Source organism: Dysgonomonas sp. UBA7630, assembly GCF_002483985.1.
In the GTDB taxonomy this organism is placed as follows: domain Bacteria; phylum Bacteroidota; class Bacteroidia; order Bacteroidales; family Dysgonomonadaceae; genus Dysgonomonas.
This window is the reverse complement of the sequence record NZ_DLIY01000006.1, coordinates 26825-84495: the sequence shown is the minus strand read 5'-3', so window position 1 is coordinate 84495 and position 57671 is coordinate 26825. Positions and strand designations below refer to the sequence as shown.

Annotated in this window: 38 protein-coding genes and 1 riboswitch (2 of these 39 running past the window's edge); of the genes, 9 read left to right on the top strand and 29 right to left on the bottom strand. The window is 35.7% G+C overall.

All coding sequences use genetic code 11. From position 1 onward, the window contains the following. The 28 genes from B3P17_RS02880 to B3P17_RS02745 all read right to left on the bottom strand — a co-directional run. Nucleotides 1-501, bottom strand: the 5' portion of a protein-coding gene (locus B3P17_RS02880; RefSeq protein ID WP_252637369.1) for an ABC transporter substrate-binding protein. Its footprint begins 630 nt before the window's first position; the window shows 501 of its 1131 coding nt (coding positions 1-501); its start codon is at nt 499-501; the stop codon falls past the left edge of the window. 5 nt (nt 502-506) lie between these two features. Continuing rightward, nucleotides 507-1214, bottom strand: a complete 708-nt coding sequence (locus tag B3P17_RS02875) for a precorrin-2 C(20)-methyltransferase (RefSeq protein WP_252637368.1) — start codon at nt 1212-1214, stop codon at nt 507-509. 282 nt (nt 1215-1496) lie between these two features. Beyond that, nucleotides 1497-1697, bottom strand: a riboswitch (cobalamin riboswitch). Between the two features lie 11 nt (nt 1698-1708). Continuing rightward, on the bottom strand, nt 1709-2113 hold the full coding sequence (locus tag B3P17_RS02870) for a RidA family protein (RefSeq protein WP_291103218.1): 405 nt from the start codon (nt 2111-2113) through the stop codon (nt 1709-1711). A 171-nt stretch (nt 2114-2284) separates the two neighbouring features. Then, on the bottom strand, nt 2285-3079 hold the full coding sequence (locus B3P17_RS02865; protein WP_252637366.1) for a helix-turn-helix domain-containing protein: 795 nt from the start codon (nt 3077-3079) through the stop codon (nt 2285-2287). A gap of 130 nt (nt 3080-3209) precedes the next feature. Further along, nucleotides 3210-5579 (bottom strand): TonB-dependent receptor, encoded by a 2370-nt coding sequence (locus B3P17_RS02860; RefSeq protein WP_252637365.1) that lies wholly within the window; start codon nt 5577-5579, stop codon nt 3210-3212. Between the two features lie 142 nt (nt 5580-5721). Beyond that, nucleotides 5722-7050, bottom strand: coding sequence for a Na+/H+ antiporter NhaA (gene nhaA, locus B3P17_RS02855; RefSeq protein ID WP_252637364.1), 1329 nt, complete (start codon nt 7048-7050; stop codon nt 5722-5724). 254 nt (nt 7051-7304) lie between these two features. After that, the gene (locus B3P17_RS02850; RefSeq protein ID WP_252637363.1) at nt 7305-7652 is read right to left on the bottom strand and encodes a YciI family protein; all 348 of its coding nucleotides are present in this window, start codon (nt 7650-7652) and stop codon (nt 7305-7307) included. A gap of 70 nt (nt 7653-7722) precedes the next feature. Further along, nucleotides 7723-8547: a helix-turn-helix domain-containing protein gene (locus tag B3P17_RS02845; protein ID WP_252637362.1), complete on the bottom strand. Its 825-nt coding sequence runs from the start codon at nt 8545-8547 to the stop codon at nt 7723-7725. Between the two features lie 126 nt (nt 8548-8673). Further along, nucleotides 8674-11772, bottom strand: a complete 3099-nt coding sequence (locus B3P17_RS02840) for an efflux RND transporter permease subunit (protein ID WP_252637361.1) — start codon at nt 11770-11772, stop codon at nt 8674-8676. Between the two features lie 2 nt (nt 11773-11774). Then, nucleotides 11775-12866 (bottom strand): efflux RND transporter periplasmic adaptor subunit, encoded by a 1092-nt coding sequence (locus B3P17_RS02835; RefSeq protein WP_291103210.1) that lies wholly within the window; start codon nt 12864-12866, stop codon nt 11775-11777. A 5-nt stretch (nt 12867-12871) separates the two neighbouring features. Then, nucleotides 12872-14158 (bottom strand): TolC family protein, encoded by a 1287-nt coding sequence (locus B3P17_RS02830; RefSeq protein WP_252637358.1) that lies wholly within the window; start codon nt 14156-14158, stop codon nt 12872-12874. Nucleotides 14159-14210: 52 nt separating this feature from the next. Beyond that, nucleotides 14211-15023: a sensor histidine kinase gene (locus B3P17_RS15910; RefSeq protein ID WP_422653386.1), complete on the bottom strand. Its 813-nt coding sequence runs from the start codon at nt 15021-15023 to the stop codon at nt 14211-14213. 560 nt (nt 15024-15583) lie between these two features. Then, nucleotides 15584-16270 (bottom strand): response regulator transcription factor, encoded by a 687-nt coding sequence (locus tag B3P17_RS02820; RefSeq protein WP_291103204.1) that lies wholly within the window; start codon nt 16268-16270, stop codon nt 15584-15586. A gap of 180 nt (nt 16271-16450) precedes the next feature. After that, nucleotides 16451-17611, bottom strand: coding sequence for an acyltransferase family protein (locus B3P17_RS02815; RefSeq protein ID WP_252637355.1), 1161 nt, complete (start codon nt 17609-17611; stop codon nt 16451-16453). Nucleotides 17612-17621: 10 nt separating this feature from the next. Further along, nucleotides 17622-19211 (bottom strand): beta-N-acetylhexosaminidase, encoded by a 1590-nt coding sequence (locus B3P17_RS02810; protein ID WP_252637354.1) that lies wholly within the window; start codon nt 19209-19211, stop codon nt 17622-17624. Between the two features lies 1 nt (nt 19212). Next, nucleotides 19213-21720 (bottom strand): family 20 glycosylhydrolase, encoded by a 2508-nt coding sequence (locus B3P17_RS02805; RefSeq protein WP_252637353.1) that lies wholly within the window; start codon nt 21718-21720, stop codon nt 19213-19215. Nucleotides 21721-21736: 16 nt separating this feature from the next. Next, entirely contained in the window at nt 21737-22708 is a 972-nt protein-coding gene (locus tag B3P17_RS02800) for a TolB family protein (RefSeq protein WP_252637352.1), read from the bottom strand. A 76-nt stretch (nt 22709-22784) separates the two neighbouring features. Further along, entirely contained in the window at nt 22785-23405 is a 621-nt protein-coding gene (locus B3P17_RS02795; protein ID WP_291103197.1) for a DUF5121 domain-containing protein, read from the bottom strand. A 38-nt stretch (nt 23406-23443) separates the two neighbouring features. Further along, nucleotides 23444-24139: a DUF5016 domain-containing protein gene (locus B3P17_RS02790; RefSeq protein WP_291103194.1), complete on the bottom strand. Its 696-nt coding sequence runs from the start codon at nt 24137-24139 to the stop codon at nt 23444-23446. A gap of 12 nt (nt 24140-24151) precedes the next feature. After that, nucleotides 24152-25612: a RagB/SusD family nutrient uptake outer membrane protein gene (locus B3P17_RS02785; protein WP_252637348.1), complete on the bottom strand. Its 1461-nt coding sequence runs from the start codon at nt 25610-25612 to the stop codon at nt 24152-24154. Between the two features lie 12 nt (nt 25613-25624). Next, entirely contained in the window at nt 25625-28894 is a 3270-nt protein-coding gene (locus tag B3P17_RS02780) for a TonB-dependent receptor (RefSeq protein ID WP_291103189.1), read from the bottom strand. A 35-nt stretch (nt 28895-28929) separates the two neighbouring features. Continuing rightward, nucleotides 28930-29913 (bottom strand): FecR family protein, encoded by a 984-nt coding sequence (locus B3P17_RS02775; RefSeq protein WP_252637344.1) that lies wholly within the window; start codon nt 29911-29913, stop codon nt 28930-28932. Nucleotides 29914-29977: 64 nt separating this feature from the next. After that, a complete protein-coding gene (locus B3P17_RS02770) occupies nt 29978-30520 on the bottom strand; it encodes an RNA polymerase sigma-70 factor (RefSeq protein ID WP_252637343.1) in 543 nt (180 codons plus the stop codon). Between the two features lie 156 nt (nt 30521-30676). Then, the gene (locus B3P17_RS02765) at nt 30677-33013 is read right to left on the bottom strand and encodes a beta-ketoacyl synthase N-terminal-like domain-containing protein (RefSeq protein WP_252637341.1); all 2337 of its coding nucleotides are present in this window, start codon (nt 33011-33013) and stop codon (nt 30677-30679) included. Between the two features lie 7 nt (nt 33014-33020). Next, the gene (locus B3P17_RS02760) at nt 33021-40136 is read right to left on the bottom strand and encodes a type I polyketide synthase (protein WP_252637339.1); all 7116 of its coding nucleotides are present in this window, start codon (nt 40134-40136) and stop codon (nt 33021-33023) included. Nucleotides 40137-40187: 51 nt separating this feature from the next. Then, nucleotides 40188-41552, bottom strand: coding sequence for an MATE family efflux transporter (locus tag B3P17_RS02755; RefSeq protein WP_252637337.1), 1365 nt, complete (start codon nt 41550-41552; stop codon nt 40188-40190). A 340-nt stretch (nt 41553-41892) separates the two neighbouring features. Further along, nucleotides 41893-44349, bottom strand: a complete 2457-nt coding sequence (locus B3P17_RS02750) for a DsrE/DsrF/DrsH-like family protein (RefSeq protein WP_252637336.1) — start codon at nt 44347-44349, stop codon at nt 41893-41895. A 47-nt stretch (nt 44350-44396) separates the two neighbouring features. After that, on the bottom strand, nt 44397-44756 hold the full coding sequence (locus B3P17_RS02745) for a MarR family winged helix-turn-helix transcriptional regulator (protein ID WP_135106387.1): 360 nt from the start codon (nt 44754-44756) through the stop codon (nt 44397-44399). 451 nt (nt 44757-45207) lie between these two features. Here B3P17_RS02745 and B3P17_RS02740 point away from each other — a divergent pair, with 451 nt between their 5' ends. From B3P17_RS02740 to B3P17_RS02710, 7 genes are all read left to right on the top strand, one after another. Then, nucleotides 45208-45903: an ABC transporter ATP-binding protein gene (locus B3P17_RS02740; protein WP_252637334.1), complete on the top strand. Its 696-nt coding sequence runs from the start codon at nt 45208-45210 to the stop codon at nt 45901-45903. Between the two features lie 13 nt (nt 45904-45916). Continuing rightward, nucleotides 45917-47170, top strand: coding sequence for an ABC transporter permease (locus B3P17_RS02735; RefSeq protein WP_252637332.1), 1254 nt, complete (start codon nt 45917-45919; stop codon nt 47168-47170). A 14-nt stretch (nt 47171-47184) separates the two neighbouring features. Next, nucleotides 47185-48441 (top strand): ABC transporter permease, encoded by a 1257-nt coding sequence (locus B3P17_RS02730; RefSeq protein WP_291103178.1) that lies wholly within the window; start codon nt 47185-47187, stop codon nt 48439-48441. Nucleotides 48442-48478: 37 nt separating this feature from the next. Continuing rightward, on the top strand, nt 48479-49594 hold the full coding sequence (locus B3P17_RS02725) for an efflux RND transporter periplasmic adaptor subunit (RefSeq protein ID WP_252637330.1): 1116 nt from the start codon (nt 48479-48481) through the stop codon (nt 49592-49594). 24 nt (nt 49595-49618) lie between these two features. Further along, the gene (locus tag B3P17_RS02720; RefSeq protein ID WP_252637328.1) at nt 49619-51100 is read left to right on the top strand and encodes a TolC family protein; all 1482 of its coding nucleotides are present in this window, start codon (nt 49619-49621) and stop codon (nt 51098-51100) included. A 165-nt stretch (nt 51101-51265) separates the two neighbouring features. Then, complete coding sequence (locus B3P17_RS02715; RefSeq protein ID WP_135106399.1) at nt 51266-51841, top strand: NfeD family protein; 576 nt, start codon at nt 51266-51268, stop codon at nt 51839-51841. A 53-nt stretch (nt 51842-51894) separates the two neighbouring features. Beyond that, a complete protein-coding gene (locus B3P17_RS02710; RefSeq protein WP_252637326.1) occupies nt 51895-53463 on the top strand; it encodes a flotillin family protein in 1569 nt (522 codons plus the stop codon). A gap of 131 nt (nt 53464-53594) precedes the next feature. On the opposite strand, the gene B3P17_RS02705 is transcribed toward B3P17_RS02710, so the two are convergent. Beyond that, entirely contained in the window at nt 53595-54653 is a 1059-nt protein-coding gene (locus tag B3P17_RS02705; protein ID WP_291103170.1) for a class I fructose-bisphosphate aldolase, read from the bottom strand. A 244-nt stretch (nt 54654-54897) separates the two neighbouring features. Here B3P17_RS02705 and B3P17_RS02700 point away from each other — a divergent pair, with 244 nt between their 5' ends. Together B3P17_RS02700 and B3P17_RS15850 are read left to right on the top strand one after the other, a co-directional pair. After that, the gene (locus B3P17_RS02700; RefSeq protein WP_252637324.1) at nt 54898-56631 is read left to right on the top strand and encodes a phosphoenolpyruvate carboxykinase; all 1734 of its coding nucleotides are present in this window, start codon (nt 54898-54900) and stop codon (nt 56629-56631) included. 509 nt (nt 56632-57140) lie between these two features. Further along, nucleotides 57141-57671: the 5' portion of a glycoside hydrolase family 3 protein gene (locus B3P17_RS15850; protein WP_414647329.1), read on the top strand. Its footprint extends 30 nt past the window's final position; 531 of the gene's 561 nt are visible here — the first part of the coding sequence; the start codon lies at nt 57141-57143; its stop codon lies beyond the right edge, outside the window.

Here is a 57671-nt window from a genome sequence, read left to right as displayed (position 1 = left end):
TTTGAATGGTGAAACAAGTATAATATCCGGATTTAGGGCGAGAATTGCCTCATTATCAAATTCACCTTCTATACCGATTTTACGAGTCTTACCTTCTTTAAGTTGCTTATTCATTTGTTCATTAAAAAGAAAGCGAGTGCTGGTTATCCCTACAACCTTATCCAATGCCTTGAGCTTAATAAAGTTTGACAGTTGCAGTGTGGTCATGCAAATTACACTGCGGATAGGTATTTCTATTATCTGATAATCAGCAGGTATGCCCTCTTTGTTGCTCCCTTTATTGACCAGAGCATATTTGTAATGCATATCGCTCTCCCCGGATGGATCGGTTATATCAACTAATTTATAGTTTTCGGAACTAGTCACTTTGAAGCCTTTGGCATATTTAATATTCATAGAACCTGCAGTGTTTCGATCTCCGATAGTTTTTGCATTCTTATTTTGATTACAGCCCGAAAATGCAATAACCAGAGTAAATAAGATAAAAAGTAGTTTTTTCATCCAGATTATTCTTTTGTAATTATTAATAGTGAGAAATAAGGAAATTTACGATCTATTATTTCAGGTATATCCTGCGTATAGAATTCTTTTTCTTTAATTCCTACATTCTCAAAATAATGTATTTCCACTTTATCTATTGAAGACATAGCCTGCTTTATAGCCTGTTCCGATTGAGAAGGTTTCATTATCACGATAGAGTTTCCTGTTGCTATTCTTGTCGTTAAATCATTGGATGATATTATCCCGGGAATGATATGCAATTCTTCTTCTTGTTTGGCTATATGGATATTGGCAAGGGCTGCACAGGCAATAAACGCCGGGATGCCGGCGATACGTTCTGTAGGAATATTTTTTGATATAAGATTATCTGATATATAATGAGTTGAAGAGTAAAATCCTGCATCTCCTTCTGCTACTACAACTATTTTTAATCTTTTCACATAATGCTTTTCTATAAGCTCAGCAACTTCCTTATAGCAGAGTATTGCATGCGATCGATCTTTACTCATAGGTACATCAAAAAGAGAAATAACGGAATCATTAATATTCAGTTCCAATAAAATATCACGGCTACGAGATGACATATTTCCGACTGGTGAAACAGTCGAGGGGCAGAGGATAATATCTGCTTGTTGCAAAGCGTTTAAGGCTTTTAGGCTTATAAGTTCGGCATCACCTGGCCCAAGAGATACAAATGTAACGAAATCAGACATATTTATTTTAAATTATTATAGTTACAATATGCTTAATTCAACAAAAGGTAAGCAACTGAATACCTGTAGTAGTTACAATAAATATGTTTAGAGATACGGATTTTGTATGTTCGTATATTCCGCAGCATACCAATACTGCCTTCAAAAATATGTAATGCCTCATATCTTATTTTATTATTGTAAAAAACTAATAAAATAAAACAACGAGTTTCCTGAAAATTAATAAAATAGCAATGAATACAAGATGTATTGCACAACCACTTCTATCCCTGGAAGCTTGGTGTTTATTTGTCAGATCTGGCAGGTCTTCTGGCTATCCTCCGGTTAAAAGCCTTCCCATTTCTTTCGAAACAGTGGCATGGAATTTTCAACCGATTTTATGAGAAATTACAGCTGCAGGTACAGCCCCGGATTCACACCGGGTTCCCTTTTATTACAACTTCACGATTTTGAAATTGCAATACCGAATCTGAGTGCAAAGGTATTAATATTTTTTATTTTGAAGCCCAAATTTCAACTTCAATTTTAAGCTCTGGTAAACCTAATGCCTTCACATAAGCAATAGTCATAGATGGGTATATTGTACCAAATAGATTTTCCCATCTTGCGTCAAAAAAATCCCAAACAATTTCTTCTGTAGCCCAGATATTGACTTTTATAACATCGTCTGAAGTTAAATTCTGACTTTCCAGAATTTGTTCAATATTCCTAAATGTATTGTATACCTGTTCATTCATACTATCAGGAATAACTCCATAATTATCAGCTCCAATCTGTCCGGAGAAAGTGTATAGAGTTGAATTTTTAGGAATTATAGTCACATGTGAATATTTTCCAATAGGCTTTGATATATTCTCGGGATTTAATCTGACGATTCTTTTGATTTTATCACTATTCATTTCAATTTTTCTTTAAATAAACAATTCAAATACCAAAGCGGTATTTCTTTTGTAATGCAAAAGTATAGGTCGTGTATTATTTGAAATTGGATAAAACCGACAACTCTCAGAAAAAGAAATACAATAGTTCTCGTAAATTGGATTGTAGAAAGAACACATCGCTAGCAAATTCTAGATAAGCCATTGAGGAAAGTTAGCTAAATACTCTTTTGAGTTTAGTATGAAATTTCTAGGATTAGTTCCTGTAAATTCTTTAAATTCCCTGTTATAGTGCGATTGATCAAAATAATCATATTGATAAGCAAGTTCTGTAAAGTTTTCAAAATTTATTTGACGCAAAGAATTTAAACCCTCTTGAAAACGCATAATCCGTGAAAATATCTTTGGTGATAATCCAACAGACTGTTTTATAATTCTTTCTAATGTTCGCTCCGACAAATTCATTTCCAATTGGACTTCTTTAAGAGTTTTTCCATTTTGTAATAATGTGGAAGCATGCACCAACTTCTTATGATTATTTTTGACTCTTTCTATTTGCTTAAGGAAGAAAGAAGAGATTAGGCTTATTTTTTCTTCTAAAGAAATTGCGTTAAGAAGTTGCTCAAGAATAGCATCTCTCACAATGTCTTCAAGTGAAATATTTTGATGATTTAACTCAAAAGCATCTAATCCAAAAATTGTTTTTAAAGCCGTTGGTTGCAAATATACGCCAATAACGCTAAAGTATCCACTAACTGTATGCTCTGTATATTTAGAATATTGCCCATATAAATACAATTGAGGCAACGCTTGTCCCTTTCTATCAAAAAACAAGTTTGGTTCTTGTTGGAATATTAATGCCGGTAGTCCATCCGGGATAATCTTAAAACATTTATCACTAGAATTATTCTTAAAGTCCTCCAATATCCAAAAATATTGGATGTAATCTTGCAGAGCCTTTATTGGAATAATTTTTTTATAAAACATTTATCTTTATATATGTAAAATAGATAATCTAAAATATGAGAGAATGTTGCACAATACATATCAATCCTAAGTAAGCGCTATTTTATATTACAAAGATAAATCTTTTAAAATGAATTAATCTTACTAATTTTTAGAATTCAAATGTTACTCCAATGGTAGGGATTATAGATGCACTCGAACGTTTCAAGTTTTTCATCTCGTAACGTTGCTCTTCTATTGGTGCTTGCGGATTTATGATATTTCCCGTACTTACAATAACATCTTGTCTTTTGAATGAACTGCGTGTTACATTCTGTAAATCGAGGTAAAGGCCAAGCATATACTTATTCAGATAAAAAGTTCTATCTACTCTCAAGTCTAGCTGAGTATATGAAGGGTTACGCAACGTATTGTATTGAGTATAGTCGAGATAAGGTTTTCCCGAAGCATTCCAAGCCAAAACCAGCGAGGATTTGTCTTGATCGTAAGGAGTAAAAGGTGCTCCACCTATCGATTTTATCTTTGCTCCTACACTCCAATTAGAATTAAAATAATAAGTTCCTGTAAGATTAAATATATAGCCATTATCCCATGCCGAAGGAAGGTACTTGCCTTCTTTTTTTGCAAATTGACTTTTGAATAAAGTGAATGAAGATAAAACATTTACTTTACGTGCTACCACCCACCTAGCTAACAATTCTACTCCGTAGCTTTTACCTTTTGCATCCGATACAAGTAGTTCGTTGCCTATAGCTCCGTAGTCGTCACCCTTACTCATCAAAGGAATGCCGTCTTGCACAGATAAAGGCATATTGTTGTAATATTTATAAAAACCTTCCAGAGATATTTCGAAATTCTTTATCGACTGATAATTGAAGCCTGCCGACACCTGATCAACACGCATATAATCCAACCCCTTGTTTACAAACATACCATTGTTATCTTTCAATCCCATTGCTGTAAGAGGTGGAAGCTGGAAGTAACGTCCGATATTAGCGTTGGCATTCAAGTTAGCTATAAGCCTATATGATAAAGATAGACGGGGCGAAATCTGATTGAACATTTGCTTGGTATTATGTGAATAAGATGCAGCATCTAACCTTATTCCAAAAGATGATTTGAATCTCTCATTTGTTGAAACATAATCTATATTTGAGAATAAACCCCATTTGAAAAAGTTTAGTTCTGTATCATATTGGAGAGACGTTTCTTTATCGTTATTAAAAAATACCTGAAAACTATTATTGCTATATTGCACGTAATCTATATTTAGTCCTGTATTAATTTTCCATTGACCAAGCGGCGTAAGGTTTTCGAATCTAAGTTTCGATTCTTGTTCCAACGATTTATATTTTAACCTTAGCATATCAGGGTCGTTATTCAAATTGTCCTGATATTTCGTGTTACGGTTATTCAGATAACTATGGCTGAGAGCAAGAGTCTGTCTATTACGTTTGTTGTAATGTTTATAAACTGCACCCAAGGTAAAAGTTTCCTGCTTTATTGTTGGCAAATAGCCTAGTATGTATTCGGCATCTTCTGTAGTAGCTTTATTATTTAGCTTCATATCATCTATTGCACCAACACCTATAAATGTAAGCTCGTTAGTGGGTGACAATTGAGTTTTTATCTTGAACAGGGCATCATTGTATGTCGGCAAGAAAGGGAGCCCTATGAGATCGAAAAGAAGTTGCAGATAAGATCGCCTTATGGATACTGTATATGTTGTCTTTTTACTTAAAGGTCCATTGGCTGTCGCAGACGCTTCCGATGCGCCTAAAGTTGCTTTGAAAGATTGCTTTTCCGGATTTCCATCAGCTAATTTGAAGCTTACGACAGAGCTTAATGCATCGCTACTGTACGAAGGAAAAGCTGCTGTATAGAAGTTTACTTCCTTGATCAAATCTGCACTTATGATACTTACAGGCCCTCCAGAAGCTCCTTGTGTACTAAAATGATTAATGTTAGGTATTTCTATACCATCCAGAAAGAAACTATTTTCGGAAGGTCCACCGCCTCTTACAATTAAATCGTTTCGGTAACCTCCTGGTGAGAAAGCTACACCCGGATAAGATTGTACAATGCGGGATATATCGCGGTTAGCTCCAGGGCTTTTTTCTATTTCCTGTGTACTTATAACATGTAATCCAACCGGGCTTTCAATTGAACGCCTGAAAGGCATAGGATAAACATTAACATCGGCTAACTCATTTTTATTTTCTTCTAATTCAACGATTATTTGTAAATCTTTTACAGTTAATAAATACTCAGGGGTTTGTTCAGCTTTATACCCAACAAATGATACTAGAAGGGTATAAGGTCCGGGTAATAGATTTTCAATAGAAAAACGCCCTTCTTCATCTGTTTGTGTACCAATAGTCGTACCCTTTACTATTATACTGGCATAAGGAATAGGGCTTCTGTCTCCTTTGTCTATGACTGTTCCCTTTAATGAATGCTTCTGCTGAGAGAATACACTAATACTAAAAAGTGATATAAATACAAATAATATCGTTTTCATAAATATTTAATAAGCGAATTAATTAAAACTCACAAATTCAACATTTAGATAAAGAAATTAGTTCACAATTTATATAACTATGAGAATCTTTTACTACATGTATTCTCTTTGCAAATTAATATAAGTATAATCGGAGATAGCACTATTTCTGTTTTACGGAACGACTTAATGTCAGATACCCTAACACTCCGCCTATGATAGAAGCTGCAAAAATACCAATTTTTGCTTGTACCATATATTCAGGATGAGTGAATGCGAGTGATGTGATAAATAATGACATGGTAAAACCGATAGATGCGAGTAGGCTTATACCTAGTAGGTTATGCACATTCATTCCTTCCGGAAAAGGAGCAACCTTTAATTTAATAAGTAAAAGCGTAAAACCTACGACTCCCAACACTTTTCCTAATAACAGACCTAGTGCCACACCTAAAGCTATATTTGTGCTGAATAGCTGCTCTATATCAATGTTTAGGGAAACTCCCGCATTCGCTAAAGCAAATATCGGAATTATAACGAAAGTCACTAAAGGATGCATTCTGTGCTCTAAGCGTTGCAACGGAGGAATTGCTTTATTCGTGTCTATTTTTATTTCTTCCAGTAAATGCAACTGATCATTTGTAAGTGTCGGAATTTCACTTTTAGGATCGACTTCTATAAATTTATTCAGATATTTCTTTATTCGTTCAACAAATAGATTTTCTTTTATTTTGACATCTGCAGGAATCATGAAAGCTGCAATAACAGAAGCTATTGTAGCGTGAACACCCGATAGCAAGAATGATGTCCATACCCCAAGAATTCCCAATATAGCATAAAACAAAATACTTCTGACTCCCATTTTATTGCCAACAAACATGATAAACGCAAATCCGAAACCTGTGGCAAGGCTTATAAAAGAGATATCGGAGGTATAAAAAAATGCAATAACCAAAACAGCTCCCAAATCATCAACAATGGCGAGAGCCGTAAGAAAGACTTTCAATGATATAGGTATTTTGCTCCCCAACAGATACAAAATCCCCAGAGCAAAAGCAATATCAGTAGCCATCGGAATGCCCCAGCCATGATGAACTTCTCCTGATGGATTAAGACTTATATAAATGAGCGCGGGAACAAGCATGCCTCCTATTGCAGCTCCGATTGGTAAAAGAGCTTTACGAGGATTGGACAGCTCCCCTCCTACTATTTCCCGTTTAAGTTCTAGCCCAACAACAAAGAAAAATACGGCCATCAGGCCATCGTTGATCCAATGATGGATACTATATTCAAAAAAAGGGATGCCATTAAATACAAATCCTAATTTATGTTCTAAAAAATGAAAATAATCTTCCGACCAAGAAGAATTAGCAAGAATCATTGCAATTATAACACTTAGCCCAAGAACGATCCCTCCCGCCTTTTCTTGTAATATAAACCTTTGAATGGGCTGAACAACCTTGTCTATGGGTTCTTTTTTTTCTTCTGTCATCGATATAGTTTTTTATGAGAATGTTTTATCTACAATAAAATGTACCTTAGTTGTAAACTTAAGTAAAAGTCAAAAATAAAAATATTTTTCTACTTCATATATTTTTTAACATTTATCGACATTTAAGATCTTTAATGTTTACAACCCCTTTTTCTAAATGAATTTATGGTCTCTGATAAGACTAACCAATAGACACAAAGTCGTGATTTATAATATAAATCACGACTTTGTTAGTTATATAATCTAATTACAAGTTAATCGTTCCCTTTTATGAATTTGGCTACTTCTCGAACTTCGACACTACCGCCAATTTTGAAAATAGGATTAGCTTTGGCAATCTCTACTGCTTCATCAATTGTTTCTGCATTTATGACTACATATCCTGTTACAATCTCTGTACCTTCTGAATGAGCACTATTTACAATATTTCCATTCGAATGAATTGTTTTTGCTCCTGAGGGGGATAAGGTATTTCCTTTATCGGATACTTTATTTTGCTTCATTAGACTACTGAACCATTCCATTCTTTCTTTCACTTGTTCTGGAGATGGTTTTATCTCCGAATCTTTATTTAATCTGAATATCAATAGAAAATCTTTCATATCATACATTTTATTAATATTTAAAACAAATACAAATATAAAGATGTCAATAAGAAATATATCAGCACTTTTAGGCCTGTTTTCGGTACTTTTTAAGAAAAGTACTAGGAGAAAGTCCTGTTTTTTTCTTAAAAATTCGGGCAAAATACGAAGAATCTTCAAATCCAATCTGATAAGTGATTTCACTTATATTGCAGTCGGAGTATATCAATAGCCGTTTAGCTTCAGTTATCTTAAGATTAAGTAGATATTGCTTGGATGAGATACCAAGAATCTTTTTACATGTTTCATTCAATTTCTCTTCTCGTACATTTAGTTTATTTGCATAATGGGAGATTGTATATAATTTCGAATAATCGGATAGAATTAACTCTTTAAATTGCTCTATTAGTGTATTACTTTGGTATGTTTTTACCTGCTTCCTTTTGGCTATCCTATATAATAAGCGAGAATAGTATAAGAGCCCAGCTTTTATATTTTCTTCTGATGCATCATCTTTATAAAGTAGTTCTTTTTTTATATCCTCAAGAATAGATAAGTGAAGCGATACATCAACATTGTCGATATCAATATAAGGGGAGCTATAGCTCAAATTCATATCTAAACCGGCTAATTGGTCTATAAAAATAATATATCCCTGTACATTATCATAGAAGCTCCAATTATGAATCTGCTTAGGAGCAACGTAAAATACTCTCTGTGGTCTTATTGTGTATTCTTCAGAATCAATCACATAAAATCCGCTTCCATGAGTAAACCAAACAAAAGAAAAAAAAGAGTGGCTATGGGGCCATTCGATCTCTACATTTTCTCCTGATTCGAAATGCCTTATAAAAAATGATTTTGATAAGGCATTATCAGGAAGAGCATCTGCCATAGCGTATTCTTTTATCATACGTGATTGTTTATACAGGAATATTCTCTGTTTATTTAATACTATATGAATTATAAGAGTCTAATTATAGACTGCCTATAGCAGCAAATTTACACAATTATTGCAATTTTCTTTTATTAAATACTTCTATTCTTTTCTTAGTCTTTTATCCCTTCTATAAGCAAAATAAAATACTTGAGGTAATACTGTAAAAGAAAGAATCATGCATATAATTATTCCACCTACAATCATTATAGCTAACGGGCGTTGAATCTCAGAACCCATATCGGTAGATAAAGCTGCCGGAAGTAGCCCCATCGACCCCATTAGGGCAATCATCAGAACCGGTCGTACACGTTGAGATACGGCTTCATTGATTGCTGTGCGGAGGTTATGCGTTTGTTGTACTTTTTTCTTCATGAGTGTTACCAACAAGATGCTATCTATAGAAACGATACCGAACAAGATAATGAATCCAATTCCTGCCGATATACCAAAGACTGTACCTGTTAACCATAAAGATACAAAACCGCCGATAAATGCAAATGGCATAGCACTTACGGCTATCAGCGTATCTTTTACTGTCATGAAGTTCATATATAATAGAAATATGATCATCAAAAGTGCAGCCGGAATAATAAATATCAAACGTTTTGTGGCGCGTTGTTGGCTTTCAAATTCGCCTGCCCATACCATTTTATTTTCAGACTTAAGCTTTATATTTTGTCCAACAGCTTTTTGAGCTTCGTCTATAGTTGATCCCAAATCCCTGTCTCGTATACTAAAACCAACTCCTACATAACGGCTGCTACCTTCACGGTAGATAAATGCAGGTCCGGTAATAAAATCAATACTAGCTATTTCTTTCAACGGGACTTGTTTGCCATCCATTGTTGGGATAAGAATATTCCCTATTTTATCTTCATTGTCTCTAAACTCTTTTTGAAAACGCACCATCACATCAAATGTACGTTCGTTCTCATAGAAAGATGTCGCAGCCTTACCTCCTATCGCCATTTCAACAACCGTTTGTACATCTTTCATAGATACAGCATAACGTGCCATATGCGATTCTTCTAACTTTATGCGGAGTTCGGGCAGCCCAATACTATGAAATACATTAACATCTTCTATCCCCCGTATGTTTTTGATGGTAGCCGCTGTCTGATCAGCTAAACCCTCAAGTTGATGTAGGTCTGAACCGAATATTTTTATAACCAGAGAACTTTTTACACCGGCAACATATTCTTCTACATTATCCTGTATCGGTTGACTGAATGCTAATACAACTCCCGGATAGATGTTTAAAGAGTCTTGCATTTGTGCTATCAGATCATCTTTACTTATTTTGTGTTTCCACTCTTTTTCAGGTTTCAGTTCTGTATGAAATTCTATATTAAAAAATCCGGTAGCATCAGTTCCATCATTAGGACGTCCCGTTTGTGTTAAAATAAAATCCACTTCTTCAAAGCTTTGGAGTTTCTTTTTCATTTCTTTTGTTATGCGTACCGATTCGTCCAGATTAATGCTATTCGGTAGCGTAGCACGCACATATATTGCACCTTCGTTCATCTGAGGAATGAATTCAGTGCCCCAGAATGAAAAACGAATAACGCAAGTGGTTAGTATCAATAAAAATATCACTATAGTCTGTATACGATGTCTACTTGCAAACGCAAACATATTGTATAAAACCCGGGTAAAGAAACGACTTACGAAATTGGTTTTCTCTTTTACCGATTTTGTCAATAATAATTTACACATAACCGGCACATACGTTAAAGACAAAATTAGTGAACCTAATAGCGCATAACCTAAGGTAAAGGCCAGCGGCTGAAACATTTTTCCTTCAACCTTCTGAAACGAAAATATAGGGAATAATGCGACTACCAATATTATCTGTGCAAAAAAAATGTATGAAGCTACACTTCCGGCGCTTTTGCGGATCAATCCACCTTTCAGCATTGGATTAAAATGGCTACCAAGATCATGTGATCGCTTTTCCATTGCGACATACACACTTTCGACAATAACCAGTGTTCCTTCTAGTAACAGCCCGAAATCCAGGGCTCCCATGGATATGAGATTTGCAGGCAAACCTTGTATACGCAGCATGATAATGGCAAACAAGAATGATAATGGAATGACGGATGCCACAATGAGTGATGTACGCCAGTTGAAAAGAAATATGAAGACCACGAGTGATACTAACAAAATACCTTCGAGTAGGTTGCGAAGAACGGTATGCACGGTTGCATTCACAAGGTTAGTACGGTCAAGAAAGGGCTCTATCTTAACGTTATCAGGCAGGATACGCTCGTTAAGCTCTGCTATTTTTTCTTTCAGATGAACAATCACCTCACTGGGGTTTTGCCCTCGCAACATAATTACAATACCTTGTACCACATCGTCGTCGTCATTTAGACCGACTTGTCCTAAACGTGGTTTAGAGGATATACCCACTTCGGCAACCTGTTTTACACGTATGGGTGAACTTCCTTTTACTTCGATGAGTATATTCTCAATATCTTCTATACTTTCAAGCAAGCCTATACCTCTAACAACAAATGCTTGGCTTCCTTTTTGTATTACATCGCCACCAACATTTATATTGCTTCGCTCAACGGCTTCATATACATCCAAAGGGGAAAGGTTATAGTTTGCAAGCTCAGCAGGATTTACTTTTACCTCTAGAATTTTTTCTTCTCCACCAAAGCTGGCTATTGTTGCTACTCCCGGCACAGATAATAATTCACGCTCTACGACCCAAGAGTTGATAGCAGCTACCTCGCGTACAGGCAAATCACTCTTGAGAACATAACGAAAAATTTCACCTGTAGCACCCGAAGGTGGCTCTATTGATAATTCTACACCTTCAGGGAGGTCGAGATCTTGCATCCTATTAGACGCATATTGCTGGGCAAAGAAATCATCAACCCCATCTTCGAATAGAACAGTAATTACAGACAAGCCAAAAAGGGACGTCGAACGGACATCTGTTTTACGAGGAATGGTATTTAGTTGCTGCATGATAGGTAAAGTGACAAATTTCTCAACTTCTTCGGCACTTCGCCCTGGCCATTGAGCGATTAATTTCACGCGTGTGTTAGTGACATCCGGATATGCTTCTATAGGGGTGTTTTGGAAGCAAATAACTCCTGCTATTGCGAGTATACATGTTAGAAAAAGTACTAATATGTGGTTACGTAGTGCAAATGCAATAATATTCTCAACAAATTTGTGCATAATTATTTATTGTTAAGCCCTGAATATATTAGTAAATGGTTTGAGGTCACAACTTCTTCTCCTTCAGATAATCCTGATTTTACATAAGATACCTGTCCGCTATGCCCTTTTAAAAAGACCTCTCTTATCTGAAAATTACCATCGGTATTTTTTATTATAACAAAATAGTGGTCTTTATCGAATATTAATGCATCAGAAGGGATAGCTATATTTTTCTCTCCAACTTGATTTTTCAGATAAACGATAGTAGACATTCCAGGTTTCAACTTCAGGTCTTTATTCGATATAATAATTCTTGCCTTCAAGACTTTATCTTCAGGGTCAAAAACTTGTGACATCAAGTTGATCTTACCTTCGAATGTTTCATTAGGATAAGACAATGTTGTAAAATTCACATCCATTCCCTCCTTTACCAGCTGTAGGTTACCGGCATATACATTCACAACTACCCACACTGTAGATAGATCGGCAATCGTAAAAAGAGAGCCATTGTCGGAAGATAATGTACTTCCTGATGTTACGTTTTTGGATACAATATATCCGGACATAGGAGCTTTTATAGAAAAGATTCCATTCCCCTTGTCTGAGCCGAATAGTTGCATATCATTTTTTACTTTTGATAAGGAAGTCTGTGTTTGTTTGAGTTTAGTTTCTATTTCCAACAACTCTTTTTCCGAAAGCATCTTGTCTTTAAACATCTCCCTGGCAGATTTAAGTTCACGCTCTATGATACGTATTTCAGCCTGTAGAGAGCTTTGCTCACTCTGCAGCTCAGATAAATCTTTACTATGAATATCTAACAGCGCTTGTCCTTTTTCAACTTTATCTCCCAATGAAAAATAAACCCTGCCAGCTACTCCCTCAGTTAGAGGATAATAATTGATTACTTTATCTGAATCATATTCTACTTGTCCTGTAAGAGTCAACATTTCTATTCTTGTTTCGTATGCTGGCTTTACAGTCTTTACTGACGAATAGAAAGCCGGAACAATTTTTGCTTGTTTATCGGAATTACCTTCTCCATTCCCCGTACAGGAAACAAGCGATAAAAAAAGAATCGTTAATGTAAATAATAGAATTTTCCTTGTTATCATAATCGTTACTTATTTATTTCAGTGCCAACTGCATATTGAAACTCTACAAATGAATTGTACATATTTTTTCGAGATAAAAGAACTATTTGTTTGTTGCTTTTATAAGATTCCATAAAATCGAGGTATTCGAGCATACTGATATTTCTATTTAGGAAATTTTTTGTATATATACCAAGCATCTCATCCAACTCTGTTAACAAATCATTATTCTCTATTTCTTCATAAAATTTGTACGTGCGACTATAATTGTAGAAAGCCTCAGTTATTTCATGTTCAGCAATATTTTGTAGCTGCAAAGCAATAAGTTTGTTTTGCTCAATATTTATTTTAGCAGCTTTAATATTCCCTTGATTCCTATTCAAAAAGGGTAAATCGAAACTGATCCCAAATCCGATAAAATCTTTCCATACGCCTCCATACTGATCATAAGAGGCACTTAGTGTTATATCCGGAATTCGTTGTGATTTTTCGTAGATCAATGATTTTTCATAAAACAAAGTTTGCTGTTGTTCACGTTTTATATCAGGACGTAACTCGTGCGCTTTTTCGAGTAAAGACACGAGTGAGACCTGATTGGGATCAATATAATTGAAGTTTGTGTTTTCTACTTTTATGATATAAAAAGGTGAGATATTAAGTAACGATTTCAGATTTTTTTGTTGTTCATTCAAAGCTGCTTCCGTCTCATTTATTTCATTTTTAAGTTCTATTAAGCCTGATTGAAGCCTAAGCAATTCATTTTTTGCGATATTGTTTAGTTCGGCTTGTCTTTTGTAGGCAGAAATAAGTAGCTCAAGAGACTCTTGTTGAACAGATAAGACATCTTTGTATGATTGAAGGTATTCTGTTTCGTAAATTAATTTTCGAAACTCTGCTTTCAAACCTCTCAGTACATCTTCAAAATTTAAAACAGTAATTTCTCTTGAAACTTTTTGGCTGTTGATAAGCTTGTTTCGTTTATTGGCTGTTAAAATTAATTGACTAAGTTCTATACTAAACTGTGTATTTCTAGGAAAGGCCCCCCCAAGTTCTTCTCTTTGTTTGGCGGTGCTCCATAAATTCATCGAACCGATAGATAATTGTGGATTATCCCATAGTTTTGATTGTGCAATTTCTGCCTCGGCAAGAGTGATGTTCATCTTTTCGGCTAATAGCTGTAGGTTTTGTTTTAGGAACAAAGCCTCAATTTCCACAGGAGTATACTTGAGTATTTGAAACTCTTGAGCAAAGACCGGTAATCCGAAAAATGTCAATATAAGACAGGGCAAAGTTGATAGCAGTAACTTTCTCATCTTCAAAATCTAATTTTAGATGCAAAACTAGACTCTTGAAATTAGAAAGAGATTAAACCGAGATTAGAATAGGATTAGAAATTGATATTCCAGGTAATTGTAACTNNGTAACAGTTGTCCCTTTATTTTCCATAGATGAGATACTAATATCAGCTCCTGAAAGTTTTAATATTTTATGTGCAAGAGATAAGCCTATTCCAGCCCCCTTATATGAATGTGTATTTTGTGCTCGGTAAAATGTGTCGAATATTTTATTTTTTTCTTTTGCCGGTATGCCAATACCTTTATCCGAGACTAAAAGATGAAAGTGGGATTTGTTTTTGATGATTTCAACTTTAACCTCACCATTTGAATATTTACAAGCATTATCAATTATATTTTGTAGGGCTACAAATAACAAATGACTATTTGACGGAATATAGAATGAATTCTCATTTTTCACGAACGAAATTCGCCCTTTATATTTAGATTGCTCTAAATAATGAATAACGAATTGCAACTCTCCTACTACATCTAATTGCTCAACATCAGATTCTGATATTTCCAAATCGGTTTGAGCTAATTGGAAAAGGTTATTTACTAATATGTTTAAACGCTCGATCTCGTTTTCAATCCGTTTGATAGAACCTTTGTATTCATCGGGAGTAAACTCTTTTAGTTGCATAACTTCACACTCACCCATAATTGCTGTTAATGGGTTTTTTAGTTCGTGTGATGCATTCGCAATAAATGTCTTCTGCGAGTTGAAGCTTATTTCTAAGCGTTCGATCATCTGGTTGAAATAACTGATAACTTGAGCTAGTTCATCATTTCCCTTTCTCTCTATCAGTCGAAGGTGTAGGTCTTTGGGTGTTATTTCTTGCATTCGGGAAACCATATCCTGTAGAGGCTTAGTTATCATTTTTGCATTCCACCAGAGTAGACCAAAAATAATAATACTACTCACGAATAGCACTATTAACAGGATATGCTTCAGCAGATTTTTCAGGTAATCTCCTTGAATATTCTTAGCTGTAACGATAATGATAAAATTACCTTCATTGTCTGGGTAATATATACCAACTCCGCTTAGCTTATCAATCTCGAATTTTAATTGTTCTGTTCGGAACAATTCGTCTATTTGCCTTTCATTCAAGAAAGACTCAAGCTCTACAGTAGCATCATGTCTGTTATTGGCTACAATTATTCTTTCAGAAGTTTCAGGTAATAATCTTTGATATGCATCAAGTACTTTTTGATAGGCTTGTTGACTCAGTTCATCTTTTTCAAAATGCTTTTGAGCCGTAATAAGTGCTTTATCAAGTAAAAGCGTATAATAATTACTATCAATATTTTTTGAAGTAAGTAGATAAACAAAAATAAAAACAACCATCAAGATCACGACGGTGATAGATGTATATAAAAGGGCTAGTTTTGTTTTTATCTTCATTCTTCTTTTAATATATATCCTAATCCAATAACTGTATGAATTAGCTTATCCATTCCTTCATACTGAATCTTATTTCGTATATAGTTAACATATACATCTACGATATTTGTATTCGTGTCGAAATTGATATCCCATACGTTTTCTAATAGAGTTTGACGCGAAAGCACTCTATTGGGATTTTTCATGAAATACTCGAGTAGTAAATATTCTTTAGCTGTGAGATAAATTATATTTCCATCACGAATAGCCTGCTTCGTGTTAGTATCTAATTTTAAATTAGAAATTTGTAAAATTTTGTCATCTTGTATTTCCGCACTGACTTTCGAACGCCTTAACAATGCATTAATCCGAGCTTCAAGTTCAGCCAGCTTAAACGGCTTGATGATATAATCATCGGCTCCGGCATTAAGGCCTCTTACAATATCCTCGGTTGTAGATAATGCTGTAAGTAGGATTACAGGGGTAGTATAGCCAAATTTTTGCCGATAAGCCTTACAAAGCTCCAATCCTGACATAAAAGGCATTATTATATCCATAATGATTAAATCATAATCTGTGATTTGTAATTTTTCCCATGCATGTAATCCGTCATTACATATCTCTGTTTCAAATCCGCTTATATTTAAACCTCGTTCAATAAACGAACTGATGTTCTGCTCATCTTCCACAATCAGTATTTTCATCTTAAAAAGGGTAGCTTTTAAATACAAATATAAAGGATGTTTAAAAATTCTAGTATGTTTAACCTTAAGTTATTTGAAAATAAGAGATAGCAACATGAACATTTATTAAAAAAGAAGCCCATAAAATATTTATTTCATGGGCTTCTTCTAATAACCAACTTTTCTTTTACTTCTTCTATATTAAATCTTTATAAATATTTTCTTCTTATATAATATGTTACCAATTATCCAAAGAATAGAGATGAAACATAAGGCATAGATTAATGACCCGAAATAATCTCCACAAAAAGATTTCAAAATCTGAGTATAAAAATAATCCTTAAAGCTTATTACCTCTGGATAATTCAAATGAATACTTTCGAGAATAGTTGCCATAATGCCTGCTAGGACATATATAAACAAAGGATTCACTCCAAACGATTCGAAAAAGACCGACCACTTCTTATACCCCTTCACATCGATGATCCATATAAGCAGCGATAAGAAGGTAGCACCCAACCCACATGTAGTCAGAACAAATGTCGGAGACCATATCTTCTTATTTATAGGACAGCCATAACTCAATAGAAAGCCGCAAAAGGTAAGTATTGCACCTATTATAAACAAATGAAGCATCCTTTGTTGGCTATCTTTTGTTTCCATCAGTATTTTCCCACAATAAAAACCGATCAACACATGGCACACAGCGGGAATGGTGCTTAAAATTCCTTCAGGATCGAGACCGAACTCTGTGTACATATGATTCAGCCCAAGAATGCTTTGATCTGTCACTGCAAGGATATTGTATCCTTCGGTGGCAAATCCGTTCCCGAAAAGTAAAAGCAAGAAATAACCAATCAGCCCGACTACAATTATATACGGTATATACTTATGTTTTATAAAGATAGCGATCAGAGATGTTATTCCATACGTAAGCGCCAAGCGTTGCATTACACCCAGAATACGCAGATGTTCAAAATTGGTGACGGATTTGCCCAGCCGTTCCCCAAATCCCAGATTATCGGCAGCTAAGCCATGGTATGTACCAAATGAAACACCCAACCAGGATAGACCTAAACCGATAAGAAATATAACGAATGTACGTTTAAGTATTTTTCTTAGCGTGGGCACAGAAAACTCAAAGTTGAATTTCCGTAACGAGATAAAGGTAGAAATACCCATAATGAACATGAAAAACGGAAAGATAAGGTCTGTCGGAGTAAGTCCATTCCATTCGACATGCCTTAACGGAGCATATATATGCCCCCATGATCCGGGGTTGTTTACAAGTATCATTCCGGCGATGGTGATACCCCTCAAAACATCGAGAGATAAAAGGCGACTGCTAATTTTTACTTCCATTGTATCTTTTTTAATAGGTATAAGAACGATAATGTATTCCCTCTCTATCCATAATGCGGTTGTGTAAACTCATTCGTTGCAAAAAATCCTGCCAGTTTCGTTTATTACTCCATATTAATTCGCTATAGGCTTGTAAAGCAGGGTATACATGTTCTTCTAGTTTTGTCTCATTTGGAATTTCTTCTGTCCAGACACAAGCCTGATAACCGATTACTTTAGAGTCTGTCATGTTGTGATAATCCTTTGTTATATCAAATTCATATAGTTCTTTCCATAGTTTAAATGAAGGTCTTGCACTTAGATAAAAATGGCTCCATGTCATAAAAATCATCGGATTTCCTTTCTTTACAATCATGTTCGCATTTTCATTCATCCAATCGCGCCAGAAAGTCACATGTACCTCCTTTTCGATATCATCGACAGCTGCATCGTCCCATACGATAGTCTTTTTCCCTTTTTCCTTTAGCGACTTTTGAATTTCATTTACAAAGAAAGTCTGCAAATCGGCTGATGATTTCATTTTGTGCTTTTTCATTTGTTTTTTACAATTAGCATTCAATTCCCAAGTATCTCTTTCTACTTCATCAGCTCCAATATGTACAAAAGGTGAAGGAAATAGTTCTGCTATTTCAGAATATATGTCTTTTGCAAAATCTATAACTTTAGGATCACACGGACATATAGGATACGAAAACTCTTTACCCCAGCCGGTATTTCCAGTGCAAGATAGCCATGGATATGCTCTTATCGCAGCAGACATGTGCCCCGGCATATCTATTTCAGGTATAATTTCTATGCCATACTTTTGTGCATGTGCGATGATTTCCCGCATATCAGCTTTAGTGTAAAATCCGCCATACTTAGAGTCATTTCGAATGAAACGTTTATCTATTTGCATATCCGGATTATATTCCGATTGGCGTATACAGATCGAGTCATATTTATCAAAAGATCTCCATGCGCCGATTTCTGTTAATAGTGGATATTTATCTATTTCGATTCGCCATCCCTGATCATCGTTTAAGTGCAAATGCAGCTTGTTTATTTTATAAAATGATAAGCGTTCTATCGTTTTTAATAAATACTCTTTTGTAAAGAAATGTCGAGCCACATCCAAATGAAACCCTCGCCACTCATATCGAGGATAATCTTCTATTTCTGTAACAGGTAATTGTTTGATTTGACCTGCAGATGTGAGAGAAATAGATTCTATCATCTGATGCAAAGTTTGTATCGCCCAAAGGCTTCCGGCGGAACCGGATGCATGGATATCAATATGTACTGTGTCTATCTTAATATGATATGCTTCATCAGGTAATTGTTTATCTACAAAGAAACGTATTAGGCTATTTTCATTCGAGCCATAAGAGACCTCTATGTTCAAAGATTCCAATAATGCTTTTTCAATTATGCTTTTGGCATTCTCATCTATATCTTTGCTTATCGTTATTACCGATGGCAAACGTAGAAATAGATTAGAGTATATCTCTTTTTGAGGTTTTGGTATCAATCGAGGGGTTTCACAATTTAATTTCTGAGAAAACCCACCCTGTGTCTCTATAATAAAACACAGACACAAGAGGAATATTCTAAACTTCATCTTATTTGTATTTGTATAATGTGGTTACACTTTCTCGTCCACAATAAAAAGCTTTCGCCCTTATTTCTTTTGCATTACAAGTTATAGATTCAGTCCAAAGAGTAGAATTAACCGTAGGTTCCGATCCATCTATTGTATATCTGATTTCAGCATTAGGAATAGATGTGTTTACATGTAATTTGCCATCGATCATCTCTATGCCGGGATGAGCAATACGGAATTTAATATTCAAAAGATTAAGACGAGGTAACTCGTACTCACTTATCTTTCTATTATACAGGCGCAATGCATCAGTATATTTATCGCTTAACGGCTCTTTCTCCCATTCAGGATGAGTATTCCAAGCTCTCTCTATAAGACCAAACATCTTGGGGAGCAAATAGTATTCAACCATGTCAAAATTGCGTATGGTTTCTGCCCATAATTGTCCTTGCATGCCTTTTATTTCGTTAAAAGCATTCGGTGATAAAGCTATTTTTTTCTTAGATACTTTTGTTATATCTACGCGATTACCACTCATATCTGATCGTACAGACTTATATATATCATATGGTACAACATTAAACGAATTATACTCATTTACAAAACCTCCCCAATAAGCTCCAGGTTCATTTTCATGTTTGTTATATGATAAGTCAAAATACAAATTGGTGACATTGCATAGAATAATAGGATAGCCGGCATTAGCCAATCTATAAGGAATCTCATCTCCATTCCACTCCGGAACTGTATTCCAGCAATAACTTAAAACATTATCTCCGGCAAACTTCTTATTTACCGTTTCATCAGGTAATAAACCAACTTCCTGCCATGCACCGAGCTGTATATTCTTTTCTTTAAAGAAAGGAATGATCTGTTCAATAAAATAGTCCTTCAACTCTCTCGTTTTCTTGAAGCCTTTATCCTTCATAAATGTCATTGCAATATCCGACCCTTCCCAAGCTCCATGGGGAACTTCATCCCCTCCCAGATGTAAAACAGACAATTCCATTCCGGCATCTTTGTACATCAAATTTACTTCGGTTACAACCTTTTTCACAAAGCTATATACTGAGGGTAAAGCTACATTGATAACATTATCAGTATAACTTTGCGCCGAGATATAACGTGATGTATCCGCAAAATCAGTAAGTAAATATTCTTCTGCCTTCTTTTTATCTGATTTTATATATTTATAATACCGAACATTCATAGCCTTAATCGCTGCTCGTGCATGTCCGGGTAGATCTATTTCGGGGATAACTCTAATATGATGCTTCTGTGCATATTTAAGTATTTCTATAAAGTCGCTTCTAGTAAAATAACCATTTCCTATCGAATTTTCATCATTAGCATCCCAGCCACTTCCATAGGCCGGATATAGACATTCCTTCTCGTCTACAGTATGACCTCGGCGAGCTCCAACTGTTGTCAGTTCCTCTAAACCGGGAATTTCTATGCGCCAACCTTCATCGTCTGTCAAATGCAAATGTAAAACGCTCATTTTATACATTGATAAAATATCTATAAGCTTCAATATATTCTCTTTAGAAGAAAAATTACGAGCAACGTCTAACATTTGACCTCGATATTCGAGATCGGGATAATCAGATATACTTACATTCGGTAAGCTATATGGTAAATCTTTACTATGTATAAATGCTAAAAGCGTTTGAACCCCGTTAAAAATTGCATGAGGAGTATTTCCGGTAATTTCAATGGAACCATTATTCAGTTCCATTTGATAGTATTCTTTATTTTTGCCTACATACGATTCTTTTCTCAGATTTATAGTTACAGCAGCCTTATCTACAATATTACAGCCATATAGTTTTTCAAGCTTTTCTTTCAATAGATTTGCTTCATTCGCAAACGTTGGATCATATTTCAGGCTAACATCTTTTGTGAAGGAAAATTCTCCGCCATTCTCCTTCACATGTTTCAGCGATGGGAAGATATCCGTTTTCTTTAAAAGTACTTGCTCTGAAAAAATTAGATTACTTTCATAAATCATTTTTCCATCAGGATATGGCAACTCACTCTCTCCTACTCTTGACCATTGATAATCATGAAGAAAAGGTTTGGAATTGATAGCAACACTATACGGTACAGACTCTTTTCTTTTTTCATCGAGCATAACAATGTATGCGCCTTCCGGTGCTCCTGCATTTTTCAGAATACTTCCTGCACAACGAAATGTTATCTTTAAAGTATCACCCGAAGCTAAAGGACGATATGAAGATGATGGTGCAATCTTGTAATAAGTAGAACTGATTTGCTGCACAATGACAGGTGATGTCGGGTCTGGCTTTACAGCTGCCGGCATTTGATTATAGTAGACAATCCAATTTTCCTTTAAGGAATCATTGCTATGATTAATAAGATAAAATGTATTTTCATAATATCCGGGCTCTATTCCATTTCTACCCATTTCCCACATTAATGAGACAGGGGATTTGTTTAGATTCTTCTGATTTATACATGCCGACATTATAAACATAGAAGTAATCAGATAAATGATGTATTTCATGTCTTAAAAACTTTCTTTATTTTTGAATATAGACACACGGTCCCAGTTCATTTTTCGCAGTGTTTATATTTTTATTATAGTCTGTCATCGGAAAAATTTCTCCCGATACAACATTTGCAATATATAGATCATATCCTCCAAGGCTTCCGGTACGTGTGCTACAGATAATAACCCAATCATTATTTACCGGATAAGCATCAGAATAATCTCCGTCTGTATTATTAAAAGGGAGGCGTTTACTTTTCAATCCGCTCCAAAATCCACGATATACTTGATCTACACGATTTGTTTCGGAATATCCCACAGAATAATAGAATGATGTTTCATCCGCATTTATAGGATAATAATCCTGAACTTTAGCTGCATCATAAAGTGTTTTTATAGATTTACTTTTAATATCGATCACAGCAATAGAAGATGTTGCTCCATCGCCTTTCGAACAAATAAGCTTTGTCCCATCGGCATTATAGTAAGGCATCGAATAATCTACAGGACTAAGTTTTGTCACTTTCCCTGTTTCCAAATTGAGTTCGGCAACCCTAAAGTCTTGTTTAAAAGCTATGCGTTTCCCATCAGGGGAAAATTTAGGATCTTCATCTCTTGTTCCGTCATATGGTGTAAGATTTACAGGCTGTGTTGTTCCCGAAAGATCGTATAAAAAGATATCCCATGTATTTGTATCTTCTCCTATTCCCATAAAAGTGATCTGTTTACCATCGGGAGAAAAATGCGCATTCATAGCGTTGCGTATTTTCCAGTTTTCACTTATACATTTCAATTCATTTGTACCAAAATCATAAATGTACATTTTAGAATCTTCAGTGTCATAGGTTGTATAATTGTGATATACTAGTTTGCCTTTTAAGGTTGGAGCCTCGGTTATAACAGGAGGCGTCTCTGTTTTGTTATTATCATCGTTATCATTGCAGCTAAATAGAGAGAGTCCTAAACTGCATATTATCAAAGATTTTAACCAATATGTATTCATTGTATTATATTTTTATTTTAGTGGCTCTGATGACAGATTTTCATTTGCATCATGATCAGAGCCACTGTTATTATTATCAAGGAAGTCTTTTAAAATCAACTTTAGATTTGTTCAAACCATCAGAAACATCTAGTGTAATACGGTAATAACCCGGAGTAAAACCTTCTCCTCCGACCAAATCTGCCATGCTTCCGCCTGCTGCACTCACCCCGGATGAATCTCCGGTAAATAAGTCGTTTGAAAAAACAGCAAATTGGGCATCCCATGTACGATTACTAAATATTTGGATATCAAAACCTCCCCAGTCATGCTGGTCTGACAGATAAACAGTTGCCTGATACTTATTTGGTTCTACAAGACGCATGTAAGCTAACTGTTTCACATCATTGAGATCCCATCCAATTGAATTAAATGCACTATTCCAAGTAGGAGATGAAGAAAATCCATGCCCAATGATCCAATAAGTAGCCGGAGCCACATCTGTCATCTTGTTAATCCATATATAATTATATTCCAAAGAATAGTACACATCCCATTTGCCGGATTCACCTATAAATTTGTATGTCTTTGTTTCAGCATTATATTCGAAAAAGTCTCTATTGTAAGCTTGTTCTATATTATCAATGCCTGATATCGAAAAATTTTGTCCTTTGGTAAAGTCTACACTTGCATACAAGTAATTTCCGGAGGCCATCATCTGTACATTATTTACCTTGATGACCAGTCTCAAGCCCTCTATATCAAAATTGAAAGAAAATGCATCGAATATAATTTTCTTAACAAGCCAGTTACTATATGAAAATTGAATNNAAATCTATCTCCAATAGATGCTACATTATCATCAATACCTGCATTCCATACATAGTTAGCTTGTGCAAGATCCTCGGATGTTGCTATTTTAGTACTGAAAGTACTTGGATATCCCCCTTCTTCTGATTCATAGATGTATGGAGTATTTTCTTTTGCATGCAACTCTATTACAGATTTATCACTTAATATAAGATAAAGGGTCTCTGGTAGCTCGGGACGGATAGCTTTAAGTGTTTTTTGCTCTTTAGTTTCTCCTCCATCCACATTTATCAAGGCGAAGTTGACTTTCAGTTCATCTCCTGTAGCAATATTGGATGTAAATGGTACAAACAAAGAAATATTATCTAGCGATACAGAATTACCTTTGGTTCGTATAGACTTACTACTGATGACAACATCGTTGGCCACCAATTCGACCTCGAGAGTGGAAAGAGGACGAACTGCATCGCTCACTTTCGCATCAAAATAAATAGAATCTCCTAACTTAATATTTTCGTTACCCTTTATTGCCAGCGACTCGATAACTGGTACTACGATTGTAGAGTTGTCATCATTGTCACTACATGATACGAAAATGGCAGATATAAAAATCAATAAAAATAATATTTTAAATGTCTTCATAATATTCATTTTTTAATAACCCGGATTTTGTGTTAGGTTGGGATTTGAATCTTTCTCTGTCTGAGGCACAGGCCATAGTTTATGAAATTCTTCTAGGTTTGGGAAAAGTAATTTTCCATTTTTGTCTTTATGTTGACGCATAACTTCCACCATTCTGTCATTGCGTAACAGATCATACCAGCGTTGTCCTTCCAAAGCAAGCTCAAATTGACGTTCTTGTTCAACGGCTAAACGAGCATCTCCTTGAGATAAAGTTGTTGATAATTTCTTTAATCCGGCCCGATCGCGAATCGTATTTACAATATTCATAGCTTCGCTAATCTTATTTAATTCAACTAATGCTTCAGCTTTAAGGAGAAGTATGTCTGCTAATCGCATTAATATAATCTCTGAATCTTTTTGGCGGATTTTATTTGCAATAGGATAATTGCTTGACGGGAAGTAGTTATCATATGGTACTTCTTTATAAACAATTGTTGATGCAAAGCGTTTGTCGTCAGGGTTGAATTTAGAGATCAGATCATGTGTCGGTGTACAGTAGCGGCGCCATGTAATAGAACCATCTTCTTCACTGTACAACACCCAATATGCCCAATTGGGAGATGTAGCATCATAATATACTTCAAAGATGCTTTCTGTTGTATATTTATTTGCCGGATTCCATAAATCATCATAGTTTGTCACTAACTTATAACCATCAGCAATCACTTTATCACATAGTTCTACAACTTTAGAATAGTTACGTCCAGACTTTTCTCCACGAGTAGCATATACTTTTGCCAACAAACCATTTGCTGCTCCTTTGGTTGCTTTAAATGCACCTTGCGACAGACTACCCAGGTCAGGGATAGCTTCTTCCAAATCTTTTATTATCTGTGCATAGATATCGTCTGAAGGAGTACGCGCAGGATATAGTTTAGGGTATAGTTCTTCTAAATTCTCGGCCGTAATAGCAGGTATCAATTCTATCATCAGAGGGGCATCGCCCCATATTCTTACAATATCGAAATATGCATAAGCCCTTATAAACTTAGCTTCGGCAATAATTCGTTTGCGGATAGCATCATCAATATTTGTTTTCATCAAACGTGTATTTTCTATTACGCTTGTTGCTGCTCCTCCCATTTCATAATATTGGGCCCACATTAGTTTTGTTTTCGAGTTCATAGATGTTACCCTGATACCGTCCACTTCTTCACCCGGAACTCCATCACCTCCGGCATAGCAATTGTCTGACTGGATATCCCCATAACTGAAATTCTCAAATTGAAAAATATCTTGTTTAAATTTATTATAAGCACCATTCAGTTCAGCTTCAGCATCGGTTACTGATGCATATTTAGATTCCAGATTCGAAGAATTCTGTGGATCTCCTGTGAAATCAGATAAAGGTTCATTGTCTAGAAAATCGCCACAGGAATAGGTGATAAATAGACATGATATAAAGGCTAATAATTTTATATATGTTTTCATTGCTTCATATTTTTAGAATTCTACATTAAGACCAAATATTATGGATTTGTTCTGAGGATATGTTCCATAATCGACACCTAATTCGACTGCACTTGCATCATAAGCATTTACTTCAGGGTCGTATCCGCTATATTTTGTCCAAGTCCATAGATTTTGAGCTGTTATATATGGTTGAAGTTTTCTGATTCCTGCTTTTTTCAGAAAGTTGAACTTCGGGCTAAAATCATAAGATAGTGTTATATTTTTTAATCGCAGATATGAGCCATCTTCAACAAAGCGGGAAGAGTTATAAATATTCTCTATATTTCCCGGACGAGGTATTTCGGTTACCATACCGGGGCGTTTCCATCTCTTTAAGACATCGGTAGATTGATTACGAAAGTCCATCATACCTGTCATATCAATCTTTGATGCGTTGAAAATATCATTTCCGTATGATCCTTGAAAGAATACAGATAAGTTAAAGTTTGCATACGAGAAAGTGTTTGTCAGACCAAAAACAAATAAGGGTTGTGCATCCCCGATTTTAGTTCGGTCTTCAGGATCTATTATTCCGTTCTCATTTCTATCTTCATAGATGATATTACCGGTTTCCGGATCTACTCCTTTTGATACATATCCGTAAAATGTTCCCAATGAGTTTCCTTCCTTTAATATAATAGCAGGTTGTTCGGTAGTATAAGTAGTGGCATAATAGTACACTTTGTTTAAACCAAGTTTGGTTACTTCATTCTTGTTGAATGAAATATTAAAATCAGTATTCCATTTAAAGCTCTTAGCATCTATGCTTCGCGCAGATACAGCTATTTCAAGACCTTTATTTTTCATTTCAGCATCATTGCGAGCAATTCCTCCGGGTATATTGGCATAACTGGGTAGATAAACAGTTAACAACATGTCTTTTGTATATTTATAGTATGCATCAAAAGTGAAGATGAGTCTCGAATTAAACATGCTGAGATCAATACCTACGTTTGTTTGGGTCGTTTTTTCCCATGTCAATTCTCTGTTGCCAGGAGTTTTCAAATAAAGAGACAAACCAGGTAATGAATTATCAGTAGTAGGAGGTATTCTTCCTGCTGCATATTGCGCTCGCCATGAATAATTGCCAATACCTTCCTGATTACCATTAAGCCCCCACCCTGCTCTGAGCTTCAAGTCTGAAATGACATTTGCTGTACCGGTCATAAAGGACTCACTAGAAATACGCCATCCGGCAGAAAATGAAGGAAAAACACCCCATCTTTTTCCCGGAGCAAACTTAGACGAACCATCTGCTCGCATATTGGCACTGATCAGATATTTACTTTCGTAATCGTATGCTACACGTCCCAGAAACGAGGCAAGAGTCCACTCGGATGCGTAGCTCCATGTTTCATCTTTATCGATAATGTTAGCCGCAGAGAAAGAGCGAATATTAGGATAAGAACTAAGTAAGTCGTATCCTGAAAGCTTTCCTCCTTCTGATTTAGCTTTTTGTATCGTAGCACCCCCAAGTATCGATAAGTTGTGTTTGTCTTTAAACTTGTTTTGGTATGTTACAAGGTTTTCCCATAGCCATTCAAAATCCTTAGAACTTTCTTCCTCTACACGACCTTTAGTAGATCGTCCGTCAGAGTTGGATGTAGGGTCTAGAAAATATAAGCCTCTAGAGTTAGTTTCGTCTATTCCAAAACTTGTTTTGTAATGTAAGTTTTTTGCAAGAGTAAAATCGAGGTTGAGAGACCCAATCAGACGGCTTCTGTCGTAAGTCTGATCTGCAGCATTAGCAGCAAATGGACTTAATATACGTGCTCCATATGCAAATTCATCATATTGTCCGGGATTATCAGAATCCCACTTTTGAATATAAGGAGGAGTATTTATTACCGAAAGGATTGATCCGGCTCTCATTGCACTTCTGTTTTCATAGACCTTGCTTCCTTTTGTTTTTGTATAGGCAAGGTTTAGTCCCATTTTAAGCCAGTCTGTTTGCTGATTATCAATGTTCGTTCTGAAATTATAACGTTTAAAATTCGACTTTTTAACAATACCTTGTTCATCCAAATAACCGGCAGATGCAAAATACTGAAGTTTATCAGTTCCACTGGTTAATGACAACTGATAATTTTGATTACTACCGGTTCCGTAAAATGCATCAGTCCAATTTGTATAACGAGTTTCTTCATCAGGGATAGAGACAGGTGTATCTGTGTACTTGTTTAGATCTTTGATATAATCTTTATACTGTTCAGTGTTCAATGCATTTATTTTATTTCCCAGCTTCGAAAATCCAACATACGAACTAAAGCTCACAGAACGTACGCCAGCCTTCCCTCTTTTAGTCGTAATAAGTACAACTCCATTAGCTGCTCTTGCTCCATAGATAGCAGCAGATGAAGCATCTTTAAGTATTTGCATACTTTCTATATCATTCGCACTAAGATTCGAAATAGTCGTCATTGGAGTACCATCTACTACATATAGCGGCTCATTCCCAGCCTGTATAGATGTTGCACCTCTGACTCTGATAGATAGTTCAGAACCCGGCTGACCTGAGGGTTGAACAACCTGTACTCCGGCAGCTCTTCCTTGTATAGCCTGAGCTGCTGATATAATTGGACGTTCTGAAATATCTTCCGTAGATACTACAGCAACAGCAGTCGTCAAGTCCTTCTTTTTTACCGTATTATAACCTATAACAACTACTTCTTCCAACTCCTTATTATTCTCTTGTAGTTTGACTTGTATATGCGAGTTTTTACCAACAGTAATACGTTGTGATGCATATCCCACATAAGAGATCAATAATACAGATTTTTCGTCTTTTACTGAGATAGAGAAACTACCATCCAAATCTGTGATTGTTCCATTATTTGTTCCTTCTTGCACTACACTTACTCCAATCAAAGGCTCTCCTTGATTGTCAATAACTGTTCCCTGTACTGTTTTTCCCTGTGCCACAATGCTATGCTGAGTAAGGTAAGAGTCCTTTTTTTGTTTCGAAACAATGATTATATGTTTCTGCTTAATTGTATAGCTACAATTCTCATTTTTCAGAACCTGTTTAAGAGCGTCTTCCAAAGATAAATTACGGATTGATATCGAGAGTTTTTTTTCTACATCAAGATCCGTTTCATCAAATCCGACCGAATAGCCACTTTGTTTTTCTATTTCATACAATGCAGCCCTGATTGTGATATTATTATTCACAATATTAATGTTGGACTGCGCCCAAACATGGCTCAAACAAGACAATAGAAGTACTGTAAGCCATGTATAAACATGCTTTCTTTTCAACATTAGAGTATAAATTTTAAAGGTTAATTAATTGCTTTTCAATATATATATATAGTATTGCTTTTTATCTTATAATTGAAGTCTCGGATAATTTCTTTTAGTATGTCAAGGGTTTCCGGCAGGGTTTCTTCTGGAGAGAAACGTACCGTAAATGTCCTTCCTTCATATTTACCCGCATCAAAGTGTATAACTACATCATAGCGTTTTTCTATAGCATGCAGAATATCACCAAAAGAGGCTTCCTGAAATATTAAATATCCATCTTTCCACATTGCTACTCTCTTTGCATCCACAATTTGTTTCGATAAATATTGAGTTTTATTATCATATATAATTTGCTCATTCGGCTTCAATATCATAGATTGTACAGGGCCCGTTTTTGTTTCTACTTTTATCTTACCCTCTTCTAATGTTGCTGTTATTTTTGGTAAGTCTAAATAAGCCCTAACATTAAATATTGTTCCCAATGCTTCAATATTCAAATTGTTTGTACTTACGATAAAACGTTTATCCGGATTTTTAGTTACGGAGAAATTAGCTTCACCATTGAGATAAATAGTGCGTGTATCTCCTACAAATTTTTCGGGATATATTATTATTGATCCTGAATTCACCCATACCTCGCTGCTATCCGGTAAAACAATTAATTTTTTTTCGCCATAAGGAACAAAGCATTCTACCATATTCACATTTTTAACCGAATATTTCTGTGTCAGGAAATATGTAAGATATGAACATAGTATAGGAATCATAATCATGGCGGCAATACGCACAATGTAAGAGTAATTGATTCTCTTAATTCTATGTCTTGCATTCATTTTTTGATGCAACAGCTCTAAATCTCTTATTGTAGATTCATCAGCCTCCGCATTTATATTATTCCATATATTTTCAAGAGATGCATTTTTATCTTCAACATTGTCTGAATTTATCAGCCATTGTCTGAATTTATACTGGATATTCTTGGGAAGAATATTCTCTGTATATCTTCTTATAAGTAGATCGATGTGCTTTTTATGCATTTCTTTGGCTTTTATTACTTAGACTGTAATAAGGAAATAAACACGTAGTCGGTAATTCTTTTTTTTAGTAAAAAAATAAAACTATGTTCATGAGTAGTTTTCTAATATCTTTTAATGCACTGGAAATGTGGGTCTCTACCGTTCTTTTGCTAATTTCTAATTTTATAGAAATTTCCTCGTTTGTGAATCCTTCTTTACGGCTCATTTTATATATTTTCTTTCGTTGCTCAGGCATTGATTCAACTAATGTATCAATAAGCATTTCCAAATCACGAGCCTCAATTGACTCTTCCAATGAATCGAAGTCTTTTATTTTATACTCTCGCTCGTAATCATCAAAGAGTGCATTCTCCTTAAAAAAATCGAAGACCGCATTTTTGGACATTTGGAATAAGTATGTTCTGAAATATTGAATTTCGGGGAGCTTCTCTCTATTGTTCCATATTTTAAGAAATATATCTTGAGATAAATCTCGAGCATCTTCTTCATTCTTTACTAAACTCATTATAAAATTTTTCACTCGAGGATAATGAAGAATAAAAAGAGAATCGAAAGCTTTTGTATTTCCTTTCGAAATATTTAAAAGATACTCTTTTTCTATGTCCATACGATCTAGAATAGATAAAAAACGAAATCTGGGATATATAGAAATGACAATAACTATCTATCGGCACAAAGCTAGTAAGTTTTATGTTTGCAGCATAACAACTAAAATAAATTAACAACTTATATTTGTTCTTAAGGTTAGTCTTTTTCTCGTTTTTCAATTCAGAAAAAGTAATGGCTTAAATATATTTCCCATATATAAAAAATAGACTCTTTTTAAGACAAGGATATACGATGACCACATTGGCACACTCGGATCAATAAATTCGAGATATTGGAACGAATCCTCAAGCAGATCAAGCCTGTCTTTTATGAAAGGAGTATGAAATCCAGATTGATATGGTAAAACCTGAAAGAAAATATCTTCCTGCCTAAGAGATTCGGACAACTTCTTAAGAGCATCTTCGGTAGCGCATAATAATACTTGATTCGGACAATTATCATTAGACAAGTAAAGATTAGGTATTGAGTCCAAATACTTCTTAACCCTCTCCCGCCCTACACTGACAGCAATAAAGAAAACGCCATCTATTTTATATTTACTAGCATCTAAGCAGTTGATAAGTTTCTTGATTGATTTACCTGATATCATACCTGATGCTTCCACACCGAACCACTCACCTAAGCTGTGTCCGACGTTCATATCTGATTTTATATTTAATGCCTTCAACGACATATCCATCGCTTTGTTGATACGATACAATCTTAAGACATTGTCTATAATTTTACTTTCTGCTGATCTGTATTCCTCTTCAGGTAAAGAAAATTTAAAATAGTTGATCAGGCTCTCTATTTCTGGGTTCACTCCGGGATCATAGCCCGGATACATAAAAGCAATCTTTCCTCCATTCTTTATAAGTGGTTTATTTGTAAACCAAATATCTTGACGCCCTTTCCATATTAAATCTTTTTCAATAAATTTTATAGCTTTTTCTATCCTATCGGTCGTTGGATTGAATAGAACCAAACGGTAGTCTCCTTCTTGATTAAAAGATGCTGTTTGTCCATTACGTAAAGTCTTTATTAACTCTTCTTTGGAGGTAGAGCTAATCGCTATTACTTTATCTTGAAATGGGCTTTTCTCAACATCATCGTCTAAAGATCGTTTTTCTCCGTATGCTTCTAAGATCACATGTGCATTTATTCCTCCAAAGCCAAAAGCATTTACCCCAGCAACTAATGGGTACTTATTTTCATCCCAATCCTGAAGTTTCTGTACAGGTTTGAAACGGGTATTTTCTATCCCCTTTAATGGATGCTCACAATGTAATGTTGGAGGAATTTTTCTAGTATATAATGCTAAAACTGTTTTAATCAAGCCAAGAATACCTGCGGCAGGCATAACATGACCAATATTAGATTTTACAGAACCAATCAGTACATCTTTGTCACATTCTTCTTTTGGAAACACTTCTGATAAAGTTTGTAACTCTGTCTTATCTCCTATCGTTGTAGCAGTACCATGCGCTTCTAAATAACCAATTTTAGATTTGTCTAAATCTCTATTAGCCCAAGCTGTTTCTATAGCAAGTTTTTGTCCCTTTACTGATGGAGCCATTACGGCAACTCCTGATCCATCACTACTCACTCCTACCCCTTTGATGACTGCATAAATACGATCTTTATCTGCAATAGCCTTATCCAACGTTTTTAGAACAACGAAACCGCTACCTTCACCAATCAGTAGACCATCCGCATTTTCGCTAAATGGACAGATACGTTGTTTATGAGATAGAGCTCCAAGTTGTGAAAAAATACTCCAAAACGGAGCATTATGACCAACATGAACTCCCCCTGCAACTGCAATATCACATCTTCCACTTTCTAGTTCTTTCACACAATGATCCAATGCAATCAAAGAGCTAGCGCAAGCTGCATCAACTACATATGACGGTCCCTGCATATCTAACTTATTAGAAATAAGGGATGCTATCAGATTGGGTATAAGCCCGGGCATAGAATCCGCCTGATAACGCCCTCTTGATGTTTGATAATGTTCTTTTATTTTGTCGAGTTCTTCATCAGATAAATCGGGTAATGCTTTTTTTACCACTTCTGTTATTTGATGACTGACATGAACAATATCCATAGCTCGCCATATAGCAGATCCCACATATGCTCCTTTTCCTATTACCAATGCGCATTTCTTTAAGGATATATTTTTTTCAAAGACCGATGCATCTTCCAATGCTTCATAAACACATTTTAATGCTAAGAGATGTGCTGTATCCATTCCTTCTACAGCCAATGGTAGAATAGAAAATTGGATAGGGTCAAATAGTATATCCGGAATAAAACCTCCTCGTTTGCAGTAAAATCGATCTACAGCCGGAGTCTTTGTCTCTTCAAAATATCTAGGATCTAATCTATCAGCAGGAACATCCTTAATACAGTCCACCCCATTGATAAGATTATTCCAATACTCAGTGTAATTACTTGCTTCAGGAGCAATACAAGACATCCCTACTATTGCTATATCTTTCTTGTTTTCCACTTCTGAATCAATTATTTAAAAAGCTTTTTACATCTTCTGATCCACCCATCACCAGTATATGATTCTCTTTTCCATATTTAAGCTCATTTACAAAATATTCAGCTCCTTTCCTCAGAGGAATCAACGAAACCCCACGTTTCTTGAACTCAGCTTCTAATGTGTCATTTACCATACCTGTTCCTTTCCAGGGTCCCCAATTAATAGTGAGTATTCTGGCTTCAACTTTATCATTTAAGATTGGAGCAATATAATCGAAGACACTGTTTGCTGAAGCATAATCAGATTGTCCCTTGTTCCCATAAGATGATGCCACGCTACTGAACATTACAAATAGTTTTAGGTCGGAACGTAATTCATCCAGTAAGACATGCAGTGGAATGACTTTGGTAGAATACACTTTATCAAAAGATTCAAAAGTTTTATGTATAAATAATTTATCGTCCAACAAGCCTGCAGCATGAAATATCCCGTCTATTCTGTTATAGGTATCATATGTTTTTTTTATAAAACCTCTCAGTGCTCCTTCATTTTTTATATCTAAGGATATATATGTTACTTTCGCTCCGTTTTGTTCTATTTTTGCAACATTTTCATTTATCTGATTCGTCTTGAATATCTTTTGTACTTTCTTTTCTATTTCGCCGGGAGATTTCAGGTTTTCTTCAGTGATCAGATATTTACGTATCTTGTCCTTTGAGTCCAACGATTTATACTTATCAAATTCTTTTGTAGGAGTGTCTGAACGTCCTACAAGAATATAGTTACATGGATATTCTTTTGACAGTTCGCTAATCAACTCTGGAGTAATTCCTTGTGCACCACCAAATACAACAACTACAGAGTCTTTGTCGAAAGATAGATTGGAACTACCATTTTGAATAAGAGTGACAGGTTTAGGATTTGTAAAATATCTCTTTTTATCCTTATAGATTATTTCTGTATAGGTAGCATCATGTGTTAATAATTCATCTATTGCGATTTGAGACAAAGAATCAGGTTCGAAGATAGAATGAGATACTATTGCCCTGAAATTTATTGTAGGGAATTCATGTGCAAGACTCTTTATCAGTCCAGGGAAGCCTTGAATTTCTTTCAACTTAGATACCCCTTCAGTCATTTTAATATTACCAAGTACATCACTGAATGTATACACCCATTTAATCCTAGCAATATCTACATTTTTGATCATACTAAACACTTTTTTGATACTGTATTTTCGAGGGGATGTCGAAGAGTTGAGTATTACTAGCCCATCATACTGAGAAAGATTCTCATCTCCTTGTATCAAGTCAACAATAGCTCCATTTCCCTCTATTGATGCTTTTATATTTTGAGCATATCCACCACCATCATCAGTAAGGGCAAACCGTTTTCCTTCTATCTGAATTTTTTCTGAGTTTAAGGTTGTTTCTTCAAGTTCAAAACTCATTCTTATCAATTCATCTGCAATAGTTTTATTCTCTTTTACTGTTGTCTGTTCAACTTGAATTGTTTGCCCTATTTGAGACTGGGGTATAGAATCTTTATTCTCAACACCATTAGCCAACTCTCTTATCCAATCAATTAATCCATTAAGAGTTTTTACTGAAGCTAATTTTTCAATTGTATCATCAGCATCCTCAATACTACCGGATATATTTAGTTTTTCTCTCAATGAGCCTATAATCTCCATACGTTTGATAGAATCAATGCTGAGATCAGCTTCCAAATCCAAATCCAAACCAAGCATATCGGCTGGATAACCTGTTTTTTCGCTAACAGTTTCAAGAAGCAAGGCCTTGATATCATCAATTGTCACAGTTGTAGTTGGAACAGCAACTACCGATTGTGCCAAATCTGGTGTACTTGCAACTTGTGTTTGATTTATATTTGATTTGGCTAAATCCTTAATCCAGTCAATCAAACCGTTAAGGGTTTTTACCGAAGCTAGCTTTTCTACAGTATCTTCGGCATCTTCCATGCTTCCTGATATGTTAAGTTTTTCTCTCAATGATCCTATAATTTCCATTCGTTTGATAGAGTCTATACTAAGATCAGCTTCCAAGTCAAGGTCAAGACCTAACATTTCGATAGGATAACCTGTTTTTTCACTAACGGTCTCGAGTAATAAAGCTTTAATATCGTCTATAGACACATCCGGTGTTGATGGCTCTACAGATTTAGGCATCGACGCATTTATTGCCACAGGTTGTTGTATCGACTCTACGTGCTGCGGTACTGTGCTTACCGGTAAGACCTGTACTTGTTGCACAGGGATCGTTTGTATTGGAGTTGATATATTATTGGGAGTATGACCTAAATAGCCCAGCATGACATCACGCTGGCTCTGCATCATCATTCTCATACTATTTAGATATTCTAATATTACTTGATCTGAAGAAGAAAGTCCTGAAGATTCATTATTATTGGGGTTATTAACCATATTATTTAGGTTCATTAAAGGTTGTGTTATTGGGTATGCACCTGTCGAAGGCATTCGTCCATTAGTAGGTATAGCATTATGGCCATTGATATGCCAAACAATAGGACTCTTCTTATATTGTTCAGGCTCATCAATATTTACGATAGATGTATTGCGGTTTTTAAAGAGTTTTTCAACGTCAACAGATTTTCCTGTCGACAAATATTTTGCAAGAGTATGCAAGATGAAAGTTACTCCATTGAAACTTTTATTTTCTGTTTCAAAAGCAGAGACTTTATCTCCTAAGATGGATTGTACGAGTCCTGTAAGAACTCTACCGGGTCCAACTTCGATAAATATACGTGCACCTTCATTGTACAGATTTTCAACTTGCCGAGTAAAAAGTACAGGTTTAATAAGATGCTCCGCTAATCGATTTCTTATTTCTTGAGTTTTTTGAGGGTAAAGTTCCGCTGTTGTATTAGACCATACAGGTATATTTAGAGTCTTAAAGTCAACCTTGTTTAACACATCGGCGTAAAGCTCTCTTGATTTGTGTAAAAGAGGACTATGAAATGCGCATGCTACATTAAGCTCTTTATATGCAATATTTTTATTACTTAGTTTTCGCATAAAAGCATTCACTCCATCCGTAGAACCTGCCAGTACAATTTGTTTCGGAGAATTAAAGTTCACAGCCCACACATCCTTTTCACCTTCCAATAGGCCAATTATCTCTGTTTCGGGAAGACTGACAGCTATCATTCTCCCTTTATCCTCTTCTATTGCATCTAATATAGATAAAGCTCTTTTATGACTTAATGGCACTAGCTCTTCGGCATCAAAAGCACCGGCAAAACATAAAGCCGGCAACTCTCCATAGCTATGACCTGCCACCATATCAGGCATAATACCTAGAGACTTTAGAAACTCAGCGAATGCAAAATCTACAATTCCAAGTAATGGTTGAGCATTTCGTGTATCGGTGATAACTTTCTCTTGCTCTTTACGTGTTTCTTCATCGAATGCTGAGTAAGGAAATAATATCTTTTCGTATTCTTTGTGTTTTTTAAGCAAGCGACGCATTGCAGGAAAAGCAACAAACATATCGCGAGCCATATTTACTCTTTGACTACCTTGTCCGGAAAACATAAATGCAACTTTGCCGTCTTTCGCATTTTTTAAATATATGCCATGTTCTTCTTTTCCGCTAAGAGCCGTATTAATTCTATTTAGCAATTCTTTGCAGTCACTTGCTATTATAGATAGTTGAACTTCTTTCTTGCTGTGTACAGCTAAACTGTAAGCTATATTTTTAATATTGATTGTATCATTGTAGCTCAACAGATCTTTTACTTTTTGCAATTGTTGTTTGGCTTCGTTTAGTGAATCGCCACGAAATACAAATAGTTCTGATGGCCACAAGGGTAAACTGCTATTATGTTCTTCCTCCTTTTTATAATTTTCCATTACTACATGGAAATTAGTCCCACCAAAGCCAAAAGCACTAACTCCGGCGATTCTCGTTTCACTATCCCAATACCCAGACTGTGAATTAAAGACAAAAGGACTACTGTCTTTATCGTAATAAGGATTCGGTTTATTAAGATGTAATGTCGGCGGTTGAACTTTGTAGTAAATAGACAAAGCAGTTTTGATAACGCCTGCAATACCTGCAGCACATTTAGCATGTCCTATTTGTGTTTTGACTGAACCTAGTAATGTTTGTCCTTTAATGGCGCCTGATTCAAGAAACATATCTGTTAATGCTCGTAGCTCTGTTCGGTCTCCCACTACTGTTCCCGTACCATGAGCCTCTATCATTTCTACCTGTGATGGTAAAATTCCTGCATTCTGATAAGCTCTTTGTAATGCTTTTATCTGTCCATTTCTGTTTGGGGCAGTCATTCCCAGACTTTTTCCATCACTACTACCTCCCATTCCTTTTATAACAGCATATATCTTATTTCCATCACGTTCGGCATCAGCTAACCGTTTCAGGACTAAAACGCCAATGCCTTCCCCCAAGGCAATACCATCTGAATCTGCATCGAATGAGGCAGAGTAACCTTTACGGGATAATGCATGCGTACATGAAAACATTAAGAAGTCGTTGATTCCGTTATGTAAGTCGGCTCCACCTAAAAGTACCATATCTGAGCGATTGGAGAATAATTCCTGACAGCCCAAATCCAGAGCTGCAAGAGATGAAGCACATGCTGCGTCTACTGTATAGTTTCGTCCACCCAGATTTAGACGATTGGCGATTCTACCGGATATCACATTTGATAATACTCCGGCAAAAGAATCTTCATTAAGACGAGGTAGGGAATTTTTCAAAACATCTGGTAATTCGCCAAAAACCTGTTTTGCATAACCTCTGAAACCATAACTTGCCGCTAGTTCTGTTGCACCTTCTGCACCGAATATAACGGAAGTGTTTTCCAAATCAATTTCGGACAGGTTTTCATATCCTGCATCTGTTAAGGCTTGCTTAGCCACCAAAAGGCTCAATAATTGTGTTGGTTCTATAGACGCAAGCGATTGAGGTGTCATTCCAAACTCAAGAGGATCAAAGTCTATCGATGGAATAAATCCGCCCCATTTCGAGACCACTTTATCTGTATCCGTAGAGTTTGAATCATAATATAGATCTTTATTCCAGCGACTATCGGGAACCTCTGTTATACAATCTTTGCCAAGAACGATATTTCTCCAATATTCTTCAATGTTATGTGCATTCGGAAAAATACCTGAAATTCCTACAATAGCTACATCTAATGGTTTTGTATTTGATGTTGGCAAAGCAATATCGGGCAGTTGAGAAAGTAGCTCGTTATTATCTACAGCTACATGCTTATGCAATTCATCCAGAGTTATTTCTTTTTGATTGAGAGCTGCTATTTGTCCTATCATATAAAGACCTTTTTCTTTTTGCTCTTTCTCGTTCAATTTTACAAGATCAGTTCCTATGCGTTCAATGCCTTTTGTTGCAATTCTTGAACGACCAAGGTTAAGTTCCTCTAATCTGATCCAAATTTCTTTACTATCTAGGTTTTGCTGTTGTAGTTTTTCTTTTTCCTTACCGAAATATTCTGTAAATGGAGATTTTAGAGATTGTGTTTCTTGTCCGGGAGCTGCTTGCAGAATAACTGTTGCATTTTCTTCAATCGCCAATTTTTGGAATTCAGGACGGATGGCTTTTGTCTCTACGGCTTCTTTTGTATAAAGATATGAAGACCCCATTAACACCCCTATTTTAGCACCTTTAGCATCAAGTGTGGCAGACATTATAGATACGAATGCAGAAGAAAATGCATCATGTATCCCACCCGCAAAAAAGACACTAAATGCAGATAGATTATCTTCTTTTAGTAATCTGTATATCTGTCTTTCCCATAGGATAAAGCTGGAAAGAGGGCCTATATGTCCCCCACTTTCACGTCCTTCGAATACAAAGTTCTTCGCCCCTTCCTTAAGAAATATATCCAACAATGTTTGAGATGGGACATGAATAAAAGCTTTGATACCTTCTTTTTCAAATGGTTTTGCCAAAGCGGGGCTTCCTCCGGCGATAAGTACCACGGGTGGTCTGTAATCCAATATATATTTCGTTTGCTCTTCACGTTGTTTTGCAGGAATAAATCCTAGTAGCCCAACGCCCCAGACTTTGTCGTTGAGTAACCGACTGGATTCTGCTATCAGGTTGCAGGCGGCATCTCCGGTTGTCATACTCATGGCTATAAAAGGTAATGCTCCCGCATCAGCTACACTACAAGCAAATTCAGGGACATCGCTTACTCTAGCCATTGGCCCTTGTGCTATTGGGTATTTTATACCTAAACTTTTTGCGAGTTTACTATCTGATTTGATTGTTTGCAATCTTTTTGCTTGCTGTATATGACCGTATATAGCTTCATAGAAACTAGAAACGAAAGTGTTAAGGTTTTTATATTTTTCTACAAAGTCAATAGATAATGAAATATCTTGCCCCATAGGTAAGATATTCTTATTAATATCTAATTCTCCCAATAATGGTATAATATCCGAATATTTAGTGTTGACAGGTAATTTAGGAGAGTTTTTCCTCAACAATATCCTGAAATTGTCAATTACGGTAGTCTCACTCCCACTCAGTTTACTAAAAATATTTTTCTGATCTTTGGTTAAACTGCATTCAGGAAATAAGGAAATCTGACTATCCATAATAACCCCCTTAGCCCCTAAAGCCAAACAAGCGGCAGAAGTATGTACACCGACTCCGCCTTGTATATAAATATTTATTCCTTTATTTAAATATTTATCCGCTATACTTTGGAAAAGGATAAATGAGGACTGAGCCGACACTTTTCCTGTTCCTTCATTTCCTTTTACGATAATATTACTGATACCGCTATCGACTACTCTTGCAGCTTCATCTAAAGAATGTACCTGACATAATTTTTCTATATTTTCGCTTACTGATATATTCATACCAGCAGGAAAAATCACTCTAGTTACATTTGGTGGAAGTTCTAATTTTAATGAAGTCTCATCTACAAAACAAACCCCAAAAGATTCAGTTGTAGATTCACTCATGATATCTAAGGATTCTTGTGCTTTTTGCAGATTCCTACCAAGATGCAATACGAGATATGCATCGGTCTTGATCGTTTCTAAAGCTAAAGCAGGATTCGGTATCTCGAAGGGAGATACGATTAGTAGCTCTTTGTAATGTTGCATTATTAAATAGTTGTAGTTTGTTTTATATGTTTGTCTTTCTTGTTTTATTATCTAATCTATTGCATATATATATTTTTCTTTAAGTTTATGTACTTGCCAAATATAAATTATAACAGCTAATATTGTTGATGCAACATCAGCTAATGGTATTGAAATCCATACCCCATCCAATTGAAAAAAAAGAGGTAAAATGAATAACAGCGGTACTAGAAAAAGGAATTGCCGTGTTAGGCTTAAGATGATTGCTTTCGTCGGCATTCCTATAGATTGGAAAAAATTAGAAATGACCATTTGCAAACCACTAAGAGGTAATACAATCGTTATTATTTTTAAAACTCTAGAGGCTTTACTTGCCAATGTAGGACTAGGATTAAATGGACTGACTGCAATATCTGAAAAGAATAATCCACCCATCATACCGAGAAATCCGATACCGACACCGGCTTTTATTGCGTGATTTACTGTAGATATTACCCTTTCTATCTTCTGGGCTCCATAATTGTATCCAACGATGGGTTGCATTCCTTGTGTTAAACCAACAATGATGAGTACAATAATAAGATTTAATCTATTGGCTATTGAATATGCTTCTACAGCGATGCTGTCTCCGTAAGTACTTAACCTGTTATTTATAAAAAAGACAACAATGGAAGCTGCTACTTGCATCAGAAATGGAGAAACCCCGATACTCATTATAGCCCATACAATTTTTTTATCTAGACTTAACTTATGCTTATGTAGTGTTAATGTGTTATTTCTATCAAGAAAATGAATCATAAAGATAACGAAGGAGCTAAACGCGGCTATTGAAGTAGTAATTGCAGCACCTCTCATCCCCCATTCGAATATAAAAATGAAAATAGGTGCAATTATAATATTTAAAATAACACCAAATAGCATTATATACATTGCTTTTTGAGGATAACCCGACGCACGCATAACACTGCTCAATACGAACCCTAAATTCAGAAAGATACAACACGGCAGATAATAGATTAAAAACTCGCGAGCAAAATGATAAGTGTCTTGTGTTGCTCCGATTATATGTAATAGTGGATCGATAAAGATATAGGTTAGAAAGACGAAGAACCCTGTAAATAATATAATCAAAATAAGGGCATTACCTAGCACTCTATCCATCTTATCTTTGCAACCTTCACCCATATAAATAGCAATACGAGTGGCAGCACCTGTACCGACGAATGCTCCTAATGCAGTAAAGAATGTCATTATAGGAAAAACGAGTCCTAGCCCACCAATGGCATGATCTCCTAAATTAGGACCATGTCCAATATAAATACTATCCACAATATTGTAGATGGCAACAACTAAGGAACCGATAATAGCCGAAATGGAATATTCTCTCAGTAGTTTTGTTGTTTGTTCCGATTCTAATCTATTTAGTATAGACCCCATTATTTTATCTGATTACTAAATGTTATCCAGGCAAAACATTAGTAATGTATGTAAAGTCAATGTTAAAGAAAAAAGATATTTATAGTCTCAAGCCACAAACTTATATAAATATATTTTACTAAACAAATAAAAATAATTATTGAACAAAGAATAAAGCCCCTACAAATTATCTGAGAAGGAATCTAAATCTATGAAATTTATTGTTTTTTAATTTAAGGATATTATATCTACTTTCTTTTTGTATAGGTGCAAAAACATAAAAAGAACTCCTCTCTCACCAAGATAAATAGATCAGGTGAGAGAAGAGCATTTAGGGCTTTGTCTTATATATCTAAAAATATTAAATGAATAGATTTACATTCGCATTTTCTGCTCTATCGAGATAAGCGGCAACACCACCAATCGTAATATTATCTATTAATTCCTCTTTTTTTATACCCATTACATCCATCGACATAGAACATGCAATAAACTCTACACCATTGTCTAAAGCTTGTTGCATAAGGCTTTCAAGGCTATCTACATTTTTATTTTTCATGATGCTACGCATCATTTTACTACCGATTCCTCCCATATTCATTTGAGATAGGCCTAGTTTTTTGCTACTAGATGGCAACATCATGCCAAACATTTTTCCCATAAAGTCTTTTCTTACAGCAGGCTTTTTCTCCTTTTTTATTACATTCAGCCCCCAGAATGTAAAGAAGATACTTACTTTTTTACCCGTAGCTGCGGCACCATTAGCTATGACAAAGGAAGCTAGAGCTCTATCCAAATCGTCACTAAATACTATCAGCGTTTTATTATCTCTAGCGATAGCTGATGTGGTGCAAGAAGCGTCTTCTTTTGCTACCTTTTCTACAGTAGCAGTTATTACCCCACCCGAATTATTCATGCTTACCAGTTTTGCGCCAATCATACGACACCAGCCATTTAAGTCTTCACCAAAAGCCTGATCTGTAACGCTAATTTCGAGGCGGTCGCCTAGATTTATTTCATCGTAATTTTTCTTCAATTGCATGATCGGGCCAGGACACTGTAATCCACAAGCATCTATTTTGATTGTTTTAATTGTTGTACTTTCTTTATTTTCCATCTCTCCATCATCTTTAATAAGTGTATCACAAAGTCCTTCACTCGCTGTATTATCAGCAATAGCACAAGAGTAAGTCCGATATCCTCCCGAAAGATTATAAACGTCGGTATAACCATGTTGCATAAGAATCCGCGAGGCAATATATCCACGTAATCCAACAGCGCAATAAACTATAATCTTTTTATCTCTCGGCATTTCATTAAGACGACTTCTAATCTCATCGACTGGTATATTAATTGCACCTTCGATATGTCCAAAATCATATTCTTCCTTTGTACGTGAATCTATAATCATAGCCTTTGTTTTATCTATGCTGGGGATGTCACGCCATTGGATAATGTTTACTTTCCCTTTTAAAATATTCTCGGCTACAAATCCGGCCATATTTACCGGGTCTTTGGCTGACGAGTATGGGGGAGCATAAGCGTGTTCTATCTCCTGAAGATCATAAATTGTACCTCCATTTTTTATTACCTGTGCAAATAGGTCAATACGTTTATCAACCCCATCATAACCGACCACTTGAGCTCCCAACAATCTGCCATCTTCAGGAGAAAAAATTATTTTGATAGATAATGGTAGTGCTTCCGGATAATAGCCAGCATGCGAACTTCCGTGCGTATATGATGATATATGCTCTATCTTCTCTCTATTTAGTAATTTTGAAGAAGCTCCTGCTGCTGCGACAGTCAGATCAAAGACCTTAGCAATGGAAGTTCCTATAGTACCCTTATATGTATACTTATTCCCTTCTAAAATATTATCGGCCACTATACGAGCTTGTTTATTTGCCGGTCCAGCTAGGGGAACTAAAGTATGTTTATTGATAATTGGATTAAATACCTCTGTAGCGTCACCTAGAGCATATACGCTACCATCTGATGTCTGCATATAGTCATCAACCTTGATGCCTCCCATAGAGCCGAGTTGCAAGCCTGCGTCTTTAGCCAATTTTACTTCGGGACGAACTCCGATGCTTAATATAACCATATCTGCAGTAACACTTCCACCACTTTCCAATACGACGTTTATACCATCCTCAACTGATTCAAACTGTGCAACACCCTCCTCGAGCAAAAGAGATACATTTTTTTGAATAAGATGTCGGTGTACTATAGAAGCCATAGAAAAATCGATTGGAGCCATTACTTGGTTACTCTTTTCTATCAACGTTATATCTAATCCTGCATCATGTAGATTTTCCACCATTTCAAGACCTATAAAACCGCCGCCTATTACCACTGCTCTTTTGGGTTTATGTTGGTTTATATAGCTTTTTATTTTATCCATATCAGGCACATTCCTTAAGGAGAATATACGACTGTCTTCTATGCCCGGCATTGGAGGTTTGATAGGTTCTGCTCCTGTAGATATTATTAGTTTGTCATAACTTTCTGTATAATCTCTATTGGCTGCAATATCATGGACTTTTACTGTTTTATCTTTCAGGTTGACGCTTGTCACTTCGGATCTTACTCGGATATCTATATTGAAACGATTGATGAAACCATCTACTGTTTGTACAAACAATCTGTCTCGTTCACTAATTATACCGCCAATATAATAAGGAAGTCCACAGTTGGCATACGATACGTACTCTCCTCTTTCGAAGAGTATGATCTGAGCATCTTCGTCCATTCTTCTGAGTCGTGCAGCTGCTGTTGCTCCACCTGCCACACCTCCAATTATAAGTATTTTCATAATTTATATTATAAATATTTGTTATTAGCAATTATATGATTAAAAAATTATGCTGATATTTCTACCAGTTCTTTTATCAATGCAGATAAATTAATTTCATGTTTCATCATTTCTTTTATTTTCTTTCTCCCTTCCTCTGTCAAGGAAAAGATCATTTGTCTTTTATCTATTGAACCCATTTCTCGCAATATATACCCTTTTGTTTCTACAGTATTTATTATACGTGATACTCTGGAATTAGACAACCCCACAAATTCACAAATCTCATTTGCTGTTCTTGGCTTCTCATCCTTCATACAACATAAAACCATCCCTTCGTTAATGGTTATATTATTCTTTTCGGCAAACTCTTTCTCAAAAGTATAAAGAGACTTATATATATTTTTTAGTTTACAAATTGACTCCATTAAAATATTTGCTATTGGAAAATATTTGCAAAGAAAAATAATATTTTTCTATTGACAAAATGTATATGAATAATATTCTAAATTTTTCAAAAGATGAAAACACTCCAATTTTATCGCATACCATGCCTGCTATCTTTCTATTTAATATATGATTCTATGATTTANNATATGCTTTCTTCTAAAAAAAACAGCAATGCAAGACTCCCCAAGCATATCAAATAAATAAATTTATAAGCAAAAGTTGTATTTTCTAAATTTAATTATTCATCTTTATATCATCTAATTACAGAATTATATAATTTTTTAATGTTAAAATATCAAAAAGATGTAACCTTTTTTAATTTTTAGCGACATATATAGTAAATGTTTCTAGATACAATTTCGTGAAACTTTATCAAAAGTTAATTCTGTGTGGCAGTAGGTTCTTCAAATATAATAAACAACAGCGAACGTGATAAGAATAAATAGTTTAAACAAAACTTATTGGGGAAAATCACCTTTACATGTATTGAAAGGGATTAATATGGACGTGGAAAGAGGCGAGCTAGTCTCTATAATGGGAGCTTCCGGCTCAGGAAAATCCACCTTGCTTAATATTCTCGGAATTCTGGATACCTATGATACCGGTGAATATTATTTAGATAATGTCCTAATCAAAAATTTGAGTGAAACCCAAGCAGCTGAGTTGAGAAATAAGAAGATTGGTTTTATATTCCAATCCTTCAACCTGATTACATTCAAAAATGCTGTAGAAAACGTAGCGTTACCGCTATATTATCAGGGAGTTTCTCGAAAAAAACGTAATAGCATAGCTATGGAATATCTGGACAAGATGGGACTAGCGTCACATGCAAGCCATATGCCGAATGAGCTTTCAGGGGGGCAAAAGCAGCGTGTCGCAATTGCCCGCGCTCTAATAGCTCAACCTCAGATAATACTGGCAGATGAACCTACAGGAGCTCTAGATAGTAAGACTTCAAGAGATGTGATGCAATTACTTCGACAGATCAATAACGATGATGGTATAACTATGCTTATTGTAACCCATGAGCAATCTGTGGCTGATGCTACAGATCGAGTTATCCATATAAAGGATGGAATTATAGGTTCGATAGAAGTAAATGAGAACCCAGTAATAGCAATGTAAACCCGGATTACTTATGTTTGATTTTGATTCTATACGCGAAATATTTTCTACTATCGGCAAAAATAAGTTACGCACTTTTTTGACCAGTTTTGCAGTAGCATGGGGTATTTTTATGCTTATAATATTATTGGCTGCAGGTAATGGGTTAAAAAATGGTGTTACTTCAAACTTTTCACGCAGAGCACAAAATTCTGTCACATTGTGGCCAGGATGGACTTCAATGGCTTACAAGGGTCTTCCTACAAATAGACAAATAAAGTTTGATCAAAAAGATTATGATCTAATACGAAATAAGATACCGGAGGTAGAATATGTCTCTGTTCGGTTGAGCCAAAGAGTAACTCTATCTTATGAAAAAGAGTATGGTTCGTGGGATATAGACGGCGTTTCACAGGATGCTTCTATTATCAATAATCTGAAAGTTGCGAATGGGAATGGCCGATTTCTCAATAAAATGGATGTTGACAATCGCCGCAAAGTTATAGTTCTCAGCCCCGATATGAAAAAGGTATTATTTAAAGATAAAGATCCTATAGACCAATATGTGATTGCTGATAATAATATAGCTTATCAGGTGATTGGGGTTTATGATAATGAAGATATCTATGACAACAACCCTCCGGGTTATATTCCTTTCACAACAGCCCAGATGCTATATAACAAAGGTTATGGTTTTCGCAGGATTGATTTTACCGTAGTCGGATTGCCAACCAAAGAAGCAAACGAGAAATTTGTAGAAAGGCTCCGCCAACGAATGGGAACACTCCATAATTTTGACCCGGCGGACAGATCTGCATTGTATGTCCGCAATACGGCAGAAGACATGTTGGAAGCACAAAGTATATTCTTTATTATCACTGCTTTTATCATTGTCATCGGAATTGCTTCATTATTAGCTGGAATTGTTGGTGTAGGAAATATCATGCTTATAACTGTAAAAGAACGAACTAAAGAAATCGGTATTCGAAAGGCAATAGGAGCTACTCCTTTCTCTGTACTCAAGCTCATTATCTTTGAATCTATACTGATCACTACCGTAGCAGGTTACATTGGTATAGTCATTGGGGTTGGTATAACAGAAGGAATTAGTACAATTATGGCAAACGCGCCATCGGATGGTCCTTCAATATTCAAAGATCCAACAGTAGATTTATCCACTGTAATATGGGCAACAGTAGTTCTGATTGTTGCAGGAACAATTGCAGGTCTTATACCTGCCCTGAAAGCGACAAAAGTGAGTCCAATAGAAGCGATGAGAGCCGAATAATAAAAAACCAGAACATGTTTGATTTAGATAATTTACAAGAAATATGGGTAACGATCACTCGAAATAAGCTTCGAAGTTTTCTTACTTGCATAGGCGTTTCGTGGGGTATTTTTATGCTTATTATCCTTATAGGTATCGGATATAGCTTTCAAGGAGGTATCATGAAAAACGTAAGCGGATTTGCATCCAACTCCTGCTTCTTTTGGACAGATGTTACCAGTGAACCGTATAAAGGATTCCGTAAAGGACGTTTCTGGTCGATGAACAGAAAAGATGTTACGCTGATTAGAGAGAAAGCCCAATCAGTGGAATATATTTCTCCTGTACTCTTTGGAAATAGCGGAGATAAAAATGTTGTACGTGGACGAAAATCAGGATCGTATGGAACAAGAGGTATATATCCCGATCATTTCAATATAGAACAACAGCACATACTCATGGGGCGAGTATTCAACGAATTGGATATAGCGGGCACTCGCAAAGTATGTGTAATCGGACGAGAGGTTTATGAAACATTATTTCAGCCGGGGGAAAATCCCGAAGGACAATATATAAGAGTAAATGGGATATACTTTCAAGTAATTGGAGTGATTCGTCCTAAGTCGAACATGTCGATCGGCGGAGATGTAGAATCAACGGTTTTTATTCCATTCTCTACAATGCAACAGGCCTTTAATCAAGGAGACAAAGTCTATTTTATGGCATGTACAGCTAAACCGGGTTATCCAGCCTCTGTGGTAGAAGAAGAGGTTACAGCGATAATAAAAACAGCACATGACATATCTCCTACCGATGAAAAAGCCGTAGGTAGCTTCAATATAGAAAAACAATTTCAAATCTTCAACAACTTATTTTTAGGTATAGATTTTCTTATATGGTTTGTTGGAATAGGTGCTTTGTTATCCGGCATTATAGGTATCAGTAATATTATGCTGGTAACAGTACGTGAACGAACCCGTGAAATTGGAGTGAGACGTGCTATCGGTGCGAAGCCAATAACAATAGTGAAGCAGATTTTAAGTGAAAGCTTTGTTTTAACGACAATCGCCGGATTTGCAGGCTTTTTTGCAGGAATAGCACTCATAGAAATCATTAGCTACGTCATGAGCAAAAATATAAGTGATGATGTATTTCTCATACCACCGCTAGTTTCATTCTGGACAGCAATAGCTGCATTAGGAGTATTGATCATATCGGGTATACTTTCGGGATTGATGCCTGCAATGAGAGCACTACGCATAAAAGCAATCGATGCTATCAGAGAAGAATAATTTACTGTAAAGAATAAAAAATAGAAAATTAAATAATATGAAAGCTTTAAAAATTATTGGACTAGTATTTATCGGATTAATTTTCGTTGGTACATTATATTTTCTTTTTAGAAAATCACAACCGAAGAAGATTGTTTATGAAATATCAACTGTGGAATCGGGAGATATAGAAAACACCACTGTAGCAACAGGTAAGGTATCACCACGTGATGAAATTCTTATCAAACCTCAGATTTCCGGGATTGTATCGGAGGTGCTGAAAGAAGCCGGTGATTTTGTAAAAGAAGGAGAAATTATTGCTACGGTAAAAGTAATACCTGAAGTCTCTCAGCTGAATAGTGCTGAATCGAGAGTTAATGTTGCTCGCATCAACCTAAACCAGATAAAAGCAGAATATGACAGGCAAAAGCAGCTTTTTGGGAAAGGTGTAATAGCCAAGGAAGAGATGGATAAATCGGAAGCAGACTACAAAAAAGCTGTAGAAGAGCTCGATAACTCTAAAGATAATTTAGACATTGTAAAAAATGGGATTTCTAAAAAAACAGCACAATACAGTAATACTCAGATCAGATCTACTATTACTGGTATGATATTAGATGTTCCTATTAAAGTCGGAAACTCTGTTATTCAGGCCAATACATTTAATGATGGTACTACTATAGCTAGTGTAGCCAACATGAACGATATGATCTTTATTGGAAAAGTAGACGAAACCGAAGTCGGACGTATACATACTGGTATGCCAATGAAACTATCTGTAGGTGCTATAGAAAACAAAAAATTTGATGCTGTTCTAGAATATATCGCACCAAAAGGAGTTGAAGAAAACGGAGCCATTCTTTTTGAAATAAAAGCAGCAGCACGTATCCCTGACACAGTCGTTATTCGTGCCGGATACAGCGCAAATGCAGAAATCGTATTATCTAAAGCTGAGAAAGTATTATCTATACCGGAAAGTACAATTACATTCAGTAATGACTCTGCGTATGTTTACGTTCTAAAAGATTCTATTGAACAATTATTTGATAAAAAACTAATTACTACAGGATTATCTGACGGAATAAAAGTAGAAGTAAAATCCGGGTTGAAGAAGGGGGATAAGATCAGAGGAAACGAAATTTCAGATAAATCTAAAAAAGCAGCTCAAAAATAGACGGATAGGATAATAAATACAATTATGAAAAAAACAATAATACTCTGTGTCCTATTAAGTTTCTGTTTTACGATACAAGCACAAACGGTAAGAAAAAGGACATATGTAGAAAAGGCTGAGCCTCGTTCTGAAAAGATATTAGAAGAGACGGCAGATTCAACTAAAATATCAGAAGAACGCACGGCAGAACCCGTACAAGTAAAAACTCAACTTTTTACTCAAGGAACCGGGAAGTGGACATTGAAACAATGTGTTGATTATGCTGTAGAAAATAATATCGACCTTCGACAACAATCTCTGAATGTAAAAAGTGCAGAAATAGATCTGAGTACATCAAAGAATAGTCGGTTGCCAAATTTAAACGGAAATATTGGACAAGATTTTAACTTTGGACGCTCTATCAGAACCACAACAAATACTGTGGGTACAGGAAATACAGGCTCCACGAGCTTTGGCATATCAACATCGGTTCCAATATTTACAGGATTTCGTATTCCAAATCAAATTAAATCGGATGAATTAAATTTGCAAGCTGCTGTTGAAGGATTGAAAAAAGCAAAAGAAAATCTTGAACTACAAGTAGTATCGTTATATCTAGATGTGCTTTTCAAAAAAGAGATTCTAAGAGCATATAAAGATCAAGTATCGTATAGTTCTCAACAGGTAGAACGCACACAGTTGTTACTTGAAGCTGGAAAGGTTCCGTCATCACAATTGTACGATATCAAAGCACAGTTGGCTAAAGATGAACTAAATGTGACTATGGCAAATAATGACCTTGATTTATCTCTGCTAAATCTGTCACAATCACTAAATTTGCCAACAACTAAAGATTTTGACATAGAAGAACCTAATTTAGGAGATGTTGTATATGATAATATGTCTAGTATAATACCACCCGATCAGGTTTACACTATGGCATTAGAAACAAAACCCCATGTTAAAGAGGCTCAGTATAAGCTAGAAAGTTCACAAAAACAACTGAAAGTTGCCCAGTCCGGGTACTATCCTACTTTAGACATGACTATGCGCTATGGCAGCGGATTTGATCGTATATATAAAAAAGGAATAGATCAGGAAAGCATATCGAAACAACTTAGTCAAAATCAGACTAAGTATATAGGCTTCTCACTTAATATCCCGATCTTCAATCGCTTCCAAACGCGTAACCAAGTGCGTAGCGCGCGATTAAATATAGAGAATCAGAATCTAGCGTTAGACAATGTAAAGCTAGCCTTATACAAGGAAATACAGCAAGCATATCAGAGTGCTGTCGCAGCTCAGGCTAAATACGGTTCTACGGATAAAGCCTACGATGCAGCGGAAGAGTCTTTCAAGTATGCACAAGAAAGATACGAAATAGGAAAATCTACTGTTTTTGAATTTAATGAAGCGAAAACTAAATTATTGACAAGTAGATCAGAACAGATTCAAGCGAAGTATGATTTCCTTTTTAGAAGTAAAATATTAGATTTCTACCAAGGAAAACCTATAGATTTGGAATAATTGAGTTTAATGTAGAATCAAGTGCTATCAGATTCCGTGAAATTATCTTAAGTTTCACGGAATTTTTATTTTAAAAACATGCCTTTAGAGTCAATTCTCTAGCGAAAAAATTATATATTTGTATAAAGCTTATATATAAATTAACACCATTAACTAAAACCTATAATGAAAGAGTTTTTTGCTAATATGGATGGCACTCAACAGTTTTATTGGTATATAGCCATCGGAGCGAGTGTAATATTTATTATACAAACAATAATGACCTTTGTTGGAGCCGATGCGGATACAGGTGTTGATGCAGATTTTGATGGAAATTTAGACGGCGGAGATTCTCCTTTTCAGCTTTTTTCTCTTCGAAACCTAATTAATTTTCTTCTCGGATTTGGATGGGCTGGAGTATCACTTTACAATGTTATAGAAAACAATATTCTTTTAGCTATTGTCGCATTTTTGGTAGGAGTACTCTTCATTGCATTCTTTTTCTTTATTATGCGAGCGTTACTAAAACTATCAGAAGATAATAGCTTTAAAATAGAAGATACAATAGGTAAAACCGCAGATGTTTATCTTTCTATTCCTGCGGCAAAAACAGGAAAAGGAAAGGTCTTTATTAGTGTTAGGGGATCTACTCATGAACTTTCAGCTATCACCAACAGCGTTGATGAAATCAAAAACGGGTCATTAGTAAAGGTTGTAGGTATAGAAGGAGATATATTAATTGTTACTCCTTTAACTCTCTAACAACTATTCTTTGATTGAACAAATACAATAAATTTTAAAATAAAACTCTTATTATGGAAGGATTATTTGAAGGAACAGGAGTTCTTTTTGTAGTGGCTATAATTGTAATATTTGTCCTCATTATGACAATGGTATCTAGGTACAAGCGTTGTCCGTCGGACAAAATATTAGTTGTATATGGCAAAACAGGAGGAGCTTCAGCCAAATGTATACACGGTGGAGGTGCTTTTATCTGGCCGGTAGTACAAGATTTTGCTTATTTAGACTTGAAGCCGATATCTATCGAGGCCAATCTGACTAGTGCATTGAGTAAACAGAACATTAGAGTCGATGTACCATGTCGATTTACTATTGCGATTTCTACCGAGAAGGAGAATATGAATAATGCGGCAGAGAGATTATTAGGTTTGACCACTTCGCAGATACAAGAATTGGCGAAAGATATCTTATTCGGTCAGCTTCGTTTGGTTATTGCCACAATGATGATTGAAGAAATCAACTCGGATCGTGATAAATTCCTGGATAATATTTCTAAAAATGTAGATACCGAATTACGTAAAATTGGTCTTAAGTTAATCAACGTAAACGTAACTGATATCAATGATGAATCAGGTTATATAGAAGCTCTAGGGAAAGAAGCTGCTGCTAAAGCCATCAATGAGGCGAAAGTGAGTGTAGCTGAACAAGAAAAAATGGGTGAAACAGGAAAGGCTGTAGCCGATAGACTTCGTGATGTACAAATAGCCGAAACACATCGGGATAGAGATGTGCAGATAGCTATAGCTCAGAAGGACAAAGAGGTTAGCATTGCCGGAGCATTCAGAGATGAGTCGATTGGTAAAGCTGAAGCAACGAGAGATACTCGTGTAAAAACGGCTGAAGCAAATGCTGTAGCAGTAAAAGGAGAGAATATTGCAAAAATAGAAATTGCAGGCTCCGATGCTCTACGTCGTGAAAAGGAAGCAGAAGCCTTGAGACTTGCTGTTTCGTCCGAGAAAGTACAAGAAGCAAAAGCTTTGGAAGAAGCATATCAGGCAGAACAACGAGCCGAGTTGGCTCGTTCTGAAAGAGAACGTTCTACTCAAATAGCCAACGTTGTAATTCCGGCTGAGATAGAGAAACAAAAGATCATTATTGAAGCTCAAGCTAAGGCTGAACAGTTGAGAGAACAAGCTCGAGGTGAGGCTGATGCTATATTTGCCAAAATGGATGCAGAAGCTCGAGGATTGTATGAAATACTATCAAAACAAGCGGAAGGTTATAAAGGTGTTGTAAATGCAGCCGGAGGCGATCCTGTAGCGGCATATCAGTTACTACTGATAGAAAAGCTTCCTGAACTGGTGAAAACTCAGGTTGAAGCGATCAAGAATCTTAAAATTGATAAGATTACTGTTTGGGATTCGTCAGGTAACAATAGCAATGGTCAAACAACTACAGCTAATTTTGTTTCAGGTCTTATGAAGTCTGTTCCTCCACTCAATGATTTATTCAAGATGGCCGGAATGAATCTTCCTTCGTACTTGAAAGGCGATGCAGAGAAAGCCGGTATTACCATCCCTCTTGCGCATCCTATAGAAGATGAAGACAAGAACCAAAAGGAAGAAACGAAGAAAGATAAATAAAAGCAAATAAAGACCATTCTTAAAATATAGAATGGTCTTTATTTTTAATCTATTCTTCTAAAAAAGAAGCCCTGTGCTTTATATACACAAGGGCTGCTTAGCAACTATAATAAAAAACACTAGATTTTAGCTCACGCTAAAGTTATTTCTTTATCCAAGTATACATCTTGTATTGTATTTATCAATTCAATACCTTCTTTCATTGGACGCTGAAAAGCTTTACGACCACAAATTAAGCCCATACCCCCTGCTCGCTTATTAACTACGGCTGTATAAACTGCATCTTTAAGGTCTGACGCCCCATGCGATTCACCACCGGAGTTAATTAGACCAACACGCCCCATGTAGCCATTTATAACTTGATAACGGCATAAATCGATAGGATGATCACTAGACAATTCGGTATACATACGTTCGTCCCACTTCGCAAAGTTAATAGCTTTGAATCCACCGTTATTCGTTGGAAGTTTTTGCTTAACTATATCTGCTTTTATTGTGACCCCTATATGGTTAGCCTGAGAAGATAGGTCTGCAGCACTATGATAATCGACTCCATCTTTCTTGAATGAGCTATTTCTTAGATAGCACCAAAGTATGGTTGCCATACCCAATTCGTGCGCATATTCAAAGGCTTTGGAAATATCGACTATTTGCCTGCGGCTTTCTTCAGAACCAAAATATATTGTTGCACCTACAGCGGTAGCTCCCATATTCCATGCTTCTTTTATAGTACCAAAAAGCACTTGGTCGTATGTATTGGGGTATGTTAGCAGTTCATTATGATTAATTTTTACCACAAACGGTATTTTATGCGCATATTTTCGGGCTACTGACCCTAATATTCCATAAGTAGAAGCCACAGCACTACATCCCGATTCTATAGCAAGTTTTACTATATTTTCTGAATCAAAATAAATAGGATTTGGAGCAAATGAAGCCCCTGCCGTATGTTCAATATCCTGATCTACCGGCAAAATAGACAAATAACCCGTATTAGCAAGCCTGCCATGACTAAATAGTCTTTGCAAACTGTTTAGTGTAGGAATGTTACGATCCGAATCTATCCAAACATTATCTATCGCATTTGGACTTGGCGCATGTATAAGAGATTTGTCAACTGTCTTGCTTACATGCCCAAGAAGAAACTCACTTTGATCGCCTAAAATGTTTATAATTTTTGAATTAGCCATAATATATAAGTTTTGTATTTAGATTATGAATAATCAATCATGTTACTTTATATAGAACAACCCGATTAAGATTATGTTTAAAAATACGACACATATGTATACCGTATCAAAAGATTATTTAACATACATAAACTACATCTACCTTATCATATTAACTGAAAACTTAAATTTAATCTTTATCTTTGTTTGTTTCGTATCAAGAAACACTCTCTTTTTGTATTAATTTAACCATATATAAAACATTATGCTACATGAATTTACGCTTTCCAGAGGAAGAGCAATGATCAATTTTACATTAAAATATTGCGACACAAAGCAAAAACTTCTTAATAGCTATGGTTTTCGACGAGTAGTTGATTCTTTTATAAAACAATTTCTTAAGAAAGAAGAAGTTGTGATTTTCGATTATTATATTGAACATTTTGGCTCAGAAGACAATCTTGTAGATGCTTTTATCGAAGTATTTAAACTACTTACTGTATTTGAAATTGAAGAAGTTGTAGCTGTAGATAACAAGTATTCAAAATTCTTTGAAGATAAAGATCTATTTATAGAAGTTACAGAATTGCTTTTTGAATATTGGAAAAGACTTGAGAGATATACAATCGTAAGAAATAACAGGCTGGGTGAAGGCCTACAAAATGTTCGTTTTATTCAGGCCAATGATATGTTTAACGATCTCATATTATCAACAGGTCGTAGAATACAAACAACAGTGGTAGGAAGGGAATCCCGTATTTTTCGTCAATCTATAGCCGGAGCTAATGCCGGTCTGACATTAAACGATGTAAACTGGAATTGCCCGATCGAATATAAAGGGTTAACATCAATACCTTTTATTAGTACAGTAGTATTCCATCCCCCATATATATCTTATACTAAGAGAAATACACGTGATGGAATTTTCCAAGAGCATCAACAAAATCCGATTGAAAATCTTGTGTTAAACGAAGACGACTGGTTCGTATTTCCGGCTAAAGTGGGTAACATGCTGACCTTCGTTTATTTCCATAAAGATTTTATGGTACATGGTGTAGGGCTGTCTAATCTTTTTGAAATAGCGACAGAAAATGAATATATAGGGAAAAAACCAGATATGATATACATATTCGGTTATCCTGATGGTCATGAAGAGAAACGTACCTTCTATTATAAAGATAAAAAGAATGATATACTGATTGGATATGCAAACTATTGCGACGATATAGATTATTTCGGTTATATGAAGAAAATGCTTCTTACATTACATAATGTGAAGCAAATTGAGAATAAAAGACTACCTATACACGGCGCTATGGTGAACATTGTTCTTCGTAATGGAAAAGAATCCAATATAATTATCATGGGTGATAGTGGTGCGGGTAAATCGGAAAGTCTTGAGGCTTTCAGAACTTTAAATGAAAACTATATCCGTCATATGCGTGTCATTTTTGATGATATGGGTTATCTTAAGAAAGAAGAAGATGGTACTATCAAAGCATATGGAACCGAGATTGGAGCGTTTGTAAGGGTAGATGATCTCGATCCGGCTTATGCCTTCGCTCAATTGGATAGAGGTGTTTATACCAATATGGATAGAGTAAATGCTCGTGTTACAATTCCTATATCGACATATGAAATCATATCCAGAGGATATCCGATAGATTATTTCCTATATGCCAATAATTACAATGAGGCCGAAAAGAAAATCCTCTTGTATAACGATTTGGATAAAGCTATTTCAATATTTGAAGATGGAGCACGTAAAGCAAAAGGAACGACAACAGAAAAAGGACTTGTAAAATCTTATTTTGCAAATCCATTTGGACCTGTTCAAGAACGAGAAGCGACCGAAAAGCTTGTACGCTCATATTTTAGTGATATGAAAAAAGCCGGAGTAAAAATAGGAGAAATACACACGTCTCTGGCAATTGAAGGTAAAGCAAAAGATGGCCCGCGCGAGGCAGCCGAAGAGCTTTTCTCTTTGATTAATGAATAATAAATTATATATTTACAAAGCCTCTCGACTCATTATCAGAGGCTTTGTGTATATTTTATAATTCAGAATCAAAAAGAAATCATGAAAAAACTGAAGTTAACGCTGATCCTTTCTATCTATGTTTTATCCTGTTTTTCACTGCTTGGACAAAATTACCCTTTCCAAAACACCAACCTCTCTATTGATGAACGAGTCAACGACTTAGTGTCAAAATTAACATTAGAAGAGAAGGTTGCCCAGATGTTAAATAATACACCTGCAATAGAGCGGCTCAATATTCCGGCATACAATTGGTGGAACGAATGTCTGCATGGAATAGGCAGAACTGATTATAAAGTAACAGTTTTCCCTCAGGCTATAGGTATGGCCGCAGCTTGGAATAAAGAGTTGATGAAAGAGGTTGCTTCTGCTATATCAGACGAAGGACGTGCTATATATAACGATGCCACATCAATAGGCAATAGAGAAATATATTACGGATTAACATATTGGACTCCTAATATTAACATATTCAGAGATCCACGNNACAAGAGACTTATGGCGAAGATCCCTTCTTAACCGGGGTATTAGGAAAGTCTTTTGTTGCCGGATTGCAAGGAGACGATACTAAATATCTAAAAGCTGCAGCTTGTGCCAAACATTATGCTGTACATAGCGGCCCCGAAAATACGCGTCATACTTTCAATACATTTGTTACTGACTATGATTTATGGGATACTTACCTCCCTGCATTTCGGAATTTAGTAGTAGAAGCAAAAGTTGCAGGAGTGATGTGTGCATATAATGCTTATAATGGTGAACCTTGCTGTGGCAATAATTTTCTGATGCAAGAGATACTACGCGAAAAATGGAACTTCACGGGCTATGTAACATCGGATTGTGGTGCAATTGACGATTTCTATCAACATCACAAAACGCATCCGGATGCTAAATATGCAGCAGCTGATGCCGTATACAACGGAACGGATATAGATTGTGGAAACGAAGCTTATAAGGCTCTTGTAGATGCTGTGAAGGCCGGTATAATAACAGAAAAGCAA

What these genes read in the sequence shown, in the direction of transcription:
- B3P17_RS02875 (WP_252637368.1), bottom strand. Translation starts at nt 1,214, where the DNA reads ATGTCTGATTTCGTTACATTTGTATCTCTTGGGCCAGGTGATGCCGAA.
- B3P17_RS02870 (WP_291103218.1), bottom strand. Translation starts at nt 2,113, where the DNA reads ATGAATAGTGATAAAATCAAAAGAATCGTCAGATTAAATCCCGAGAAT.
- B3P17_RS02865 (WP_252637366.1), bottom strand. Translation starts at nt 3,079, where the DNA reads ATGTTTTATAAAAAAATTATTCCAATAAAGGCTCTGCAAGATTACATC.
- B3P17_RS02860 (WP_252637365.1), bottom strand. Translation starts at nt 5,579, where the DNA reads ATGAAAACGATATTATTTGTATTTATATCACTTTTTAGTATTAGTGTA.
- nhaA (WP_252637364.1), bottom strand. Translation starts at nt 7,050, where the DNA reads ATGACAGAAGAAAAAAAAGAACCCATAGACAAGGTTGTTCAGCCCATT.
- B3P17_RS02850 (WP_252637363.1), bottom strand. Translation starts at nt 7,652, where the DNA reads ATGAAAGATTTTCTATTGATATTCAGATTAAATAAAGATTCGGAGATA.
- B3P17_RS02845 (WP_252637362.1), bottom strand. Translation starts at nt 8,547, where the DNA reads ATGATAAAAGAATACGCTATGGCAGATGCTCTTCCTGATAATGCCTTA.
- B3P17_RS02840 (WP_252637361.1), bottom strand. Translation starts at nt 11,772, where the DNA reads ATGCACAAATTTGTTGAGAATATTATTGCATTTGCACTACGTAACCAC.
- B3P17_RS02835 (WP_291103210.1), bottom strand. Translation starts at nt 12,866, where the DNA reads ATGATAACAAGGAAAATTCTATTATTTACATTAACGATTCTTTTTTTA.
- B3P17_RS02830 (WP_252637358.1), bottom strand. Translation starts at nt 14,158, where the DNA reads ATGAGAAAGTTACTGCTATCAACTTTGCCCTGTCTTATATTGACATTT.
- B3P17_RS02820 (WP_291103204.1), bottom strand. Translation starts at nt 16,270, where the DNA reads ATGAAAATACTGATTGTGGAAGATGAGCAGAACATCAGTTCGTTTATT.
- B3P17_RS02815 (WP_252637355.1), bottom strand. Translation starts at nt 17,611, where the DNA reads ATGGAAGTAAAAATTAGCAGTCGCCTTTTATCTCTCGATGTTTTGAGG.
- B3P17_RS02810 (WP_252637354.1), bottom strand. Translation starts at nt 19,211, where the DNA reads ATGAAGTTTAGAATATTCCTCTTGTGTCTGTGTTTTATTATAGAGACA.
- B3P17_RS02805 (WP_252637353.1), bottom strand. Translation starts at nt 21,720, where the DNA reads ATGAAATACATCATTTATCTGATTACTTCTATGTTTATAATGTCGGCA.
- B3P17_RS02800 (WP_252637352.1), bottom strand. Translation starts at nt 22,708, where the DNA reads ATGAATACATATTGGTTAAAATCTTTGATAATATGCAGTTTAGGACTC.
- B3P17_RS02795 (WP_291103197.1), bottom strand. Translation starts at nt 23,405, where the DNA reads ATGATGGCCTCCGGAAATTACTTGTATGCAAGTGTAGACTTTACCAAA.
- B3P17_RS02785 (WP_252637348.1), bottom strand. Translation starts at nt 25,612, where the DNA reads ATGAAAACATATATAAAATTATTAGCCTTTATATCATGTCTATTTATC.
- B3P17_RS02780 (WP_291103189.1), bottom strand. Translation starts at nt 28,894, where the DNA reads ATGTTGAAAAGAAAGCATGTTTATACATGGCTTACAGTACTTCTATTG.
- B3P17_RS02775 (WP_252637344.1), bottom strand. Translation starts at nt 29,913, where the DNA reads ATGCATAAAAAGCACATCGATCTACTTATAAGAAGATATACAGAGAAT.
- B3P17_RS02770 (WP_252637343.1), bottom strand. Translation starts at nt 30,520, where the DNA reads ATGGACATAGAAAAAGAGTATCTTTTAAATATTTCGAAAGGAAATACA.
- B3P17_RS02760 (WP_252637339.1), bottom strand. Translation starts at nt 40,136, where the DNA reads ATGCAACATTACAAAGAGCTACTAATCGTATCTCCCTTCGAGATACCG.
- B3P17_RS02755 (WP_252637337.1), bottom strand. Translation starts at nt 41,552, where the DNA reads ATGGGGTCTATACTAAATAGATTAGAATCGGAACAAACAACAAAACTA.
- B3P17_RS02750 (WP_252637336.1), bottom strand. Translation starts at nt 44,349, where the DNA reads ATGAAAATACTTATAATTGGAGGTGTGGCAGGTGGAGCAACAGCAGCT.
- B3P17_RS02745 (WP_135106387.1), bottom strand. Translation starts at nt 44,756, where the DNA reads ATGGAGTCAATTTGTAAACTAAAAAATATATATAAGTCTCTTTATACT.
- B3P17_RS02735 (WP_252637332.1), top strand. Translation starts at nt 45,917, where the DNA reads ATGTTTGATTTTGATTCTATACGCGAAATATTTTCTACTATCGGCAAA.
- B3P17_RS02730 (WP_291103178.1), top strand. Translation starts at nt 47,185, where the DNA reads ATGTTTGATTTAGATAATTTACAAGAAATATGGGTAACGATCACTCGA.
- B3P17_RS02725 (WP_252637330.1), top strand. Translation starts at nt 48,479, where the DNA reads ATGAAAGCTTTAAAAATTATTGGACTAGTATTTATCGGATTAATTTTC.
- B3P17_RS02720 (WP_252637328.1), top strand. Translation starts at nt 49,619, where the DNA reads ATGAAAAAAACAATAATACTCTGTGTCCTATTAAGTTTCTGTTTTACG.
- B3P17_RS02715 (WP_135106399.1), top strand. Translation starts at nt 51,266, where the DNA reads ATGAAAGAGTTTTTTGCTAATATGGATGGCACTCAACAGTTTTATTGG.
- B3P17_RS02710 (WP_252637326.1), top strand. Translation starts at nt 51,895, where the DNA reads ATGGAAGGATTATTTGAAGGAACAGGAGTTCTTTTTGTAGTGGCTATA.
- B3P17_RS02705 (WP_291103170.1), bottom strand. Translation starts at nt 54,653, where the DNA reads ATGGCTAATTCAAAAATTATAAACATTTTAGGCGATCAAAGTGAGTTT.
- B3P17_RS02700 (WP_252637324.1), top strand. Translation starts at nt 54,898, where the DNA reads ATGCTACATGAATTTACGCTTTCCAGAGGAAGAGCAATGATCAATTTT.